Annotated in this window: 65 protein-coding genes and 1 other RNA gene (1 of these 66 only partly in view); 23 read left to right on the forward strand and 43 right to left on the reverse strand. The window is 35.8% G+C overall.

Translation table 11 applies throughout. The features are described from left to right. The 5 genes in view from CQA38_RS02475 to CQA38_RS02495 are tightly spaced (at most 3 nt apart) and all read left to right on the forward strand, a layout consistent with a single transcriptional unit that may run on beyond the window. Nucleotides 1-41, forward strand: partial view of a DUF4198 domain-containing protein gene (locus tag CQA38_RS02475; RefSeq protein WP_137632415.1) — the end only. The gene continues 706 nt to the left of window position 1, outside the view; 41 of the gene's 747 nt are visible here — the last part of the coding sequence; the start codon falls outside the window, past its left edge; it ends in the stop codon at nt 39-41. A 3-nt stretch (nt 42-44) separates the two neighbouring features. Continuing rightward, complete coding sequence (cbiM, locus tag CQA38_RS02480) at nt 45-629, forward strand: cobalt transporter CbiM (RefSeq protein WP_137632416.1); 585 nt, start codon at nt 45-47, stop codon at nt 627-629. Beyond that, a complete protein-coding gene (locus CQA38_RS02485) occupies nt 626-1,048 on the forward strand; it encodes a hypothetical protein (protein ID WP_137632417.1) in 423 nt (140 codons plus the stop codon). The genes cbiM and CQA38_RS02485 overlap by 4 nt, the downstream gene beginning before the upstream one ends. Further along, on the forward strand, nt 1,045-1,695 hold the full coding sequence (locus tag CQA38_RS02490; protein WP_170999461.1) for a CbiQ family ECF transporter T component: 651 nt from the start codon (nt 1,045-1,047) through the stop codon (nt 1,693-1,695). The genes CQA38_RS02485 and CQA38_RS02490 overlap by 4 nt, the downstream gene beginning before the upstream one ends. After that, nucleotides 1,688-2,341, forward strand: a complete 654-nt coding sequence (locus CQA38_RS02495; RefSeq protein ID WP_137632419.1) for an ABC transporter ATP-binding protein — start codon at nt 1,688-1,690, stop codon at nt 2,339-2,341. Before CQA38_RS02490 ends, CQA38_RS02495 begins: the two co-directional genes overlap by 8 nt. A 2-nt stretch (nt 2,342-2,343) precedes the next feature. On the opposite strand, the gene CQA38_RS02500 is transcribed toward CQA38_RS02495, so the two are convergent. The 9 genes from CQA38_RS02500 to CQA38_RS02540 form a co-directional block, all read right to left on the reverse strand. Next, on the reverse strand, nt 2,344-2,913 hold the full coding sequence (locus tag CQA38_RS02500; protein WP_137632420.1) for an NAD(P)H-dependent oxidoreductase: 570 nt from the start codon (nt 2,911-2,913) through the stop codon (nt 2,344-2,346). Nucleotides 2,914-2,925: 12 nt separating this feature from the next. Continuing rightward, on the reverse strand, nt 2,926-3,885 hold the full coding sequence (locus tag CQA38_RS02505; protein ID WP_137632421.1) for a DUF6282 family protein: 960 nt from the start codon (nt 3,883-3,885) through the stop codon (nt 2,926-2,928). A 152-nt stretch (nt 3,886-4,037) separates the two neighbouring features. Further along, nucleotides 4,038-4,541: an NAD(P)H-dependent oxidoreductase gene (locus CQA38_RS02510; protein WP_170999462.1), complete on the reverse strand. Its 504-nt coding sequence runs from the start codon at nt 4,539-4,541 to the stop codon at nt 4,038-4,040. Nucleotides 4,542-4,613: 72 nt separating this feature from the next. After that, on the reverse strand, nt 4,614-5,771 hold the full coding sequence (locus tag CQA38_RS02515; protein ID WP_137632423.1) for an MFS transporter: 1,158 nt from the start codon (nt 5,769-5,771) through the stop codon (nt 4,614-4,616). Nucleotides 5,772-5,794: 23 nt separating this feature from the next. Continuing rightward, nucleotides 5,795-6,214 carry a cyclophilin-like fold protein gene (locus tag CQA38_RS02520; protein ID WP_137632424.1) on the reverse strand — a complete coding sequence of 140 codons (420 nt, stop codon included), beginning with the start codon at nt 6,212-6,214 and terminating at the stop codon, nt 5,795-5,797. Nucleotides 6,215-6,280: 66 nt separating this feature from the next. Continuing rightward, nucleotides 6,281-7,321, reverse strand: a complete 1,041-nt coding sequence (locus CQA38_RS02525; RefSeq protein ID WP_137632425.1) for an alpha/beta hydrolase — start codon at nt 7,319-7,321, stop codon at nt 6,281-6,283. A 176-nt stretch (nt 7,322-7,497) separates the two neighbouring features. Continuing rightward, complete coding sequence (locus tag CQA38_RS02530) at nt 7,498-9,321, reverse strand: TonB-dependent receptor (protein ID WP_137632426.1); 1,824 nt, start codon at nt 9,319-9,321, stop codon at nt 7,498-7,500. Continuing rightward, the gene (locus CQA38_RS02535; RefSeq protein WP_137632427.1) at nt 9,275-9,754 is read right to left on the reverse strand and encodes a Plug domain-containing protein; all 480 of its coding nucleotides are present in this window, start codon (nt 9,752-9,754) and stop codon (nt 9,275-9,277) included. Before CQA38_RS02535 ends, CQA38_RS02530 begins: the two co-directional genes overlap by 47 nt. 231 nt (nt 9,755-9,985) lie before the next feature. Then, entirely contained in the window at nt 9,986-10,567 is a 582-nt protein-coding gene (locus CQA38_RS02540; RefSeq protein WP_137632428.1) for an NAD(P)H-dependent oxidoreductase, read from the reverse strand. A 188-nt stretch (nt 10,568-10,755) separates the two neighbouring features. Here CQA38_RS02540 and CQA38_RS02545 point away from each other — a divergent pair, with 188 nt between their 5' ends. The 7 genes from CQA38_RS02545 to CQA38_RS02575 all read left to right on the forward strand — a co-directional run bounded on the left by CQA38_RS02545 (nt 10,756) and on the right by CQA38_RS02575 (nt 19,955). Further along, a complete protein-coding gene (locus CQA38_RS02545; RefSeq protein ID WP_137632429.1) occupies nt 10,756-11,931 on the forward strand; it encodes an MFS transporter in 1,176 nt (391 codons plus the stop codon). A gap of 120 nt (nt 11,932-12,051) precedes the next feature. Continuing rightward, complete coding sequence (locus tag CQA38_RS02550; protein WP_137632430.1) at nt 12,052-13,143, forward strand: NAD(P)-dependent alcohol dehydrogenase; 1,092 nt, start codon at nt 12,052-12,054, stop codon at nt 13,141-13,143. Between the two features lie 261 nt (nt 13,144-13,404). Further along, complete coding sequence (nifJ, locus tag CQA38_RS02555; RefSeq protein WP_137632431.1) at nt 13,405-16,980, forward strand: pyruvate:ferredoxin (flavodoxin) oxidoreductase; 3,576 nt, start codon at nt 13,405-13,407, stop codon at nt 16,978-16,980. A gap of 2 nt (nt 16,981-16,982) precedes the next feature. Continuing rightward, entirely contained in the window at nt 16,983-17,297 is a 315-nt protein-coding gene (locus CQA38_RS02560; RefSeq protein WP_137632432.1) for a hypothetical protein, read from the forward strand. 19 nt (nt 17,298-17,316) lie between these two features. Continuing rightward, on the forward strand, nt 17,317-18,690 hold the full coding sequence (gene mshL, locus CQA38_RS02565; protein WP_249355155.1) for a pilus (MSHA type) biogenesis protein MshL: 1,374 nt from the start codon (nt 17,317-17,319) through the stop codon (nt 18,688-18,690). Further along, nucleotides 18,687-19,358 carry an ATP-binding protein gene (locus tag CQA38_RS02570; protein ID WP_137632434.1) on the forward strand — a complete coding sequence of 224 codons (672 nt, stop codon included), beginning with the start codon at nt 18,687-18,689 and terminating at the stop codon, nt 19,356-19,358. The genes mshL and CQA38_RS02570 overlap by 4 nt, the downstream gene beginning before the upstream one ends. A gap of 3 nt (nt 19,359-19,361) precedes the next feature. Then, complete coding sequence (locus CQA38_RS02575) at nt 19,362-19,955, forward strand: CDC27 family protein (RefSeq protein WP_137632435.1); 594 nt, start codon at nt 19,362-19,364, stop codon at nt 19,953-19,955. On the opposite strand, the gene CQA38_RS02580 is transcribed toward CQA38_RS02575, so the two are convergent. After that, the gene (locus tag CQA38_RS02580) at nt 19,947-21,017 is read right to left on the reverse strand and encodes an AI-2E family transporter (protein ID WP_249355157.1); all 1,071 of its coding nucleotides are present in this window, start codon (nt 21,015-21,017) and stop codon (nt 19,947-19,949) included. The two genes, CQA38_RS02575 and CQA38_RS02580, sit on opposite strands and share 9 nt — an antisense overlap. Before the next feature lie 296 nt (nt 21,018-21,313). Between CQA38_RS02580 and CQA38_RS02585 the strand changes: the two genes are divergently transcribed. After that, a complete protein-coding gene (locus CQA38_RS02585; RefSeq protein WP_137632437.1) occupies nt 21,314-22,048 on the forward strand; it encodes a hypothetical protein in 735 nt (244 codons plus the stop codon). Between the two features lie 122 nt (nt 22,049-22,170). Here the strand turns inward: CQA38_RS02585 and ruvB are convergent, their stop codons facing one another. Further along, entirely contained in the window at nt 22,171-23,175 is a 1,005-nt protein-coding gene (ruvB, locus tag CQA38_RS02590; RefSeq protein WP_137632438.1) for a Holliday junction branch migration DNA helicase RuvB, read from the reverse strand. Between the two features lie 85 nt (nt 23,176-23,260). Here ruvB and CQA38_RS02595 point away from each other — a divergent pair, with 85 nt between their 5' ends. Continuing rightward, nucleotides 23,261-23,671, forward strand: a complete 411-nt coding sequence (locus CQA38_RS02595; protein WP_137632439.1) for a histidine phosphotransferase — start codon at nt 23,261-23,263, stop codon at nt 23,669-23,671. Then, nucleotides 23,672-24,031, forward strand: a transfer-messenger RNA (tmRNA) gene (gene ssrA / locus CQA38_RS02600). Nucleotides 24,032-24,039: 8 nt separating this feature from the next. On the opposite strand, the gene CQA38_RS02605 is transcribed toward ssrA, so the two are convergent. Then, nucleotides 24,040-24,660: an outer membrane beta-barrel protein gene (locus CQA38_RS02605; protein WP_137632440.1), complete on the reverse strand. Its 621-nt coding sequence runs from the start codon at nt 24,658-24,660 to the stop codon at nt 24,040-24,042. Between the two features lie 196 nt (nt 24,661-24,856). On the opposite strand from CQA38_RS02605, the gene zupT reads away from it, so the two are divergent. Then, nucleotides 24,857-25,717 carry a zinc transporter ZupT gene (gene zupT, locus CQA38_RS02610; protein WP_137632441.1) on the forward strand — a complete coding sequence of 287 codons (861 nt, stop codon included), beginning with the start codon at nt 24,857-24,859 and terminating at the stop codon, nt 25,715-25,717. Between the two features lie 277 nt (nt 25,718-25,994). Here the strand turns inward: zupT and CQA38_RS02615 are convergent, their stop codons facing one another. The 3 genes from CQA38_RS02615 to CQA38_RS02625 all read right to left on the reverse strand — a co-directional run bounded on the left by CQA38_RS02615 (nt 25,995) and on the right by CQA38_RS02625 (nt 29,988). After that, on the reverse strand, nt 25,995-26,567 hold the full coding sequence (locus CQA38_RS02615; RefSeq protein ID WP_137632442.1) for an outer membrane beta-barrel protein: 573 nt from the start codon (nt 26,565-26,567) through the stop codon (nt 25,995-25,997). A 219-nt stretch (nt 26,568-26,786) separates the two neighbouring features. Further along, complete coding sequence (gene recJ, locus CQA38_RS02620; RefSeq protein ID WP_137632443.1) at nt 26,787-28,364, reverse strand: single-stranded-DNA-specific exonuclease RecJ; 1,578 nt, start codon at nt 28,362-28,364, stop codon at nt 26,787-26,789. Further along, nucleotides 28,351-29,988, reverse strand: a complete 1,638-nt coding sequence (locus CQA38_RS02625; RefSeq protein ID WP_137632444.1) for a CTP synthase — start codon at nt 29,986-29,988, stop codon at nt 28,351-28,353. The genes recJ and CQA38_RS02625 overlap by 14 nt, the downstream gene beginning before the upstream one ends. A gap of 150 nt (nt 29,989-30,138) precedes the next feature. Here CQA38_RS02625 and nikA point away from each other — a divergent pair, with 150 nt between their 5' ends. Genes nikA through CQA38_RS02645 form a run of 4 tightly spaced genes read left to right on the forward strand, consistent with a single transcriptional unit; the run spans nt 30,139 to nt 34,837 of the window. Further along, complete coding sequence (nikA, locus tag CQA38_RS02630; RefSeq protein ID WP_137632445.1) at nt 30,139-31,635, forward strand: nickel ABC transporter substrate-binding protein; 1,497 nt, start codon at nt 30,139-30,141, stop codon at nt 31,633-31,635. Between the two features lie 48 nt (nt 31,636-31,683). Further along, on the forward strand, nt 31,684-32,616 hold the full coding sequence (locus tag CQA38_RS02635; RefSeq protein WP_137632446.1) for an ABC transporter permease subunit: 933 nt from the start codon (nt 31,684-31,686) through the stop codon (nt 32,614-32,616). Nucleotides 32,617-32,618: 2 nt separating this feature from the next. After that, nucleotides 32,619-33,416 carry a nickel ABC transporter permease subunit NikC gene (gene nikC / locus CQA38_RS02640; RefSeq protein WP_137632447.1) on the forward strand — a complete coding sequence of 266 codons (798 nt, stop codon included), beginning with the start codon at nt 32,619-32,621 and terminating at the stop codon, nt 33,414-33,416. Next, nucleotides 33,413-34,837: an ATP-binding cassette domain-containing protein gene (locus CQA38_RS02645; protein WP_137632448.1), complete on the forward strand. Its 1,425-nt coding sequence runs from the start codon at nt 33,413-33,415 to the stop codon at nt 34,835-34,837. The genes nikC and CQA38_RS02645 overlap by 4 nt, the downstream gene beginning before the upstream one ends. A gap of 40 nt (nt 34,838-34,877) precedes the next feature. On the opposite strand, the gene CQA38_RS02650 is transcribed toward CQA38_RS02645, so the two are convergent. Then, the gene (locus tag CQA38_RS02650) at nt 34,878-35,861 is read right to left on the reverse strand and encodes an MnmA/TRMU family protein (protein ID WP_137632449.1); all 984 of its coding nucleotides are present in this window, start codon (nt 35,859-35,861) and stop codon (nt 34,878-34,880) included. A 101-nt stretch (nt 35,862-35,962) separates the two neighbouring features. Here CQA38_RS02650 and CQA38_RS02655 point away from each other — a divergent pair, with 101 nt between their 5' ends. Continuing rightward, entirely contained in the window at nt 35,963-36,790 is an 828-nt protein-coding gene (locus CQA38_RS02655) for a hypothetical protein (protein ID WP_137632450.1), read from the forward strand. Here the strand turns inward: CQA38_RS02655 and dnaG are convergent. From dnaG to CQA38_RS02675, 4 genes are read right to left on the reverse strand one after another with little or no spacing between them, the layout of a single operon-like run. Then, nucleotides 36,765-38,591, reverse strand: coding sequence for a DNA primase (dnaG, locus tag CQA38_RS02660; RefSeq protein WP_137632451.1), 1,827 nt, complete (start codon nt 38,589-38,591; stop codon nt 36,765-36,767). The two genes, CQA38_RS02655 and dnaG, sit on opposite strands and share 26 nt — an antisense overlap. 5 nt (nt 38,592-38,596) lie before the next feature. Further along, nucleotides 38,597-39,787: a molybdopterin molybdotransferase MoeA gene (locus CQA38_RS02665; protein ID WP_137632452.1), complete on the reverse strand. Its 1,191-nt coding sequence runs from the start codon at nt 39,785-39,787 to the stop codon at nt 38,597-38,599. Then, nucleotides 39,787-40,233, reverse strand: a complete 447-nt coding sequence (locus tag CQA38_RS02670) for a molybdenum cofactor biosynthesis protein MoaE (RefSeq protein WP_137632453.1) — start codon at nt 40,231-40,233, stop codon at nt 39,787-39,789. The genes CQA38_RS02665 and CQA38_RS02670 overlap by 1 nt, the downstream gene beginning before the upstream one ends. Nucleotides 40,234-40,235: 2 nt before the next feature. Beyond that, nucleotides 40,236-40,457 (reverse strand): MoaD/ThiS family protein, encoded by a 222-nt coding sequence (locus tag CQA38_RS02675; RefSeq protein WP_137632454.1) that lies wholly within the window; start codon nt 40,455-40,457, stop codon nt 40,236-40,238. A gap of 62 nt (nt 40,458-40,519) precedes the next feature. Here CQA38_RS02675 and nspC point away from each other — a divergent pair, with 62 nt between their 5' ends. Then, nucleotides 40,520-41,689 carry a carboxynorspermidine decarboxylase gene (gene nspC / locus CQA38_RS02680; protein WP_137632455.1) on the forward strand — a complete coding sequence of 390 codons (1,170 nt, stop codon included), beginning with the start codon at nt 40,520-40,522 and terminating at the stop codon, nt 41,687-41,689. Between the two features lie 152 nt (nt 41,690-41,841). Continuing rightward, nucleotides 41,842-43,842: a methyl-accepting chemotaxis protein gene (locus tag CQA38_RS02685; RefSeq protein WP_137632456.1), complete on the forward strand. Its 2,001-nt coding sequence runs from the start codon at nt 41,842-41,844 to the stop codon at nt 43,840-43,842. Between the two features lie 278 nt (nt 43,843-44,120). On the opposite strand, the gene secY is transcribed toward CQA38_RS02685, so the two are convergent. The 23 genes from secY to CQA38_RS02800 form a co-directional block, all read right to left on the reverse strand. Further along, on the reverse strand, nt 44,121-45,386 hold the full coding sequence (secY, locus tag CQA38_RS02690) for a preprotein translocase subunit SecY (protein WP_137632457.1): 1,266 nt from the start codon (nt 45,384-45,386) through the stop codon (nt 44,121-44,123). After that, nucleotides 45,383-45,778, reverse strand: a complete 396-nt coding sequence (gene rplO, locus CQA38_RS02695) for a 50S ribosomal protein L15 (protein WP_137632458.1) — start codon at nt 45,776-45,778, stop codon at nt 45,383-45,385. The genes secY and rplO overlap by 4 nt, the downstream gene beginning before the upstream one ends. Before the next feature lie 3 nt (nt 45,779-45,781). Then, a complete protein-coding gene (gene rpsE, locus CQA38_RS02700; RefSeq protein ID WP_034905528.1) occupies nt 45,782-46,225 on the reverse strand; it encodes a 30S ribosomal protein S5 in 444 nt (147 codons plus the stop codon). Nucleotides 46,226-46,235: 10 nt separating this feature from the next. Continuing rightward, entirely contained in the window at nt 46,236-46,592 is a 357-nt protein-coding gene (rplR, locus tag CQA38_RS02705) for a 50S ribosomal protein L18 (protein ID WP_034905526.1), read from the reverse strand. 9 nt (nt 46,593-46,601) lie between these two features. Further along, nucleotides 46,602-47,138 (reverse strand): 50S ribosomal protein L6, encoded by a 537-nt coding sequence (gene rplF / locus CQA38_RS02710; RefSeq protein WP_137632459.1) that lies wholly within the window; start codon nt 47,136-47,138, stop codon nt 46,602-46,604. A 66-nt stretch (nt 47,139-47,204) separates the two neighbouring features. After that, nucleotides 47,205-47,600 carry a 30S ribosomal protein S8 gene (gene rpsH, locus CQA38_RS02715; RefSeq protein ID WP_137632460.1) on the reverse strand — a complete coding sequence of 132 codons (396 nt, stop codon included), beginning with the start codon at nt 47,598-47,600 and terminating at the stop codon, nt 47,205-47,207. Nucleotides 47,601-47,609: 9 nt separating this feature from the next. Next, the gene (locus CQA38_RS02720) at nt 47,610-47,795 is read right to left on the reverse strand and encodes a type Z 30S ribosomal protein S14 (protein WP_034905521.1); all 186 of its coding nucleotides are present in this window, start codon (nt 47,793-47,795) and stop codon (nt 47,610-47,612) included. Further along, a complete protein-coding gene (gene rplE, locus CQA38_RS02725) occupies nt 47,788-48,339 on the reverse strand; it encodes a 50S ribosomal protein L5 (RefSeq protein ID WP_137632461.1) in 552 nt (183 codons plus the stop codon). Before rplE ends, CQA38_RS02720 begins: the two co-directional genes overlap by 8 nt. Nucleotide 48,340: 1 nt before the next feature. Continuing rightward, entirely contained in the window at nt 48,341-48,562 is a 222-nt protein-coding gene (gene rplX / locus CQA38_RS02730; protein WP_034905518.1) for a 50S ribosomal protein L24, read from the reverse strand. After that, entirely contained in the window at nt 48,562-48,930 is a 369-nt protein-coding gene (gene rplN, locus CQA38_RS02735; RefSeq protein WP_137632462.1) for a 50S ribosomal protein L14, read from the reverse strand. Before rplN ends, rplX begins: the two co-directional genes overlap by 1 nt. Beyond that, nucleotides 48,930-49,181: a 30S ribosomal protein S17 gene (gene rpsQ, locus CQA38_RS02740; protein WP_137632463.1), complete on the reverse strand. Its 252-nt coding sequence runs from the start codon at nt 49,179-49,181 to the stop codon at nt 48,930-48,932. The genes rplN and rpsQ overlap by 1 nt, the downstream gene beginning before the upstream one ends. Before the next feature lie 4 nt (nt 49,182-49,185). Further along, the gene (rpmC, locus tag CQA38_RS02745) at nt 49,186-49,374 is read right to left on the reverse strand and encodes a 50S ribosomal protein L29 (protein ID WP_137632464.1); all 189 of its coding nucleotides are present in this window, start codon (nt 49,372-49,374) and stop codon (nt 49,186-49,188) included. Beyond that, nucleotides 49,361-49,786, reverse strand: coding sequence for a 50S ribosomal protein L16 (gene rplP / locus CQA38_RS02750; RefSeq protein ID WP_137632465.1), 426 nt, complete (start codon nt 49,784-49,786; stop codon nt 49,361-49,363). Before rplP ends, rpmC begins: the two co-directional genes overlap by 14 nt. Next, on the reverse strand, nt 49,786-50,490 hold the full coding sequence (gene rpsC, locus CQA38_RS02755; RefSeq protein WP_034905509.1) for a 30S ribosomal protein S3: 705 nt from the start codon (nt 50,488-50,490) through the stop codon (nt 49,786-49,788). Before rpsC ends, rplP begins: the two co-directional genes overlap by 1 nt. Continuing rightward, the gene (rplV, locus tag CQA38_RS02760) at nt 50,491-50,931 is read right to left on the reverse strand and encodes a 50S ribosomal protein L22 (protein WP_137632466.1); all 441 of its coding nucleotides are present in this window, start codon (nt 50,929-50,931) and stop codon (nt 50,491-50,493) included. Nucleotides 50,932-50,939: 8 nt separating this feature from the next. Next, nucleotides 50,940-51,221 carry a 30S ribosomal protein S19 gene (gene rpsS, locus CQA38_RS02765; RefSeq protein ID WP_137632467.1) on the reverse strand — a complete coding sequence of 94 codons (282 nt, stop codon included), beginning with the start codon at nt 51,219-51,221 and terminating at the stop codon, nt 50,940-50,942. Nucleotide 51,222: 1 nt separating this feature from the next. After that, complete coding sequence (rplB, locus tag CQA38_RS02770) at nt 51,223-52,053, reverse strand: 50S ribosomal protein L2 (protein ID WP_137632468.1); 831 nt, start codon at nt 52,051-52,053, stop codon at nt 51,223-51,225. Nucleotide 52,054: 1 nt separating this feature from the next. Then, nucleotides 52,055-52,336, reverse strand: a complete 282-nt coding sequence (locus CQA38_RS02775) for a 50S ribosomal protein L23 (protein WP_137632469.1) — start codon at nt 52,334-52,336, stop codon at nt 52,055-52,057. A 1-nt stretch (nt 52,337) separates the two neighbouring features. Next, on the reverse strand, nt 52,338-52,952 hold the full coding sequence (gene rplD / locus CQA38_RS02780; protein WP_137632470.1) for a 50S ribosomal protein L4: 615 nt from the start codon (nt 52,950-52,952) through the stop codon (nt 52,338-52,340). Further along, nucleotides 52,949-53,524, reverse strand: a complete 576-nt coding sequence (gene rplC, locus CQA38_RS02785) for a 50S ribosomal protein L3 (protein ID WP_137632471.1) — start codon at nt 53,522-53,524, stop codon at nt 52,949-52,951. Before rplC ends, rplD begins: the two co-directional genes overlap by 4 nt. A gap of 11 nt (nt 53,525-53,535) precedes the next feature. After that, the gene (gene rpsJ, locus CQA38_RS02790; protein ID WP_137632472.1) at nt 53,536-53,847 is read right to left on the reverse strand and encodes a 30S ribosomal protein S10; all 312 of its coding nucleotides are present in this window, start codon (nt 53,845-53,847) and stop codon (nt 53,536-53,538) included. A gap of 296 nt (nt 53,848-54,143) precedes the next feature. After that, the gene (locus CQA38_RS02795) at nt 54,144-54,461 is read right to left on the reverse strand and encodes a TfoX/Sxy family protein (RefSeq protein ID WP_137632473.1); all 318 of its coding nucleotides are present in this window, start codon (nt 54,459-54,461) and stop codon (nt 54,144-54,146) included. Nucleotides 54,462-54,538: 77 nt separating this feature from the next. Further along, complete coding sequence (locus CQA38_RS02800; RefSeq protein WP_249355159.1) at nt 54,539-55,174, reverse strand: alpha/beta hydrolase; 636 nt, start codon at nt 55,172-55,174, stop codon at nt 54,539-54,541. Nucleotides 55,175-55,225 lie beyond the last annotated feature (51 nt).

Genomic DNA, 55,225 nt, shown 5'->3' on the forward strand with positions numbered 1-55,225 from the left:
TAGAATTAGGAGCTGTGCTTTGGGTAGAAACAAAGGAATGATTTATGCATATTAGTGAAGGGGTTTTAAAGCCTGAAATTCTTATTTCAGCAGGGTGCGTGAGTGCTGCTTTGCTTACTTATACACTCTATAAACTCAAACAAGAGCAAATTCCTAAAATAGCTTGTATGAGTGCTTTATTTTTCATAGGATCATTTATCCATATCCCTATAGGTCCTACTTCAATTCATCTTATTTTAAGCGGCTTTATAGGGGCATTTTTAGGCTTTAATGCGTTTTTGGCTATCTTTGTAGCTTTGTTATTGCAAGCTTTGTTTTTTGGTTTTGGCGGCTTGAGTGTTTTGGGCGTTAATGTATTGATGATGGCGCTTCCTGCTTTGATCGCAAGAGTATTTTTAGCTTCTTCTTTTAAACAGCTTCGTTTAATGTATTATTTTTTAATCGGCTTTATGCCAATTTTCATTTCAAGCTTGCTTTTAAGTCTTGTTTTGATACTCAATGGAAATGAATTTATGCACATTAGCATAGCTGTGTTTTTAGCTAATATTCCTTTGATGGTTGTTGAGGGGCTTATTGCTTTATTTGCCTTTAGTTTTATATATAAAACAAATAAGGAGCTTTTAAGATGAGATATATAATATTGATAAGTTTGATTTGCCTTACGCTTCAAGCACATGCGCTTAAAATTTTTGTCAAAGAAGAAGCAAATGAACTTTTTATAAAAAGTTATTTTTATGGCAATACAGCTTGCAAAGAATGTGAAGTGAGCTTATTTGAAGATGAAAAAGTGTTTCAAAGCTTTAAACTTGATGAATTAGGACAAGCAAGGATTACACTTACTAAGCCAAACTTTACTATAGTTGTTGATGGAGGTTTAGGACATAGACAAAGTCTTGAGTTTAAGGCTGAAAATTTTACGCCAACTCAGCAAAGCTTAGGAGAAGAACAAAATACTTTTTTCAGTGATTTGCCAAAATTTATACTTTCTTTTGCGCTTCTTGCTCTTTTCTTTGCTGGAATATATTTTTTAAAGGCGAGAAAGACTTGAATTTAAGCTTATCTTTACTTGGGGCTTTTATTTTTAGCATAAAAATCGCACTTAGCACAAGGCTTGATTATATCTTTTTGCTGCCTTTAATCTTTGTTCTTTTACTTAAAAGAGCAAGCATTTTAAAAGCTTTAAAAGCTTTGGTTGTTTTAAATATCTTTATCCTTTTTTTAGCTTTGAGTGCGTTTATCAATGAAAATTATCATCTTGCCTTGCTCATCATCATAAGAGCCAATCTTATCCTTTTTTTCACACTTTTGCTTTTTTGCAAAGAAAACTTATATAAGATAGCTCAAGCCTTTTATGATTTGAGGTTAAGTTCAAAACTAAGTTTTATTTTTTATTTTAGTGCTAAATTTATTCAGGATTTATGTCTTGAGTTTATGCGTCTTAAAAAAACGCTTAAAACAAGAGCTTTTAGGCACAAAAGTTCGCTTTTTGCTTATAAAATTTATGCAAACTGCGTAGCTATGCTTTTTATCAGTGCAATATATAAAAGTCAAAAATTAGAATATGCTTTAATTTGTAGGAATTTTAAACTCAAACTTTACAGGTTTGAAAAATTTTCTTTTTCTTTGTTAGATTGTGTATTTTTAGGCTTGATATTAGCTATGTTTTGTTTTTCTTTGGGAGTATTTTATGAATGAAATTGTAAATTTAAGCTTGATAAGTATGAAAATTTATGATCGTTTATTATTTGAAAATATAAATTTAAGTCTAAAAGAAGGCGAAAGCATAAGTATTTTTGGAGAAAATGGCATAGGAAAAAGCACCTTGCTCGAGCTTATAGCTGGACTTAAAAGGCAAGAAAAAGGTGTTCTTAGGCTTTTTGATGAAGAAATGAAGACTTTAAAAGACTTTGAAAAGCAACGTTTAAAAATAGCTTATCTGTTTCAAAATCCAAGAGATCAATTCATCTGTCCTATAGTGCTTGAAGATGTGATTTTCAGTCTTTTAAATGCAAATTTAAGTAAAGATGAAGCGATTTTTAAGGGTGAGGCTATGCTTAAAAAGCTTGATATTTTTCACCTTAAAGATAAGATAGTGTTTGAGCTTTCTGGTGGGGAACAAAAACTTGTTGCACTTGCTGGCATACTCATTTGTAAGCCAAAACTCTTGCTTCTTGATGAGCCAAATTCTAATCTTGATACAAAAAATGAAGAAAAACTCATACATATCTTAAAAGAGTGTAAAGCAAGCAAAATCATCATTTCTCATGATAAAAATTTCAGTCTTAAACTCAGCGACAAGCTCTACACTCTTACAAAAAATGCTTTGCTTTCATATTATTAAATTTATCTTTGTGTCAAACGCTGGATAAAAGCTTTTTTATAATTTTCTAACTCAGCCCTATTTACACCTTGAAACACAAGTGGAGGCAGATACTCCATACCACAATGCAAAGCGCTTGCTTTCATAGGCATAAAGACATCAGCAAGCTGGGCGCCTATCCTGCCATTTTTGCCATAAGTTGAAGCTCCTCCTGCTGCAGTTGAAACAACAAGCATTTGCTTACCCTGCCACAGCCCGGGTCCCACGCTTCCCCAAGTTTCATTAAGATAAGCCTTCATCATAGGCGTGATATTAAACCAATGCGTAGGGAACAAAAACACTATCCTATCATACTCACGCGTGATTTCACGCTCTTTTGCTCCATCAATGGCGCGCGTATCATAGCCATAAATGCTTTCTAAATTTCTTACCTCAACGCCTTTTACACTTCTTGCAGCTTGTTCTAAGCCCTTGATAAAAGTTGAGCGTTCAGGGTAAGGATGTGAAGCGATGACTAGAGTTTTAACTTTTGCTTCATTTGCAAAGACATTTACACTAAGCACAAAGGCTAGCAAGATAAGTAATTTTTTCATTTTTTCTCCTTTTTAAATTTGCACTAAATGATAAGGATTAATCCTTACTAAAGTATCGATATCTTTTTGAGCGATTTCATTTTTTATAAGCAAACTTATACACCGCCTCATACCATCAAGTGGATTTGGCATACCAGCTTGTCCTAAGTCTGTGCTGATAAAGCTTCGCTGGGGCATTATCTTTACAAAGTCTATAAATTCTTGCTCGCTTGCCCTTTCAAAATGACTTAAAGGCGTGCCTTTACCCCAAAGATTTGGCAAGAAGCAGTATTCTATGAAAGCGCCTAAGTCTATGGCTTTTTTGATCTGATCTGTGCTAAGCTTCCAATCTCTTGAGTTTGCGTGCGTAATGACAAATTTTTGCACCCCAACTTCTTTTGCTTTTTGAGCTAAGATAAGACTTTCTTCAGGGGAACAATGTCCGCTTGCAAAGATGATATTTGCATCACGGCAAATCTCCATAACCTGCACCACTTCAGGCAAAACCCTGCCTCGCTCATCAAGCACAGCTATAGGTGTGATATTTTGTTTGTAAAGCTTTACTGCATAACGTGCATTTTGCGTTGGCATATAAATGCAACGACACAGCTTCCCAGTCGTTTCAGTAGCTTTTTTAGCCGCTATAACATTAACCTTATCGCCCACAACATCATTCATACAAAGGCTTCCATATACTTCAAAATCCCCAAGAGCTTGTTGTATAAGATAAGCTCTATCATGGCAAGAAAAGTCATTTGACTTATACATGATGGCTTTATAACCAGCCTTTTGAGCCTGCCTAGCAAAAGCAAGCTCATCAGTAAGCCTAGCTCTGATATCTGGAGCTGCGTGTATATGTATATCACTTACTCCACGCAAAAGCTCATCAGTTTCACTTAGGCTTTCAGCGCTTTTTTTAGCTTCAAGCGAAGAGCCAACCACAACTGCACCAAAGGCTGTAGCCAGCTTTAAAAAATCCCTACGATTTTTCATTTTGCTCCTTTTGATAAATTGGTATTAATATTATAAAAGATGAGAGCAGCTATCAGTCAAGAGTAAATTTAAAGAATTTGCAAATTTTTTGTGATTTAAAAGATAAAAAGGCTAAATCAAATTGCAAATTTGATTTAGCAGAAGTTTAAAGTTTAAAAATTTTTTGCGTAGTCAAGATAAGCTTCAAGTGGCAAATTATTTGCATTTGCGCTAAAGATAACAAAAGGTTTTGTTATCTTTGCATCTACGCCCTCAAAGCTGGTATTTAGCGCAAACATTGTGCGTTCTATCCCGCTTTCGCAGGCATTATCAAGTTCTTTAAAATCACTCACCGAGCCACCAGCTGTAACGACAAAGCCTACTTTTTTATCCTTTAAAAAATCAAGTTTTTGCTCGTAAATTGGCGTTAAAACCTCATCTTGCCATTCTTTAAAAATGCTTGGCGTGCTATACCAAAAAAGCGGGAATTGCACCAAAATGCGACTAGCGTTTTGAAGCTTTTCAAATTCAGCTTTTATATTAATCTTGCCATTTGGATATACAAGGTTAAGGTTGTGAATTTCAAAGCCTTGTTCCTTGCTTAAAGCCTCTAAAAGTGTTTTATTGACGCTTGATTTGTCATAATAACTATGTGAAAATAGCACCAAAGTTTTCATTTGTTCTCCTTTTTTGTTTTTTGTCATTATACAGCTTGACACTTGGTGTTTGTCAAGAGTAAAAAGTAAAATTTAAATTTTTTCTTTTAAAAGCCTCGCTCTTAGGGCAAAGATGATCAAACTTAGCACCACCAAAGCTACGCTTGCTAAAACCGCAAAGCCTGAGCCTTCAAGCGAGATAAACAGCCCGCAAAGTGCTGTGCCAAGCGTGGTTCCTATATTTGCTGTGGAGATAAAAAGTCCATTTGCAAATTCTTTAGCCTGTGGTATGGGCTGAGTGAGCATAAAATGATCCCCACTATTGACTATACCTGCAAATACACCTAAGATGACTAAGATCAAGCTTGTTAAAAGCACATTTGTCCCAAAAACAAAAAGTAAGATATATAAAACAAGCATGATAAAAAGACTAATCCAAAGTGTAAGATTGGCTGATCTTACAAAGGCTTTTCCAGCGATGAAATTGCCTACAACATTACTGAGTCCATACGCAAGCAAAAGCAAGCTAATAAGAGTAAAGTCAATATGTGTAAAGTTTAGCAAAAACTCGCTCATATAACTATAAAAACCAAACATAGCTCCAGTTGCCACAACAACTAAGGCTATAGACGCCCAAACTACAGGCATTGCAAGCACTTTAAACTGCTCTTTTTGAGATTTTGTTTTCTCGCCTTTTAGACTTGGCACGAAAAAGATAGTCGCCACAAAAGCAAGGGCATTTAAAATCGCAAAAAAGGCAAAAGAAAATTCTAAATTAATCTTGCTTGCTAGATAACTTGCCAGCGGAATTCCAAGCGTCATACCAGCAGAAACTGCTGCAAAAATTTTACTTGTGCCTTTGATCTCCTGCCCTTTTGGCATAGCATTTGCTGCGACGCTAAAGGCTAAAGCGCAGTAGATTGGGTGAAAAAAGGCAGGAATTGCTCTAAGCACTAAAAGCAAAATGAAATTCGTGCAAAAAGCTGCAAAAAGTGAAGTGATGGCAAATATGCTAAGACAGACAAGCATTACTTTTTTGGTATCATACTTAGCCACTAAAAGTGGTAAAATAGGAGCTGAAAAAGCCACTATCAAAGCAAATATACTCACCACCCAGCCCGCATCGCTGACACTTACTTGATAAAAATCAGCGATAAGCGGTAAAAGTCCCATAGCCCCAAGCTCCATACTTAAAAGCGCAAAGACTCCAAGCATAAGCGTTGGGATAAGAAAGGTGTTATTTTTTATCATTTTTTTTCCTTTAAATTTCGTTTTCATTCATTTATAAGTCTAGCTTTTAAGATAAAATCTTCTTTTTGCTCTTTTAAAAGCTTGATTTTATCTTTTTCTATGATTTGTCCCATTTTAAAAAGTCCCTCAAATGCACCTTGTTTTTCATAATAAAAGCCTATATTTTGTAAAGGTGCATAATAGAAAAAATCCCCAATTTCTGGCTCGTAAGCCTTAAATTCCGCTGTTTTTAAAGCTTTTTCTAGGTGAGTAACCTTTTCTGTACGCCCGTGATCATTAAGCTTAAAGCTCATCGGCAAAAGGGCTATAAAATCCTTGCTGGCTTCATTTTCTTGCATTTTTACCCTAAAACTTTGCCCATTTTCAAAGCTAAACTCCACTATAAAATCCTCGCCCCTTAAGCTTAAAAAAGCAAATAATATAAGTGTTATTATCTTTTTCATCATTTAACCTTTGATTTTAAATTTAAAGCAAAAGCAAGGCTTTACTTAGCCCTGCTTGTTTGAAGTTTATTTTAAGTTTTTATTAAAAAACTCAGTAATTTTTGCAAAAGGGATTTTATTTATATCATGGTATAAATCCACATGATTTGCTCCTTTTATATACATAAGCTCTTTTGGCTGGCTTGCTCTTTTATAGGCTTCTTCGCTAAATTCTTTTGAATGTGCCTTATCTCCAGTGATGAAAAGCAAAGGACGCGGCGATATAAGCTCAAGATCATTAAATGGATAGAAATTCATAAATTTCACATTTGAAGTTAAGCTTGGCTTGGTGGTTGTCTCTTTAGTTGCACCTTTTGGGGTAAATTCGCCAGTTGGCGTGCGATAATAGCTGTAAAACTCCCTTTGTATAGGATCAGTATCAGCGTTTAGTTCTAAAGTTGTGCCACCGATTAAAGTTCTTTTTCCACCCTTAAACTCGTCCCATCTTGCATTTGCAGCTTCAGCGATGATAGCTTTTCTTGCTTCTAGGCTTACTGATTTGTTAAGCCCGTCCCTATTTGCTGCGCCCATATCATACATACTTGCTGTAACTATGGCTTTGATACGAGGATCGATTTTTGCGGCTGAAAGCACAAAGCTTCCACTTCCACAAATGCCTATAGCACCGATTTTTTCACGATCTACATAGCTTAAAGAGCCTAAGTAATCAACTGCTGCACTAAAATCCTCCGCATACACATCAGGCAAAACGCTATTTCTTGGCTCGCCTTCGCTTGCTCCCCAAAAGCTTATATCAATAGCCAAAGCCACATAACCCATTTCAGCCATTTTAAAAGCGTAAAGGCTTGCAGCTTGTTCTTTTACCGCTCCCATTGGGTGTCCTACGACTATGGCTGGGTAGCTTTTGCCTTTGGCTAAATTTTTTGGCACAAAAAGATTGCCCGCAACTTTCATATTGTATTGGTTTTTAAAGCTTACTTTTTTAAGCTCTATATTAGGGCTTTTTGGAAAAAGTCTGCCCTCGCCCGTATCAGCTGCATGAGCTGCAGCACCTAAAAGTAAAATTCCTAAAAAACAAGCTTTAAGCTTTGTGATTTTACTTAACATTGTTATTCTCCTTTTTTAAATTTTTGGCGTTTTTGTTTCGCTTTTGAAATTATAAAAGCAGATACTTAGTATCTGTCAAGAGCAAATTTAAAAAATTTGTAATTTTTTTACCCAATGAGCGAAGATAAGCAAAAACTAGCATATTTTGCGCTAGTTTTTGTCAAATTGAAAGATTTTTATTTTGGCTTAGAAAAATCATAACGCAAATTAAGATAGTAACTGCGTCCATCGCCTAATATATAATACCTAAAGCTAGATCGGTTTGGGTCAGTTATTTGTGGTCCTTGAAAGACTGTGTATTGTTTATCAAAGATATTTTTCACTCCTAAAACTATTTTAAGTCCTTGAATTTGATAGCTCATACCTACATCAGTAAGTGAATAGCTTGGCATGTATTCTTGATCTTGAAAGCTTAAAATTTCACCTGCTGATCTAACCGTCGTTCCGCCATCAAGCGCTTTAGATATATAAGTATAATCAGTAAAAAAAGTCAAATTTTTAAACAAATCATATTCTACACCAAGGCTGACTTTGTTTTTTGGGATATAAGGCATGTGAATATTATCATATATGCCTTTAGAGATTTTTGCGCTTACATGAGAAAAGCTTTGTCTTAAACGCAAATAACCAAAATCTTGGCGCAATGAAAGCTCAGCTCCTAGTCTTTTTGTTTCATCTAAATTTCTATAAAACCACTCAACCGATTGCGTAGAGGCATTGTCTGAGGCGAAGTGTGGATTGCCAGAATTATAAATTTCGCCCTTTGTAATGGTATAAAATCCAGTCGCTTGCACGGATAAAAAGTTAAAAAAATCCTCGCTAAATCCAAGCTCATAGGTATCATAATGCTCTGAGCTAACATTTGAAGGTGAGTAAGGATTTTCTTGTGTATAAGGAGCTCCTGTGCTCCAATCTATAGTTGAGTAAGTATCGCGTCTATCAAAAAGCTGAGTTGGTAAAGGCGTGATGTAGCCTCGTTCAAATTTAACATAAATTTTACCTGTATCTGAGAATTTAAAAGTAGGTGTAAGCTCATAGGCTAAATTTTCTTCTTTGGTATCAATGGTATATCTTGGTGGAATGACATTGATTTGAAATCTAGGGTCTGTAGCTTCATCAAAAGTATATCTTTGCCCTGAATACAAAGCCACAGCATAACGCAAGCCATAATTTAAAATAAAATTCTCATTAAAATAATGCGAATTAAAAGCGTAAAATGAATGGCTATTTCTGGTTATATCAAGCATAGTATGAGTAAAACTATCAGCAAATATAGGTCTTTCATAGGTGTGTATGCCATTTCTTTTTGCTGTATGGTTTTCAAAATCATATCCTAGCATCAAATAAGAACCAAAAGTAGAGTAATAATACCTGCTATCAACTTTACTTCCAAACATTATATCTTTATAATCACCTATAAGTTTTGGCTTTACGCCTGAATAGCCTTGATTTTTTATAAAATGCTGTTTAAGATGATGATAATACACCAAAGCATTCAGCTCAAGATTATCGCCAAAATAATGACTTAACTTCAAATCAAGCTCAGGGCGGTTATATTTTACTATGCGTTCGGTGTCTGAAACTTGAGTGGGATCTTCTTCTATGCGTTGTTTTTGTAGATAACTTGCCTCGCTGTTTAAGGAGCTATACCATTTGTAGCCAAAACTTAGTTTTGTATCCTCGCTTGGCTCATAAAAAATTTTTGATTGGATTTGATAACCTCTTCTATAAATTCCTCTATTATAGCCTCTGATATTGAATTGATTTGCTCCAAAGTTAAAGGCTAGTTTGTCATTAACTCGTTTAGTTATGCTTGTATAAAGCTCACCGCCTTTTTGGATATTGCAACTTACTGGGGCTCTTGGATCGTTTGAGGTATAAGGAGGTATGCTTACGCAGTTTGAGACTTTATCATACATTTGTCCATTTACGCCTATAGTAAAAGCATCTTCACTAGGCGTTTTTGTGATAATATTTAACGCCCCCCCCCCTCGTGCCATCACCATAAAGCACGGCTGAGCCGCCCGGAACGACTTCTATATGATCAACATTTTCAAGCCAAATGGTATCAAAAGGCGTGTTTATGTGTCCTGTATCAAGGGTGTTGATAATCTTACCATCAACCATAACTTTTACTGAATTTCCAGCTTTTTCACCTTGTCCTCTCATATCTATTGACTTACCAGAGCCATAATCCACAAAGCTCACACCCGGAGTGCGTTGCAACACTTCAGTAATGCTATCATCACCTCTATCATGGAGCTGTTCTTGCCCCACCACTTCGACATTACGCACATTTGTATCTGCTTCTATAAAACCTGCTTCAATATGTGTTTTCTCAAGCTCAAAGCTTTCTATACCGCCTATTTCATCAGCTTTTAGGCTTAAAGCCACACAGCAAAGCAAACTTGAAAATACAAAGCGTTTTTTCATTACTTTTCTCCTTGTTTTTTTGTAAAAATAAAAGCGAGATTATATCATAATAATAATAATTTTTAAAATTTAAATTTGATTAAAATGATGATATGTTTTGTCAATATGTGAAAATATATTAGGCTAGGGTATGTAAAAAGATAAATTCAAAAACAAAATTACAAATAAGCTTGTTTATATCACGCTTTGCCTAGATGAGCTTAATCCAGCAAAGCGTAATTAAGATATATTTTAAGCAAAAATTTTCTTTAAATGTGTCTCATAATCGCTGAGGTATTTTTCAACTTGAGGATTTTTCACCACATCAGTGCAGATGAAAGTTGGTAAAGCACTCATAGCACAAAACTCATGAGCCTTATGCAAATGCAAATACACCCCATCAACGCCTACACCACCAAAAAAGCCATCTTTATCTGTAAAGGCTTCAAGTGGAGCATTCCAAGTGAGGCTAAACATGTATTTTTTATCCTTTAAAAGTCCGCCTGTGCCATAGTTTTTGGTAGGATTATCCCTGTGTCTGCCATCACTTGTAAAAAATTTCCCATATCCTGCAAGATAGACTTTGTCGATATACTCCTTAACTATCCAAGGTTCGCCCATCCACCAGCCCGGCATTTGATAGATCAAAGCATCAGCATTGAGAATTTTTTGCACCTCTTCTTCTATATCATAACCTTTATCGATGTGTGTTTGAGTTATGCTTAAGCCAAGCTCACTTAAAGTTTTAGCCGCAAGTTCTTGAAGTGTGGCACTTAACCTTGCTTCTGAGTTACCAAATTTTTTGCTTCCATTGATAAGCAAGACATTTTTCATTTTTTCTCCTTTAAATGTGTGAAATTTTCTAGCGTTTTTGTTTCGCTTTTGAAATTATAAACGCAGATACTTAGTATCTGTCAAGAGTAAAATGAAAAAATTTGCAAATTTTTTAAATCAAGCCTTGACAAACACCAAGTGTAAGGCTTTATAATTCATTTTAAATTTTAAAAAATAAGGAAAAAGATATGCAAACAGCACAGCTAAACACCAAAGACAAGGAAAACAAAATCCTCCTTTTTACGCTTACACTTGGCGTTTTTGCTATCATCAGTTCTTCACTTGGTATTATGGGACTTGTGCCTATTATCGCTTTGAAATTTAGCATTTCAAGCACAAAAGCAGCTCATATAGTAAGTTATTTTGCCTTTATCGTTATGCTTTTTGCCCCACTTACTCCGCTTATTTGTGAAAAGATCAAGCCTAAGCCTTTAATGCTTCTTATCTTAAGCCTTTTTTGTATAAGTGCTTTTGGAAGTATATTTGCAAGTAGTTTTGAAATTTTGCTCTTTTTTCGCCTCTTGCCAGCTTTTTTACACCCTGTATATATAGCCTTAGCCTTGAGCTTAGCCGCTCATAGCTCAAAAGATAAGAAGCAAAGTGCAAGGGCGATTTCTTTTGTATTTATGGGTATGAGTATGGGCATGGTTTTAGGGGTGAGTATAGCGACTTTTTTAGGTTCTCATTTTTCTTTTGAATGGGCTATGGGCTTTTTCTTTGCCTTGAATTTGCTGTGTTTTTGCACGACTTTTTTCTTTGTCAAGCCTTTAAGTTTGGCTCAAAGTTCAAGTTTTAAAGCTCAAAGTTCTATACTTTCAAAGCCTCTTTTGTGGATCAGTGTTTTGGCTGTGTTTGTGTGCGTAGCAGCAATTTATGGCTTTTATAGCTTTTTATCTGATTTTTTGCATAATAGTGCTGGTTTTGATTTTGGCTTTATTAGTCTTGCTCTTTTTGTGTATGGGCTTTTTAGTGTCTTGGGAAATTTCTTAGCAGGCAAGGTTTTAAGTTATGAAAAAATGATTTCATTTGCTCTTGCTTTTTTGATGATAGGGCTTTATTTTTTACTCTTTTTAGGCGAAAAACATAGTGTGTTGATGATTTTTATACTTGCCTTACTTGGCGTTTTATCAGGCATGGCAAACAATCTTACACAATTTCTCATCTCAAGCCCCTTTGAAAAAGCCAAAGAGCTAACAAACGGACTTTTCGTAAGCTTTTCAAATTTAGGTATAAGTTTTGGTGTTTTTGTTTGTGGGCTTTTTATAGAGTATTTTAGCCTTGATTTGCTTGTCTTTGTGCCTGTGATTTTACTTGGCTTTTTTTGTGTGATTTTATTTGTAAGGATATTTATGCAAAAAGTATAAATTTATGGCTATAAAAAAGCTTTTTTGAAAAAAATGAAAAAAAATTGAAATTTGCTCTTGACAGACACTAAGTGTCTGGTTGTATAATTTCATCATCATTACAAATTTAAAGGAGAAAAAATGCAAAATTACATTAGTGAAGCCCTTAGTGGCAAGCGAATTTCAGCAAAAGGTTTTGCTGTGGCTGATAAAAATGCTAAATTTAAGCCTTATGATTTTTCACGTCACGCACTTGGAGAAAAAGATATCTTAATCGAAATCCTTTTTGCAGGCATTTGTCATAGCGATGTGCATAGTGCAAAAAGCGAATGGCATGAGGGAATTTATCCTATGGTGCCAGGACATGAAATCGCTGGTAGAGTGATCGCTGTAGGCTCACAGGTGAGTAAGTTTAAGGTGGGTGATTATGCTGGTGTTGGTTGTATGGTGAATTCTTGCGGGGAATGTGAAGCTTGCAAGAGAAGTCAAGAGCAATTTTGTATGAATGGCAAGGCAACTTTTACTTATGATTGTAAAGATAGCTTTCATAACAATGAGCCAACTTATGGTGGATACAGCAATAACATAGTCGTTCATGAGCATTTTGCAGTATGCGTGCCAAGTGATGCTCCACTTGAAAAAGTTGCACCTTTGCTTTGTGCCGGTATTACGACATATTCACCTTTGAAATTTAGCCAAATTAAAGCTGGTGATAAAGTAGGCGTAGCTGGCTTTGGTGGGCTTGGCTCTATGGCAGTAAAATATGCTGTAAAAATGGGCGCAGAAGTATATGTTTTTGCAAGAAATGATAAGAAAAAAGAAGAAGCTTTAAAAATGGGCGCAAAGGCTCTTTATACCTCAACAAAGCCAAGTGAAGTAAAAGAACGTTTTGATCTTATCATCTCAACTATACCAACAGCTTATAAGGTAAGTGAATATATCGATCTTTTAAAATACGGCGGCGAACTTGCAATAGTAGGCTTACCACCAGCTGAAGTAATGCCACAAATCAGCATAGATACACTTGTGTTTAAGGCTGGTAAAAAAGTGTATGGCTCTTTAATTGGAGGCATGAAAGAAACTCAAGAAATGCTTGATTTTTCTTTGCAGCATAAAATTTATCCAGAAACTGAGATCATCACAGCAGATAAGATAGATGAAGCTTATGACAATCTTACAAGTGGCAAGGCTAAATTCCGCTATGTGATTGATATGAAAAAATCTTTTAGTTAAGATAATTTCATAAAAGTTTTGTTATGAATTTGCAAATACCATTTAATATTTTTAAAATATTTTTTAAATGGTATTTGCTCTTTGATTTGCTTTTAACCGATACAATCCCCTCAAATAGACTTCGCTAAAATGTGTAAATTCCACTCAAAACATTGTCGCAGTCTTGATTATCAAAATGGCTTAATTAACTTTTAAGAAAATAAATAGTATCCTAAACGGCATAACACAAAAACAACCCTACAAAAAAGAAAGGAATTCATTATGGCTAAAAAAATGAAAACTATGGACGGCAACGAAGCAGCCGCGTATGCTTCTTATGCTTTTACTGAAGTTGCCGGGATTTATCCTATCACGCCAAGTTCGCCTATGGCTGATCATGTTGATGCTTGGGCAGCGGCTGGGAAAAAGAATCTTTTTGGAACACCGGTTAAAGTTGTAGAAATGCAAAGTGAAGCAGGAGCTGCTGGAACCGTGCATGGTTCGCTTCAAGCTGGAGCACTAACCACTACTTTTACAGCTTCTCAAGGACTTTTGCTTAAAATTCCAAATATGTATAAAATCGCCGGACAACTCCTCCCCTGTGTAATCCATGTCGCAGCACGATCAATTGCTTCTCAAGCCTTATCTATCTTTGGGGATCATCAAGATGTATATGCAGCTAGACAAACCGGTTTTGCTATGCTTTGCTCGCATTCTGTGCAAGAAACTATGGATTTAGCAGGCTTGGCTCATCTTGCAGCTATCAAAGGTCGTGTGCCATTTATGCACTTTTTTGACGGCTTTAGAACAAGCCATGAAATTCAAAAAATCGAGCTTATGGATTATGCTGATTTTGATCGCTTGCTTGATAAAGACGCGGTGCGTGAGTTTAAAAACTCCTGTCTTACACCTGAAAATCCAAAGACAAGAGGAACAGCACAAAATGATGATATTTACTTTCAAACTAGAGAATTATCAAACCGCTTTTATGATGCCTTGCCTGATGTTGTAAATGAATATATGGTCGAGTTTTCAAAGATTACCGGTAGAGAGTATAAACCTTTTGTGTATTATGGTGCGCCTGATGCTGAAAGGATAGTTATTGCTATGGGTTCTGTGACTCAAACTTTAGAGCAAGTTGTGGATTATCTTAACAAAAAAGGCGAAAAAGTAGGGCTTTTAAAAGTCTATCTTTACCGCCCATTTAGCCTAAAATACTTCTTTAATGTTATGCCAAAATCAGTGAAAAAAATCGCTGTTTTAGATCGCACAAAAGAGCCAGGTTCTCTTGGTGAGCCGCTTTATCTTGATGTGCGTGCAGCTTTTTATGATAAAGAAAACGCTCCTTTAATCGTAGGTGGAAGATATGGACTTAGCTCAAAAGATGTCAATCCTGCTCAAATGTTTGCTGTGTTTGAGAATTTAAACCAAAAAGAGCCAAAAAATAACTTCACTGTTGGTATAGTTGATGATGTAACTCATACTTCACTTGAGGTAAAAGATAATATCTCTTTAAGCAATGACAGCACTACAGAATGTTTGTTTTATGGACTTGGAGCAGACGGCACCGTTGGGGCAAACAAAAACTCCATTAAAATCATCGGTGATAATACAGACTTTTACGCACAAGCGTATTTTGCATACGATAGTAAAAAATCAGGTGGTTATACAAGAAGCCATTTAAGATTTTCTAAAAAACCTATACGTTCAACTTATCTTGTGACAACGCCTCACTTTGTGGCTTGCTCGGTAGCTGCGTATCTTGAGACTTATGAAGTGCTTGAGGGTATTAGAGAAAATGGAACTTTCTTGCTTAACAGCATTTGGAGTGAAAAAGAAACTATAGAGCATATCCCAAACAAAGTTAAGAAAATTCTAGCTGAGAAAAAAATCAACTTTTATATCATCAACGCCACCAAACTTGCACGCGATATAGGCTTAGGTAATCGCACAAATACCATTATGCAATCAGCTTTCTTTAAGCTTACTAATATCATTCCTTTTGAACAAGCTCAAAAATATATGAAAGAGCTTGCTTATAAAACTTATGGTAAAAAAGGTGATGCTATCGTTGAGATGAACTATAAAGCTATTGATGTAGGCGCTGATGGGCTTATAAAAGTAAATGTTGATCCAGCTTGGGCAAATCTTAAAGATGAAGCAAAAGAAGAAGTGCATGCATATAAAGGCACAGAATTTGTTGAAAAAATCGCTCGTCCTATGGAAAGAGCAAGAGGAAATGATCTGCCTGTTTCAGCCTTTTTAGGTTATGAAGACGCACACTTTGAAAGTGGGACAACTGAATTTGAAAAACGTGGCGTAGGTGTTATGGTGCCTCGTTGGATAGAAAAAAACTGCATTCAGTGCAATCAATGTGCTTCAGTTTGTCCTCATGCTGTAATCCGTCCATTTTTGATTAATGATAATGAGCTTTCTTTAGCTCCACAAGGCGTTAAAGATCATCATCTTGAAGCTAAAGGGACAAAGGGCGAGAAATTGCAGTTTAAAATTCAAGTTTCTCCGCTTGACTGCACCGGTTGTGAGCTTTGCGTGCATGAATGCCCTTCTAAAGAAAAGTCTTTGGTTATGGTGCCTTTAGAAGAAGAGATTGACTTTGGCGAGCAAGAAAATGCGGATTATTTATTCAAACAAATCACTTACAAAGATGAAGTTATGGCAAAAGAAAATGTCAAAGGCGCACAATTTTCTCAGCCTTTATTTGAATTCCACGGAGCTTGCCCAGGGTGTGGCGAAACGCCTTATATCACTCTTGTAACAAGGCTTTTTGGCGAGAGAATGATTATTGCCAATGCTACAGGTTGTAGCTCGATTTATGGCGGTTCAGCTCCTTCAACTCCTTATAGAAAAAGTGTAAAAAATGGACATGGACCGGCTTGGGGAAATTCGCTTTTTGAAGATAATGCTGAATTTGGTTTTGGTATGAAAGTGGCTACTGAAGCTGTTCGCCACCGCATAGAAACGATTATGAATGACAATATGTCAAGTGTGCCAAATGCACTTTCAGCTTTATTTAAAGAGTGGATTGCCAACAAAGACAGCAGTGCAAAAACCCTAGAAATTCGCGATAAGCTCGTGCCTATCTTAGAACAAAATAAAGACAACAAAGCTGCTGCTGAAATTTTAGACATTAAACACTTCTTAACCAAAAAATCACACTGGATTTTTGGTGGTGATGGTTGGGCGTATGATATAGGCTATGGTGGGCTTGATCATGTTTTAGCAAGTGGAGAAAATGTCAATGTTTTAGTGCTTGATACTGAAGTGTATTCAAACACAGGCGGACAAAGTTCTAAATCAACGCATACTGGAGCTGTGGCTCAATTTGCTGCTGCTGGAAAACCGGTGCAGAAAAAAGACTTGGGGCAAATTGCTATGACTTATGGTTATATTTTTGTCGCACAAGTTAATTCAAACGCTAATTATAACCACCTCATTAGAGCCTTAATGGCGGCTGAAGCGTATGATGGTCCTTCTTTGGTGATTTGCTATTCACCTTGTATAGCTCATGGTATTAAAGGTGGGCTTGGAAATTCAGGCGATCAAGGCGAACTTGCTACAAAATGTGGATATTGGCCTTTATATACCTTTGATCCTCGCTTGCAAGATGAGGGTAAAAATCCACTTAAGCTTGAGGGCAAGGCTCCGGATTGGGATCTTTATGAAAGCTTCTTGCTTAATGAAGTGCGTTATAACTCGCTTAAAAAGTCAAGTCCAGAGCATGCAGCCGAACTATATGCAAAAAATAAAGCTGATGCGCAAAGAAGATACCGCCAGCTTAAACGTTTTGCAGCGGCTGACTTTAGTGATGAGTTAGGACAAAATCACGGCAAGGATTAGACTTGAAAAAATGGATTTTTTGCTTTGGTATAGCTTTTTTAACTTGTATTCAAGCTATGCCTTTGCAAAAATCCATTGACATCACGCAATTTAAAAATCCTTTTTATGATGAAGATATAAAGATTGATACAAATTTAAAACTTCAAGCAATTTTTAATCAAAAAGCCAAAATAAATGGAATTTGGTATCAAGTAAATGAAGCATTAGATAATGCTCGTTTGCTTGAAATTTCAAATGACTCTGTGCTTTTGCAAAGAGATCAAGAGCTTTTTTATCTTAAGTTAAAAAGGATAAACCATAAAGTTTTTATTGATTAGCTGTTTTTTGCTTGTAGTGTTGCAAAGCCACTTAAATGCGTGCTCTAAACGTCTTTTTGACTTGAGTGTGCTTGAAGAAGTAAGCACTGAAGAAATTTTAGAAGAACTTGCTTTAGAATGCTCTTTTAGCATTATTTTTGCTGATGAAAACGCAAGAGCTAAGATCAATCTTTTGCAAAAAAATATCTATATCAAACAAATGAGTTTAGATGAGATTTTTCATACTCTTATTAAAGAGCAGAATTTGCATTTTGATTTTAATGGCAAAATTCTTAAAATTTCAAGCCTTAAAACCCAAACCTTTAAACTCAGTTATATCACTTCTATCCGTGAGGGACAAAGCGTAACCAAAGCTTCTGTTGATTCGCGTTCAAAGCAAAATGATTTTGGCGGCGTTGAGGCAAATACTGAAGATAATGTTGTAAAAAGCTTAGAACGTTTTGATTTTTGGCAAGATATACAAATGCAGCTTTCAAATTTACTTGAACTTGAAAAAGAAAATAAAGCCATTATCATCAACGCAAACACGGGACTTATAACCATCACAGGCACACCAAGCCAGCTTTTAAGAGCGAAACAATACATCGATACGCTTAGAGCTAGACTTAAAAAACAAGTCATCATTGATGTTTCAATCATCGCAGTAAGCCTGAATGAAACGCATTCAAGTGGGATTAATTGGCAAAACTTCAGCCTTGATTTTAACAGCCAAAACAAAGACGGCACAAACTCAAATTTAAGCTTTCAATCAAACCAAAATGGAAGTTTATTTGTAAGGAATTTAGGCTTAAATGCTAATGTAAATTTAAGCTCAGTGCTTAATTTTCTCTCACAAAATGGACAAACAAAAGTGCTTTCAAATCCAAAGCTTGTCGCCCTAAACAACCAACAAGCCATCATTTCAGTAGGCGATACTATAAATTATCAAGTCAAAGAAAGCTCAAAAAGCACAGAAAGTGGCACAACTGTGAGTGAGGTTTTTAACAATTATTCCATTTTTGTAGGCATACTGCTTAATATACTGCCAGAAATTTCAGATGATAATAAAATCATGCTAAGGATAAATCCTAGTCTAAGCAGTTTTAAATACCCTCAAGATAGCCGCAGACAAGACACGCCACGAAGCATAGCCCCTGATACCATACAAAAAAAGCTCTCCACAGTCGTGCAAATGGATAATAATCAAACCCTTATTTTAGGCGGACTCATCAGCCATGATGAGCTAAGCGATGAAAACTCAGTTAGCTTTTTGTCCTCAATCCCTCTTTTAGGGGCTTTGTTTCGCAGTGAAAATCAAGGCAGACAAACAAGTGAGATCGTTTTTATCATCACACCTCGCATTATTGAAAGCTCAAGCTCGCCAAGCCTTAAGGACTTAGGATATTCGCTATGAGTGAAGTTTTTGTGCCACTTCATTCACAACTTTGCGTTTTAAATGAAATTTTAAACGCCTTGAAACTCAAGCAAAATTTGATCTTGCTTGTGGGAAAAAGTGGGAGTGGAAAAAGCATTTTGCTTCATCAGCTTCAAAAAGAACATAAACTCATACTTTTTAATGAACCTTTTAGTGATGAAAATGCTTTTTTAAAAGCTTTAAGTAGAAGCATTTTTAAACAAGAGTTTGAATTTAAAGAGTTTTGCTTAAGATTAAAAGAGCAAAAGCAGCTCATCATCGCCCTTGATGAGCTTGGAATGTATGAAAAAAAGGTGCTTGAAAGATTGCGAGTGCTTAGCGATATAGGCAATATAAGCTTTATTTTAAGTACGCACAAACTGCTTGATGATTTTCATAAAGAACATTTTAAAAGCCGAATTTCAAGCATTTTTGAGCTTTCAAATTTAAGTTTAACTGAGCTTGAATCTTATCTTGAGCTTAAATTTGAACTTAAGCTTAAAGCCTCAAATGCAAAATGGCTTTTAAAGCTTGTAAAATACAATCTAAGAACCCTTGATAAGCTTATTTTGAGTTTTAAAGACTTGCAAATTCATTATAAAAATAAGCCAAAAAGTGAAAAAACTTTGCTTGAGCTGAGTGCTTTGTATCACAATATTTTAGGATAGCTTATGACTGAATACCAACTTCAAGAACTCGAGCAAAAATACAAAGCTTATAAATTCAAACATTTTGCTTTAAAATTTGCCTATCTTGCTTTATGTGTGGGCTGTTTAGCTGGAGTATTTTTCTTTTTACAAGAACAAAATTTACAAAAAGAGCGGATTAAAATCGCTTTGCATGAGAAAAATAAAATGCTTCAAAGACTAGAGCTTGCTAAGGCTAAACTTGCAAAAGAAGAGCTTTTAGCAAAAATAAATGCAAAAGATCAGGCTTTAAATTTAGCCCCTTTAAGCCCACAAAAGAAAGTCATTCTTAAATCCTACCCCATAAATCCAGCTAAATTAAAAGCTGAGTTTTACGCCAAAGAAAATACGCAAAGTGCTTTAAAGCTTGCTTCTTTTCATCTTGAAAATAAAGACTATGAAAAAGCTATATTTTGGGCTTTAAAGGCGAATTCTTTAGATGCAAAAGAGCCAAATTCATGGCTTATTTTTGCAAGGGCTAAAAATTTGCAAGGTAAAAAAGAAGAGGGCTTAAAAGCCCTTGAAAACTATCTTAGCTTTTATGGAAGTGATGATATGCAAAATTTTATCTTAGACTAGTTTTTTATCCTTTAAAATCACATACATTTTTATCGTCGAGATGAAAAAGGTTAAAATCGCAGGTCCTAGTATAATGCCCCAAAAACCAAAGCTTGAAATTCCAGCAAGCATGGATAAAAAGATGAGAAGCTCATTGATCTGCGTTGGAGTTTTTACAAGCTTTTCATTAATCCACTTGATAATCAAAGGCTTGATGAAAGTATCAGCAATAAGTGAAATGATGATAATAGAAGCTAAAAATATCCAAGCTGCGTTTTGCCAGCCATTTAAAGCAAATTCATATAAGCTTAAAGGCACATATACCAAAGCTCCACCAACTGCTGGTATAAGTGAAGAAAAAGCAAAGATAATGCCAAAAAGCACGCCATCATAACCAAAAAAAGCAATGATAAGGGCAAATAAAATGCCCTCAAGTATAGAAATAACAGCAGTTGAGTAAAACACCACCGCCATGACATTACCTACCTCGCTTAAAATTTCATTTAATTCTTCTTTGCTGATAGGAATGACTGATTTTAAGTAGATGATAAGCTGGGTGCCATAAAGATTAGCAAAGAAGTAAAAAACGATGATTAAAACCATATCAGTAAGAAATTTCGCCCCGATTTTTGTGAAATTTCCAAGCTGAGTAAAAGCATTTTTTGAAAGGCTGTTTAAATCAATACTAGCGATAAATTCCCTTATCTTTGGCTCTAAAAAGGCTAAGGACTCGGGCAAATTAAACTGATAATTTTTAAAATAAAGCAAAGTGGCATTTAAATGACTTATATCAAAATTTTTTAACGCCACGCCCATTTTTGTAATGGCATAAAAAAATGGCACAAAAAAAAGCAGGAGCATAAGCGTAGTCGTAGAACTTGCCGCAAGCACTTTTTTACCATGAAAAAGGCTTAAAAATTTAGCATTGATATTTGAGGTAGCAACTGCCATCAAAGAAGCGATAGCTATAACCATCAAAAAGCTTTTAAACAAATACAAAAGCAAGCACAGCACCACTAAAATCAAGCCTATGAAAAAAAACTTACCATTCATGAGTTTTGTCCTTAAATTTAAAAAAGGCATTATAACACAAATGCGTTGAAAGAGAAAGAATTACTTAGGAGTGAAAGGAAAATGAGTATACGCAGTATTAAATTACATAAAAAATCATTACAGGTTTTTTTGTATAAGTTTGCACTTATATATTTTTACTTGTGAAGTTTTGCTTTTTAAACTTAATAAATTTGTTTTTATTTATAAATTTTTGATTATTAATGCTAAAATAGTTATTTAATGAAATTTAAAAAATATATTTTTGAATAAAACAAAAACTAAAATTTAAGTTTTAGATATAGAAAATTGATATTTAAGGAGTTTTTATGGGAGTTAGTATCAAATATGCTGAATTTTTTTGTCAGGCAAAGTCCCGGTGTATCTCTATAGAAGTTCTGAATAATAATTTAAATGAATATTATAACGATATGTTTTGTCCTTATTGTTATAAAGCTAAATTGTATTTTGTTAAAGTAGCAAAAACACCTCATTTAAGGACAAAGCCAAGTAGCCAACACAGCAAAGATTGTATTCGTTACTATGAGCCTGTTTTAAGTAGAAATATAAAAAAGATTAGTAAAATTTTAACAAAAAAGCAAATAAACAATGAGCTTCATTCAACAATGAATCATTTATTAAAATTAGGACATAATAAAAATAAAGATTCAACGACTCTTGCTGAAAAAACTTTTTTAAGCACTAAATCAAAGAGTGTAAATTCAAAAAAACAAACCAGAAAAGTTTTAAAAACAAAAAGCTTAAACAGAAAATTTACCCAATTGCATGATGGTAAAATATATAAGTTTTATGGTAAGGTAAAATTATCAGTTTATGAAAATATAAAAAGAGAAGAAGATAAATATTATTATTTGAATATTCTCACAAAACAAGGGCAAATTTTTGGTATACGCCGCAATAAAAAAGACATGCTCGATGAAAATGGCAAATACAATCTTGTATTTATAGGATGGGCTTATGCAAGAGAAAATAGTTCAAGCATAAAGGTTCGTTTGTTAGGGGAAATGGCTATTTTATATATAAAAATGAATGGTGAGGCTTAAAGCAAATTTTTCGTTTATTTTTGTTCGTCTTGCTTTGCTTGTTTTCTTATAGCTTGTTTAGCATTTAACTTCTTGTTCTTTGCCAATGCTAAGGAAAAATTTGTTTTGTTGAAAAAATCCAGCTAATCAAACAAGCCCTTCTCATACCCAAGCTTTAAAATTTCATAACTTTTTAGGCTAGCAACTCGCCCTTTTGCGGTGCGTTCTATGTAGCCATTGGCGAGCAAATAAGGCTCTATCACATCTTCTATAGTATTTTCATCTTCACTTAGTGCTGCTGCTATGCTAGCAAGCCCTATAGGACGGCGTTTGGCTGCTGTTAAAAGTTCTAAATACCGCAAATCCATAGTATCAAAGCCAAGTTCATTTACCCCAAGTGAGTTTAAAGCCTGCACGGCTCTTGCTTCACTTATGTTTAGTTCATCATTTACCTCAGCAAAGTCCCTTACTCTTTTAAGCAAACGCAAGGCTATTCTAGGCGTTGAGCGGCTGCGTTTTGCTATCTCTAAAGAAGCGGCTTTTTCACACTCTTTATCAAGCTTCAAGCTTGCTTTTTGTATGATTAAGGCTAGTTCTTCATCGCTGTAAAACTCAAGGCGAAACTGCATACCAAAGCGATCTCGTAAAGGATTACTAAGCATTCCAGCCCTTGTTGTAGCCCCAATGAGCGTAAATTTAGGCAGATCTATCTTGATAGTTTGAGCCGCAGGTCCGCTTCCTATGATAATATCAAGCCTAAAATCCTCCATAGCAGAGTATAAAACCTCTTCAATAGCCGGACTTAAGCGATGAATTTCATCGATAAAAAGCACATCACCCTCACTTAAATTTGTCAAAATCGCTGCTAAATCCCCGCTTTTTTCTATCATGGGTGCAGCTGTGGTTTTAATGCTTGCCCCCATTTCACTAGCGATGATATTTGCAAGCGTAGTTTTTCCAAGCCCAGCAGGTCCGCTAAAAAGGCTGTGATCAAGGCATTCACCCCTTTTTTTAGCTGCTTGTATAAAAACACTTAAGTTTTTTTTAATCGCTTCTTGTCCTATGTAGCCTTCAAAATTTGAAGGACGCAAAGAGCTTTCATAAGCTTCATCTGGGGAAAATTTTTCTATTTCTACTATTCGATCCATTTTTGCACTTGTGATAAAATTATTACGAGATTTTAGCTAAAATTTGCTAGAATTAGGTTAAAAATAAAAAGACTTAGCGGAAATTATGGGGATATTACAAAATTTAGAGCAAGATTTTGAGCATGATGATATAGAAAAATTTTTGCAATTTTTTCGCACTATGTGTGATCGGTTTGAACCTCTTATCATCAAGCTTGCAAGCGATACAGACAAATACAAGCAGGCTATTGATGAGCTTGAAACCCTCGCACACAATACAGCTTGGGCTTCAAGAAGGCTTGAGCTTGTTGAGGTTACTGATCTGTGTGTGTTTTGCGAGGAGCTTATGAGTCAAGCAAAACGTTTTACTGGTCCAGCAAGTGATGAATTTACGGATTGGCTTTTGCTTTTAAGCGATCAATTTGAGAAGTATTGCAGGAGCTATGAAAACGATGATGCGGTTTTAGCTGTTTTTAATCCAAGTTTAGTTAAAATGCCAAATTCCATATCCAAGTAAGGGGGCGACTTGGCTTCGACAGGAGCAGGGTGGCTTAGGTGGCATACCGCTTTGGACAAAGCGTTAAAAGTCCGACTAAATTTAAACGCAAACAACGTTAAATTCGCTCCTGCTTACGCTAAAGCTGCGTGAGTTCAGTTGAGCCTTGCTTTTTGATGATACTATCTAGTTAAAACAGCGAGTAATCCTTTGATAGCGTAGTTTCAAGTTTGACGATCTTGAGATGAAGTTTAGTCTTAGCTGTGCTTAAAAGTTTTGGAAGATGAGCTTGGTGCAGTGAAGTTTTCATCTTTACTAAGTATGTAGAGGCTTAAGTTGTTTTGTTTTTGGACAGGGGTTCGATCCCCCTCGCCTCCACCATTTTGAGTTTAAAAATTATACTGATATCCTATCCCAACAAATCCACCATCGTTTTTATAGTGCAAAGATGGGCTTTCGTATTCTTTAAATGGCAAAGATTTATAATATACTTCGATTTTGTGCCTGCTTGCAAAGCTTAAAGCTACACCAGCATTAAACCCAATGCCTTTTTGTTTGAATTCAAACTCATCATTAAGATTCCACCACAAAAATGGCACAAGCACTTTTTGCTTATAATTAAACCAAGTGTAATGAATTCCAGCAAAAACACCGATGAAAGAGCGAGTTTCTGGGATATTATAATCAAGCAAAAGATCTAAATTTACGCTTGTTAGGCTTTGTTTTAGCTCAAGACTTTTATCCTCACTATCGCTACTTGAGTAATGATAATCCACATAAAGCCTTGATCCAAACACGCCCTTTTCATCAAATTTTTGATACCCAAGCCTTGCCCCAAAAGGCACTAAATCAGCTTTTGTCCATGAAAGTTGAGTTTGGGTTTGACTTTGCATATTTAAAACTGAAACTCCAAGCAAAACACCTGTTTTTTCTTCGCCCAAATTTTGAGCATTTAAAGCTGAAAAGCCAAACACAGCCACGCTTAAAGCAAGTTTTGAAATGGTTTTCATTTATTTTTCCTTTGTTGTGAAGTTGAAAGTAAAGTTAAAAATTCGATAATATTCTACCCCCCCCCCCCCCTGAAAAAATGCTTAAATTTAAGGATATTTTTATAAAATTTTTGTGTTTTGTTTATCATTTTTCAAAATTAATATGATACAATTCTTATTAAAAGAGAATTTTTATTATCTAAGGTTTTTTTTATTTATGGATATAAGTTCAAGTCAAGTTTTATTTGCATTTTTGCTTGCCGCTTTGGCTGGTTTTTCAACGGCTATTGGTGCGATTATCGCCTTTTTTTCAAGACAAGATAATCTAAAAGTCCTTTCTATAGGGCTTGGGTTTTCAGCTGGAGTGATGATTTATATCTCTTTTATGGAGATTTTGCCTCAAGCTTTTAAGGATTTTTCTCGCGTATATGAGGGGTTTTGGGGCGAGTTTATCGCTATAGTGTGCTTTTTTCTTGGCATTGTGTTATCAGCTTTTGTAGATAAACTTATCCCTGAAAATTTACACCTTGATGAAAAAGGGCAGTATGATGAGCTTAAGATTTGCCCTCTTGTTGAACGCAAAACAAATGCGAGGGCTGAATTTAACAACTCAAAGCAAAAAGCACTTAAACGCACTGGAGTTTTAACCGCCATAGCCATAGCCATACATAATTTTCCAGAAGGTTTTGCGACTTTTGTTTCCTCGCTTGATAATCTTTCTTTTGGCATAGCCATAGCTATAGCTGTTGCTATTCACAATATCCCTGAAGGTATGGCAGTTTCCTTGCCGATTTATCACGCTACTGGAGATAAGAAAAAAGCCTTTATCTACTCGGCACTTTCAGGGCTTACTGAGCCAATCGGTGCTTTGGTGGGTGTGTTTTTACTGCTACCTTTTGTGGGGGATTTGACTTTGGCTTTTACCTTTGCGATTATTGCTGGGATTATGGTGTATATCTCTTTTGATGAGCTTTTACCAGCAGCTAGGGTGTATGGGGAGGCTCATCACTGCTTGTATGGCTTGCTTGCGGGTATGGGTGTAATGGCTTTAAGTCTTGCTTTGCTGAATAATGCTTGAAATTTATTTTGAAAGCAAAAGATAAAGACAATATGCTTTTATAAGCTTTGCTTTTTGTTTGAAATTTATCTTTTAAGTTGAGCCGATCTTTTAAACGCTATCACTAGTATAAACTACCCCAGAATAATTAAACTAGGGTAGTTTAAGGATTTAGAAAGTTAAGTTTTGTATCACACTTTGAAAGTTTTCAAATAAGTCTATAAAAAGACTTATTTGAGTAAATTCCAGCTTTTTAAGCAAGGCTTTTCTAGCTAGAATTCAATGAATTTCTATAAAATTAGAAATTGAAAGTATAGCGAAGTCCTACAGCATAAGGTTGTTTAACTTTTTCATCGCCATCATCAAATTTAGGACCAACTAAACCAAATCTGCTCCAAAGTTCAAAGCCATGAGTTTGAGTGTAGTTCATTCTTAAACCAAGATTGATACCAAGATCAAAGCCATTTGCTTTTTCATCACCATAATTTTTGATTTTGAATTTATTGTTTGCATAATCAAGGCTTAAACCACCAAAAGCACCATACTCAAGATCGCCACTTTGTAAGAAGTTATAAAGCACATCAGCATTTACGCCTATGTCAAATCTATCAAGTTGAGGATTGTTGCTACCTTTAGTTGCTTTAGTTCCGAAAGTAAGATTTGCATAACCTCTAAAACCTAAATTGTCATCAAGGAAGTATTTATAACCACCAACTAAACCATAACGAAAGCCATTGTACCCACTTTCACTACCTGCTTTGTGTGAAGCATAGCCTCCGTCAATACCGACAAAAGCACCTGATTGTTCTGCTAAAGCTGCTGAAGAAGCTAGAGCTGAAACGAGAGCAAAGCTTGTTAAAACTTTTTTCATGTTAAACCTTTCATAAAAAGTAAAATGAAAAAAAATTGTATCCCCCCCCCCCTTAATATAAACTTAAATAGCTCTAAAAATTACAAAAAAATGGGAATTTTTTAAAAAAAGATTAAGTTTTTTGAAAAAAATGAGTAAAATTTTAAGAAATTTGCAAATTTTTTAAATATTTTTATTTTTTGGCTTATCAAAATTTAATTTTTAGCTTTTTATTGCAAATTATTTAATGAAAAGTTCTTGAATGATGAGCTGTGGTGTTAAAAGTCCTCTGAAAGTGTTTTTAGAAATGCTTGCTATGCAAGTGATCTTTTCGCCTATCATCGGTTCTTTATCAAAGTTAAAAAATAAGGCTTCAATGTTGGTATTATCTTTGCAAAGTATGAGTTTTAGGTGTTTTTCATCTTTGCCAAGTCTTTTTTTGTTTTTAACAACAAGTTCCTTAAATTCAAACAAAGGACGAGGGTTTTTGTGCCCGAAAGGCTCAAAATGTTCTAAAATTTCAAGCATTTCAAAATCCACTTCATTAATGTCTAAACTTCCTAAAAGCTCTTCTGAATTTACAAAATCTTCGCTTGGAAGTTCTTGACAAAGCTTTTCGAGATTGTTTTTAAAAAGTTCGAGATTTTTACATTCTAGCAACGCTCCAGCCGCACCTTTGTGCCCTCCATACGCTAAAAGTAGATTTCTTTGACTTTCAATGAGTTTTAAAATATTTATTTTACCGACACTTCTAGCACTTCCTTTTGCCTTGTTTTCAAATTCACAAAACACAAAGGCTGGCTTGTTAAAATGTCTTGCTAAGCGACTTGCAACTATGCCTAAAACCCCTTCATGCCAATCTTTACCACTGACTAAGATAAAAGGTTTGCTTTCATCAACTTGTTTAAGACTCTCTTCAAAAAGCTGTCTTTCTTCTTCTTTTCTGGTATTGTTGCATTCTACGATCTGTTTTAAAAGCTCTAAAGCCTTATCATAGTCTTTGGTGTGTAAAAACTCATAACTAAGCATCGCATCGTCCATTCTACCAGCTGAGTTAATCAAAGGAGCGATTAAAAAGCCTATGTGATCAAGTTCAAATTTATCCTTTTGACAGCAATGCTTGATCGCTTTAAAAGCAGGGCGTTTGGACGCATTTATCTTTTCTATGCCTTTTTTTACTAAAGCCCTGTTTAAGTCTCTAAGCTCCATCATATCGCCCATTATGGCTATGGCTAAAAGTTCGATAAATTTACACATATCGTATTTGAGTTTGCATACTTCTTTTAAAGCCGCGATTAAATACCAAGCCACTTGAGCCCCGCAAATTTCAATATCTGGAAAATCACAACCTTTTTGCTTAGGATTAATGATAGCATAAGCTTTTGGTAGCATAGCTGGGGGCATATGATGATCAGTGATGATAAGATCAATGCCTTTTTGCTCGCACAATCTTGCAGCTTCAGTTGCAGCTATGCCATTATCAACCGTGATGATAAGATCAACATTAAGCTCCTTAACGATGTCTTCATTTAAGCCGTATCCGTCCTTAAAGCGGTTTGGGATTTTTACCACATAATCAAAGCCTATATCATCAAAAAACTCAGCCATAATCACGCAACTTATCACCCCATCAACATCATAATCACCCACAATAGCTACTTTTTCATTTTTTTCTATAGCTTCTTTGATACGCCCAGCGCCTTTATAGATGTCTTTTAAGCGACTTGGCAAAGGTAAATCGCATAGATTTTTATGCAAGTCTTTTTCAAAACGAAGGGCTAAAATGCGTTTGATTTCTTCTTTATTAAGCGTGTTCATGGTTTAATGCTGCTTTGATAAAGGCTAAGATGACGGGATTTACATTTACAAGCCTTGAGGTAAATTCAGGGTGAAATTGCACGCCGATGAAAAAAGGATGAGCTTTTAGCTCGACAGCTTCGATTAAGCCTTCACTTTCTCCGCTGATGATAAGTCCTTTTTCTTCAAAATCTTTTCTATATTTAGGATTAGCTTCATAGCGGTGGCGGTGTCGTTCTTTGATGCTTTTTTTGCCTGCATAAATTTGACTTAAAAGGCTATTTTCTTTGATCTTGCATTCATATTCGCCAAGTCTCATTGTGCCACCAAGTGGGCTTTGGTGGGTGCGGATTTGTTTTTTGCCATTTTTATCTATAAATTCATCGATTAAGAAAATCACAGGATTTTTACACTTGCTTTCAAATTCGCTAGAATTAGCATCTTTTAAGCCTAAAATATGCCTTGCAAACTCGATTAAGGCAAGTTGCATACCAAGACAAATGCCTAAAAATGGGATTTTATGCACTCTTGCAAACTCAATGGCTTTAATTTTACCTTCAACACCTCTATTTCCAAAGCCTCCAGCTACTAAAATCCCACTTACTCCCTTAAGCTGCTCGTTGATGTCTTGACTCTCAAGTTTTTCACTATCAATCCACTTGATATTTACCCTTGTATCAAGTGCGGCTCCAGCGTGGATTAAGGCTTCAGTAAGGCTTTTATAACTTTCTTTTAAGTCTATGTATTTGCCTACAAAAGCAATTTGCACCTCATCACTTGGAGCGATTACTCTTTTAACAAGGCTGTCGTATTCTTTCATATCAGGCTTAAGATTTTTAAGCTCTAAAAGTGAGGCTATAGCGTTTAAAATGTCTTGTTTTAAGAAATTTAAAGGGATTTGATAAATACTTGGAGCATCTATGCTTTCTATGACGCAGTTTTTAGCTACCCCACAAGCTATGGCTATCTTTTCTTTAAGTTCGCTTTCAAGGCTAAACTCGCTTCTACAGATAATCATATCAGGGCTTATGCCTATACGGCGAAGTTCATTGACGCTGTGTTGGGTTGGCTTGGTTTTAAGCTCGCCTGCTGCTTTGATGAAAGGCACTAGGGTAAGGTGGATATTCATCGCGTTATTTTTACCTACTTCAAGCTTTAAAGCGCGTATGGCTTCTAAAAAAGGTAAGCCTTCTATGTCCCCAACTGTTCCACCAATCTCAACTATGAGTATATCTTTGCCAAATGCAGCTTGTTTGATACGTTCTTTAATCTCGCCTACTATATGAGGGATAACTTGTATGGTTTTGCCAAGATATTCACCCCTTCTTTCTTTTTCAATCACGCTTTGATAGACGCGTCCTGTGGTGAAGTTATTAAGCTGGCTTAAATTTTCATCTAAAAAACGTTCATAATGCCCCAAATCAAGATCAGTTTCAGCCCCATCAGCTGTTACAAACACTTCTCCATGTTCAAAAGGACTCATAGTGCCTGGATCAACATTGATATAAGGGTCAGCCTTTAAAATACTTACTTTTAAACCGCAGTTTTTAAGTATGGTAGCAATTGAAGCTGCGGCTATACCCTTGCCAAGCGAGCTTAGCACCCCTCCTGTTACGAAAATATATTTGGTTTGCTTTTCTTTCATTTGCTTGCTCTTTTTTTAAATTTGGCTAATTATAGCACAAGGAAGTTTTTATATTTCTAAAACTTTTTAAAAATATATCCCCCCTAGGGGCTTACGAAAAATTTTTTTTTAAGCTACAATGGGCTTTATTAATTCACTTGAGGATAAAAGATGAAATTTTTTATAAGCTTGTTTTTGCTGAGTTTTAGTCTTGTTTTTGCAAAAGATTTAACTATTGCCTATCCAGTAAATGTTGGGGCTTTAAATCCGCATTTGTATTCACCAAATCAAATGTTTGCTCAAGTTTTAGCCTATGAAAGTTTGGTAAGATACAATGAAAATGGCAAGATAGAACCTTTAATCGCAAGTTCTTGGGAAGTAAGCAAGGACGGAAAAACCTATACTTTTTTTATCCCAAAGGGACAAAAATTCGCAGATGGTTCAAGCCTTGATGCTTATGCTGTAGAAAAAAATTTCAAAGCCATAATGCTAAACAAAGAAAGGCATTCTTGGCTAGGACTTACTCAAAAAATTCGTGCTTTTAAAGCCCTTGATGAGACGCATTTTGAGTTAAAGCTTGATAGTGCGTATTCAGCAACCTTAGCAGAATTAAGCCTGCCTCGTCCTTACCGCATACTTGCTCCTTCAGCCTTTCAAAGCGAGGATACTTCAAAGGGCATTAAAAAAGCCATTGGTTCTGGAGCCTTTGTTCTTAAACAAACTCGTTTGGGCGAATATGATATTTTTGAGCTTAATCCTTATTATAGAGGCAAAAAGCCAAATTTTGACCGCCTTATCATCAAGGTTTTACCTGATCCAAACTCACGCGTTTTAGCACTTCAAAGCAAGGGCATTGATCTTTTGGTGGGCGAGGATATTATTAGTTATGAAAATTTTAAACGTTTAAGCACAGATAAAAATTTTGTGACTAAACAATCAGGCGTTCAAGGCACAACTATGCTGACTATAAATGCTTCAAAAGATCATGCCACAAATGATATGAAGCTTAGAAAAACTATCATTCAAGCCTTTTGCAAGGATGTTGTGATGAATGGGATTTTGCTCAATTTAAATCAAAAGGCAAATCAGCTTTTCCACCCAAGCCTGCCTTATGCTGATCATGTAAGGCTTGAAAAAGAAGTGGATTGTAAAAGTGTAAAAGCTTATGATAAAAAAGTAAATTTAGATCTTGTTTATATAGGCACAAATCCTATACAAAAGGCTATTGCTGAGGCTTTACAAGGGGACTTAGCAAGGGTAAATATACATTTGAATTTGCTTGCAAGTGAAGAAGTGAGTTTTTATCAAAGGCAAAGGAGTGGGGATTTTGACTTGATTTTTAATTCAACTTGGGGCAATCCTTTTGATCCTCACTCTTTCTTAGGTTCTATGCTTGAGCCTTCTCATGCAGATTTTATGGCTCAAAAGGATTTAGCCAATAAAGCAGAGATTGATAAAAGCATAAGAGCTATTTTAAACACTGCTGATGAGCAAATTTTAAGAAAGAATTATGATTTTGTCCTAAACGCCTTGCAAGAAAGCTATATATATTTACCTATAAATTATGAAAGCATTTTTGCAGTCTATGATAAAGCTAAGATCAAGCATTTTGAGTTTGGAGCTATGGCAACTGAGTTTATGCTCCATAAAATAGAGCTTCAAGAATAAATATGAACTTAAAAATATATCAAGTTAAAAACTTTGCAAGGCTAGCGTATGCTTAAATTTATACTCAAACGTCTTTTATATGTGCCTTTGATTTTACTTTTGGTTTCTTTTGTGGTATTTGCCTTGCTTCGTTTAAGTCCGGTTGACCCTGCTTTTTCATATCTGGTGCAATCTCAAATTCCACCCACTGATGAAGCCTTAAATACTGCTCGCATAGAGCTTGGCTTAAACAAACCCTTTTTAGAACAATACTTCCTTTGGCTTAAAAATGCCCTAAGCCTTGATTTTGGCATTTCTTATGTAACTAAACGCGAGGTTTTGGGGGATTTGCTGTATTATTTGCCAACGACTTTGTGTTTAACCTTGCTTTCTATGCTTTTTTTGATCTGCGTAAGCATTCCTTTAGGTATAATTGCAGCTTTGAAGAAAAATTCTTTGTTTGATAAGTGTATCTTGCTTTTTTCTTTTGCTGGGGTTTCAATCCCTAGTTTTTGGTTTGGTTTTTTACTCATTCTTGTTTTTACACTTGGTTTTGGTGTGCTTTCTCCTTTTAGTGAGCTTGGTTTTACTCGTTATATACTGCCTGTTTTGACCTTGTCTTTAATGTCTTTGTGTATAAATGTGCGTTTAATGAGAGCAAGTTTTTTAGCGCGTTTAAAAGCTCCTTTTTTGCTTTATGCAAGGGCAAGAGCTTTAAGTGAGGCTAAAATTGCACGTACGCACTTGCTTAAAAACTCACTTGTTCCTGTTAGCACCTCACTTGGTATGCACTTTGGTGAGCTTTTAGGTGGGGCTGTGGTGGTTGAGATACTTTTTGCTCTGCCTGGACTTGGAAGGTATGCTGTGGGAGCTATTTATAGTCATGATTATCCTGTGGTGCAGTGTTTTGTCCTACTTGTAACTTTGGTTTTTATCGTGATGAATTTATTTATTGATATACTCTATGTGTATTTAAATCCAAAAATAGCTTATGAGGATTAGCGATGAAAAAGAGGAATTTTAAGCTTTATTGTTCTTTAGCACTTATTGTTTTAATCGTGCTTTTGGCTTTATTTGCTCCGCTTTTACCCTATGATCCAAATGCTATAGATATAAGCAATAAATTTGCTCCTTCATCTTTAACTCATCTACTTGGCACAGATCATTTAGGAAGAGATGTTTTTACAAGGCTTATTTATGGAGCTAGACTTTCTTTGTTTGCTGTTGTTTTAATCTTTGCTTGTATTTTAAGCTTTTCTTTTGTGGTGGGCTTTGTAGCTGGCTATAAAGGTGGGTTTTGGGATAAGATTTTAATGCGAGTGTGTGATGTGTTTTTTGCCTTTCCTACTTTTATCTTGGCTTTATTTTTCATCGCCATTTTTGGCATAGGGCTTGTTAATGTTATCTTAGCCATAGCCTTAACACATTGGGCTTGGTATGCAAGAATGATACGATCTTTAGTTTTAGAACAAAAAAATCAAGGCTTTGTTTTAGCCAGCAAGGCTTTAGGCACAAGTGATATAAAAGTGATTTGTAGGCATATACTGCCCTTTGTCTTAAGTCAAATTTCAGTTTTAATCACCCTTGATATAGGACATATGCTTTTACACATCGCTGGACTTTCATTTTTAGGGCTTGGCGTGCAAGCTCCAAATGCTGAATGGGGCGTGATGATCAGCGATGCAGCCCCTTTTGTGATGAGTGAGCCTCAACTCATGCTTTATGCTGGACTTGCCATTTTTATCAGCGTAGCCGCCTTTAATTTGCTTGGTGAAGCCTTGCAAGAAAGAGGACAAAGATGAATTTGCTAGAATGTAAAAGCTTAAGCGTATGTGATGAAAAGCAAAATTATCTCTTAAAAAATATCAATTTTAAGCTTAAAAAAGATGAATACCTTGCTATCATTGGTTCAAGTGGGGCTGGAAAAAGCACGCTTATAAAGGCTTTAATGAACTTAAATAGTTCAAATTTAACAAGCAAAGGCGAGCTTTTTTGGCATGAAAAAGCAAACTTTGGCGTGATCTTGCAAAATCCTGCTTCTTGTTTTGATCATGTTTTTAGCATAAAATTTCATTTTAAAGAAACTTTTTTGGCTAAAAATTTAAAACCAGATGAACAAGAATACAAAAGACTTTTAGCTGAGGTTGGGCTTGATGAAAAGGTGTTAAATGCTTATCCTTTCGAGCTTAGCGGAGGTATGCTTCAAAGAGTGATGATCGCTCTTGCGTTGTGTGCGCCTTTAAATTTGCTTATTGCTGATGAGGCAAGTAGTGATTTGGATTCAAGTGGAGAAAAAGAACTTTTTGAGCTTATCTTTAGACTAAAAGCTAAATTTCATTTTGCTTTTTTGCTTGTTACGCACAGCCTAAAGCTTACTCAAAATGCTGATACAATCATCATCTTAGATCAAGGACAAATCATAGATCAAGGAAATGCCAAGTACATCTTTACCCAAAGTGAATGCAAAAAAACCAAAGCTTTTTTAGAAGCCTTTCATCTTTTAGAGCAAAATAGTTTTAAACCAAAACTAAAGCCAAAAACCAAAGCCTTACTTCTTGCAAAAAATATCAATCTTTCTTATAAACAAGGTGGCTTTTTTTCAAGGCAAAAGCCTAAAATCGTGCTTAACAAGCTTGATTTAAAACTTTATGAGGGCGTAAATTTAGCTATAGTAGGTAAAAATGGAAGCGGAAAAAGCTCACTTGTGCGTGTTTTGCTTGGACTTGAAAAGGCTAAAAATGCAAGTTTAAATTTAAATGGCTTTGATTTTTGCACTCAAAAATTAGAATACAAAAAAAGTTTAGGCATAATCTTTCAAAACCCACCAGCCACGCTTAATCCAAATTTTAGCGCAAAAGAGGCTATACTTGAGCCTTTGTGGAATTTAAACATTGATAAACAAAGCCAAGAACAAGAGCTAAAAAAGCTAGCAAAAGCTTTAAATTTAAGCGAGCTTGATAAAAAAGTGCCTTATTTTAGCGGAGGAGAGCTTCAAAGAATAGCCCTAGCTAGAGCTTTAATCACAAAACCAAGTCTTTTAATCCTTGATGAAGCCCTAAGCAATCTTGATGTACTCTTACAAGTACAAATCATCAAACTCCTAAAAGCCTTGCAAGCTGAGTTTAAGCTCACACTTTTATGTATAAGTCACGATCAAAACATACTCAATGCTCTATGTGACGAGCTTTTAGAGCTTAAAGATGGAGTGCTTAATGAGCTTTGAAATTTAAAAATATCACTAAACAGGATTAAAAAGCTTTTTTCTAGCTTATAAAAAATTCGCTTAAATGCTCTTTGTTTTCAAAAGGACTTTGAGTAAAAAGTTCATCTTTAAAGCTTAATTCATAGCTTTTATTTGGATCTGCTTTAGTATAAGTTAAAGCTATTTTTAAGGCTAAATTTAAATCTTCTTTGCTGATATTTTGATCCACTAAAGAATACGCCCCAATAAGCTCGCCAAGCTTTATTTCTTCGTATTTATCTGTTTTTAGTCCCCTTAAAAGCTGATTTTCTAGCTCATTTCGCCCCACTATCATCTTGGCTCCATTTGGTAAACGCAAATGCCTGCCGTATTTTAAAAGTTGAGCGTCATTAACTTGCATATTTTGATCAAATTCTTTAAAGTCTTTAATCTTTTTTGCAAAGCTATCAAGTGTAAGCAAACAGCCTCCACCTGGACTTTCAAAGTCTTCTAAGCCAAATTGAGCAGCAAGTTCAAGCTGTCTTTTCCTACTTCTGCCACTTATGCCCTCAAGCTTGTTTCTATCCACCCAGCCAAGTCGTTCTGGCTTTGTTTCAGGCAAGTTTTTTGCACACATAGGACGCAAGATCAAGTCTTCCTCATCATCTGCAAGACGTTTAACCTTAGCCATAGCGTCACTTCTTTGACTCATAGGACGTTGTCCTAATACCTCTCCAGTGATGATAAAATCAGCCTTTTCAGCCTCTAACATAGAAAGAGCGGTTTTAAACATAAAAGCATGACAATCAATACAGGGATTAAAATGCTTGCCATAGCCATATTGTGGGTTAAAAAGCACCTTTTGAAGATAAGCATTTCTTACATCAATCATCTCAAAATCAGCCCCAACCAAAGCTGCACGTCTTTTCATATCCTCGCTTTTATCAGACCTTGAGCCAAAGCCTATATTGATATTTAAAGCTTTTACTTCTATGCCTTGACTTGTGATAAGCTTCATCGCTAGCATAGAATCAAGCCCACCGCTAAAAAGTGCTAATGCTTTCATAATTGTATCCCTTTTTATCTTTAGTATTTACTTTTTTAAACGATATAGAATGTATAAAATCCTAATTATAGCAAAAAAATTATATTTTCTAAGGATAAAAAGTGCAAATAACTCATTCTACACAAACTCCGCTTAAAGATAAGGGTTTAGGCGATTTGATTAAAGAAAAAATCGATGAAAAAAAGCTTGTAAAGCTTGATAAAGAGCAAAACTCTGGAGTGCGTGTCATCTTTGAAGATGCTAAAAGTGGTAAGCTTGTTTCAACAAGTTTAAGTGATGAAAATTTTGCTCGCTTGCGTGAAAATATCAATGATTATGCAAATTTTTATACTAGAGATGATGGCTCTGTAAGGCTAAATGGCAGGGCTGAACGTTTTGTATCTTCTTGGTATGAAAAAGTAAGCTCTGGGCAGTCTTTACAAGCAAGCTCTTTAAGCAGCACTGTGAGCTTTTCAAACTCAAATGCAAATGCTCTTGAAAAACTTGCCTCACTTCGATCCTATGAAAGTACCATAAGTGCTGATGCCAATGAAAATGAAAAGCTTAATTACGCACTTTCAAAGGATAAAAACCTTGATGGCGAGATTAAACAAGGTGAAAAAGATGCTAAAGAGCAAAGAATTTCTTTTATCAAAGAGCTTAAAGAAGCTGGGGAGAATTTCTTTAAAAAACTTGTTGGAGCAACTGAGATTGCAAGCTCAAAGTCAAAAAACTCAAAAGATAAAGACGAGGAAGAAAATCTCAAACAAAAAGCTTTAGAAGAGGGTTTGAGCTCTTTAAGCACTCTTGAACAAACGCGTTTAAAGCAAGAATACCCAAGCGAGTATAAAGAACTTGAGAATTTAAGTAAGCTTGAAGAAAATTTAAGCAAAGACTTTTATCAAAGACTTGAAAATGATGAGCTTAAAATACTTGAACTTCGTGCTTAGAGATTTTTGCTTCAATGACTTTGAGTAAATTTTCATCTTTACTAAACTTAGAAAAGTGTTGTAAATTTTTGAGTATAAAAATAAGCTCGTTTTCATCTTGTTCTTGATTTAAAAAACGCAGTAAATCTTCTAAAAAAAGATCAAAGCTTGTTTCTAATCGCTTTTTGATTTTAAGTAAATCCCTATCAAGAAAGGCTAAAATTTGTTTGATAAAAGCGGCTTTTTGGCTTAGTGTTTTGCTTGAGTTTAGCACGCTAAAATGCAGTTTATATATGCTACATAAAAACTCAGTTTTATCATTTAAGCCTTTTAAATTTAGCTCTAAAAGCTCTCTAATGCTTGCTTCTTCTATGCCTTTTTGAGCCAAAATAGCTTTTAAAATAACTTGGTGTTTAAAATACCTTTCATCGCTGATCTCATAAAAAAGGCTGTGAAACTGGGGGTTTTCAAACAAAAATTTGCATATTTCAAGCTCGGCGATATTGATTTGTAAGCCAGCATTACTTGCTTTTGCAAAACTTACTTCATTTTGAAGTTTGGGTGGCTTTCTTGTTTTGCTGAGTTTAATAAATTCTTCTTTTACACCAAGAAGCCGTGCGACTAAGGGTTCATAACTTTGAGCGACTAAGGGTTCAAGCTCAAAGCAGTATTTTTGCACTGCTTCTAAGGCAAGTTGTTTATCAAGGGCTGAGCTTAGGCTATGTGCGTTAATCAGCTCTTTGATATAAAACTCGCCAAGCTCAACCCCAGCCTCAAGAAGTTCTATAAGTTTAGCCTTGTCCCCATTTGCGACTAAGTCCGCTGGGTCTTTTCCGCCCTCAAGTATGATGACTTTGCCATCTATTTTGTGTGTGCTTAAAAGCAAGGCTGAGCGAATGGCAGCTTTTAGCCCAGCCTCATCGCTATCAAAGCACAATATAACCTTAGCTTCAAAACGTTTGATTAAGGGCAAGTGATTTTCGCTTAAGGCTGTGCCAAGCACGGCTACAGCGTTTTTAACTCCAGCTTTATGAAAGGCAATGGCGTCCATATAGCCCTCACAAATAATCATTTCTTTGCTTTTAGCAATGGCATCTTTAGCTAAATTTAAAGCATAAAATACACGCGATTTATCAAAAAGCTTGCTTTGGGGTGAATTGACATATTTGGCTGGATTTTTTGCATCAAGGCTTCTTCCTCCAAAGCCTATAAGCAAGCCCTTGTGATCATAGATTGGAAAAGTGATCCTTTGAATAAAGCTTGCATAATAGCTTTTTTGCTCTGGATGAAATTTGATCGCTCCAGCCTCTAAAGCATCTTGCAAGTCTATATTTTCATTTTGCAAGAGTCTTAAACTTTCATTTGAATTTGGAGCAAATCCAAGCTCAAATTCGCGTATATCCTCATCACTTAGCTTTCTTTCATAAAGATAATGTAAAGCCACTTTTTCTTTGCTTAAATTTTGTTTGTAAAAGGCGTTTAAAGTAGGCAGTATATGCATTAAGCTTTTGGTATTTTCTTGTTTTTCATGGGTGTAACTTAGGGCAAAATTACTCCAAGAAGCTACTTTTTCAACCGCTGCTTGAAAATCTATGTGCTCAAAATCTTGCACAAATTTAAACACATCTCCACCAGCCTTACACGCAAAGCAGTGATAAAAGCCTTTAAGTGAGTTTATATGCATGCTTGGACTTTTATCATCATGAAAAGGACATACGCACACAAAGCTTGCGCCTTGTTTTTTTACCTCAACATAATGAGCGATAATATCAACTATATCAGCCCTTGCTTTGAGTTGCTCTAAACTTTGTTTTTCTATCATAAAGCCTAACCTAAAAGAAGCACTTTAACCAAATCCCCTTTTTTAAGCTCCTTTGCTTCTAAGGGTGCGATGAGTAAGGCTGCGTTGTGATTAAGATTAGCTAAAATCGCACTTGAGCCAGATTTTTTGCCCTCTAAATCCACATAAACCTTACCTTCTTCAAAGCTAAGATTGCACGCTACGCATTCTAAAAGATCAGATTTTTTTACATAATCTTGCTTTAAAAAGGCTTTGATAGTCTTTAGCTCGCCTTGTAAAAGCCAATGATTTAAAATCACTCTTGCAAAAAGATGAAAAGTTACCATAGCTGAATACGCAAAGCCGGGTAAAGCAAGGATAAACTTATCCTCAAAAACAGCGATTTTAATGTGCCTTCCAGGTTTAATGCTAACTTTATCAACAAGAAGTTCATAGTTTAAAAGCTCTTGTTTTAAAAAGTCAAAATCCCCCATTGAAACCCCACCTGTAGTGATTAAAAGATCACAGCTTTTAAGGGCGTTTTTAAGCCTCAAGCTTACTTCTTTTGCCTCATCTTTTAAAAGAGGAAAGATAAGAGGCTCACCGCCAAATTTTTTAACCAAGCTTGCAAGGGCAAGGTGATTGCTTGAATAAATTTGAGCTGGATTTTCTAAGCTTTCGCCTAAGTCCTTAAGCTCATCGCCACTACTTAAAATGCCGATTTTAGGCTTGATAAAAACGCTGATATGAAAAAAACCAAGCTCAGCTAAAAGGGCTAATTCACTATAATCAAGCCTTGTGCCTTTGCTCAGTAAAAGTTCATCTTTGTGATAGCTTTCACCAACTTGTCTTACTGCAAAGCCTTTTGCAACTTGTTTTTCAACAAAGAGTAAATCCCCCTCAACGCGGACATTTTCAACCGGCACAAGCGTATCAGCTCCTTCACAAAGCAAAGAGCCAGTAAAGGTTTTTACGCATTCTTCGTTTTTAAGTTTAAAGCTAGGCATTTGTCCGGCTGCGGTTTTGCCAAGTATTTTTAAGGGCTTATCTTGTTCGCTAAATTTAACCCCGTAGCCGTCCATACTCGCTGTTTTAAAGGCTGGAAAATCAGCCCTTGCTCGTATATCCTCGGCTAAAATGCGTCCTAGACATTCAGTTATCGCCACTTTTTCTATGCGTTCATAAGGTAAAATTCGTTTTTTAAGCACTTCTAAGGCTTTAAGATATTCTAGCATTATTATCCTTTATCGCTTAAAAGCCCAGCGCCTAAAAGCTTGATTGAGCGATCTTTAGCATAAATTCTTTGTCCTTTTAAAAGATCATATTTCCAAATAGGCGCATTTGCTTTAAAATCCTCTACAAAGTCATTGATAAGTGCTAAGCCAAGCTTTCTTTGCTTGCTAAATACTCCAGCCAAATAAGAACTTTCATGCACCCCTACATCGCCTATAGAATGAGCAAAACACAGCTTCACGCCTTCTTCTTCTACCCTTTCTTGCCAAGTGCTAAACCAAGAGCGAAGCAAGTTTTCATAAATATCAAAGCTTAAGCCCTCAAGCATATCTTCAGCACGAACTATACCACAAAAACTTACAAAAGCTCCTAAATTTGCACCCTTATAAGCTTCATACCATTTTGCATATAAAAGCGGCACATTTAAACTCCCCTTATAAAGCTCAAACACACTTAGCCTCCACTTACTGGGGGTAAAAGAGCGATTTTGTCGCCGTGTTTTAGGGGTGTGTTAATATCGGTGATGATTTTTTCATTGATGCTAATAGCACAAAGTTCAAGCCAATCTTTAAGCTCTTCATCTTTTTGCAAAAATTCTTTAAGTTCTTTTAAAGTGCTGATTTCAAGCTTTAATTTTGGCTTTTGAATGGGTCCTAAAAACTCAAGTTCTATCATTTTTATCCTTCATATAAGCAATACATTATATAATAACACAAATAAAATTAAAAAGGCTTGATATGCAAATTTTAGATCATCTTGATAAACTAGAGTTTAGCCCTGCTTATGTGATAGAAGAAGGCACATTGCGTAAAAACTGCGAACTTTTAGCAAATATTAGCGAGCAAAGTGGGGCAAAGATTTTGCTTGCTTTAAAGGGCTATGCTGTTTCAAGTACGCTTAAGATAGTTGGCGAATATCTCAGCGGAGCTACTTGTAGTGGGCTTTTTGAAGCTAAGTTTGCAAAAGAGTATATGGATAAAGAAATTCACACTTATAGCCCAGCTTTTAAAGATGATGAGATAGATGAGATCATCGCTCTTTCAGGGCATATAGTGTTTAATTCACTTTTTCAGTTTGAGCGTTATAAACACAAAGCCTTAGAGGCAAAAAAAGAACTTGGTTTGCGTTGTAATCTTGAGTTTAGCCTTGCTCCAAAAGAGCTTTACAATCCTTGCGGGCGTTTTTCAAGGCTTGGTATAAGAGCAAAAGATTTAGAAAATGCAGATTTAAGCGCAGTAAATGGGCTTCATTTTCATGCTTTATGTGAGGAAAGTGCTGCAAGCTTAGAGCTTGTTTTAAAGGAGTTTGAGGCTAAATTTAAGCCCTTTATTGCAAAGATGAAATGGGTGAATTTTGGAGGCGGTCATCATATCACAAAAAAGGGTTATGATACGCAAAAGCTAATTAATCTGTGTAAAAAATTTAGCGATACTTATGGGGTGCAAGTGTATTTAGAGCCGGGCGAAGCGGTGGGCTGGGAAGTAGGCACCTTAGTAGCAAGCGTGATTGATATCATTAAAAATGAAAAAAACATAGCCATTTTAGATACCTCAAGTGAAGCACATATGCCTGATACCATTATCATGCCTTATACAAGTGAGGTGGCAAATGCAAGAGTGCTTGCTACAAGAGAGGGCGAGCAAGTAAGCGAGCTTAATAATGATGAATTTGCCTATCTTTTAGCTGGAAATACTTGCTTAGCTGGCGATGTGATGGGCGAATACGCCTTTAAACAGCCCTTAAACAGAGGCGATAAGGTGGTTTTTTTAGATCAGGCTCATTATAGCATAGTCAAAAACACGACTTTTAACGGCGTAAAGCTGCCAAATTTGATCTTTTTAAATGCTAAGGGTAAATTAGAGCTTATAAGAAAATTCGAGTATGAGGAGTATAAAAGGCGAAATTAATAAAAATAAAGTAATTTTTGATAAAAAAAGTTACATTTTGTTACACTCTATCTGTTTTTTTTTTTTTTTGAAAATTCAAGGCGCGTTTAAGAAAAGTTAATATAGGATTAACGAAACATTCTTAAAGAGCAAATTCAAAAAAAGGAAAACTAATGTCGTTAAAAAACATCAAAATCAACATAAAAATGTTTTTGATTGTGCTTATCCCAGTATCAGCGCTGATTGCTATTTCTCTTTTTGTTATCAGCGAACGTTATGATGAATTTGAGCAAGCCAAGTTTTTAAAAGCCAAAATCATAGCTTCTGATAAACTCACTGATTTGATACACGAGCTACAAAAAGAAAGAGGTTTGACTTCTGGTTTTATAGGTTCAAATGCAGATGAGAGTTTTAAAGCAAATTTACAAAAACAAAGAATTACGAGCGATGAGAGCGCAAAACAGCTTACTGAGGTTTTAAATTCTGTAGATAAGAGTAAATTTTCTGTGCTTATGCAAGATGATTTTAATGCAATTTCAAATTTTCTTTACGAGCTTCCAACGATGAGAGCAAAGATTGATAAGCTTGATATCAAAGCAAATGAAGCGATAAACTTTTACACACAAAGCATTCAAAGAGCTATTCAAATCATCACTGAAGTATCAAATTCAAGCGCAGATAACAAGCTTACAAAATCCTTAATCGCTTATGTAAATTTTGTTAGCCTAAAAGAGCTTGCCGGACAAGAAAGAGCAGCACTTTCAAACGCTTTTGGTGCTAATAAATTTAATGATGGAGTATATAGCAGATTTTTATCTTTGGTTGCAACTCAAGATGTGTATTTAGGTCTTTTTAAACGTTATGCTGATGGTAAATTTATCGTTAAATATCAAGATTTTACTCAAGATAAAAGCTTTATTGAGGTAGAAAAAATAAGAAAAATCGCTAATGAACATTTTATAGATGGAAATTTTGGCGTAGATGCAATGTATTGGTTTGGTGTCATAACTGATAAGATTAGCTTGTTAAAAGTCCTTGAAGATGAGCTTTCTTCGGATTTGATTACTAAAATCGAGCAGATTGAAAATTCGCATTTTTTTAGTTTTGTTTTTGTGCTTGCTAGCCTTGTTGTTGTGATTTTGCTGACTTTATGTATAGGGCATTTTTTCATTCATGATATCACGCATAGGATTAAGGCTTTAAGGGATTATTTTATCCGTCTTAAAGATACTAAAAACCTCAGCGAGACAAATATTTTAAATAAGTATGGCAATGATGAACTTGGCGTTACTTCCAGAGCTATGGCTGAGTTTTTGGGTGTATTAAAAGAGCTTTTCATCGATCTGAATAAACAAAGCAAATTCAACCTTGACACTTCTAAAAATCTTTTGCTTAACGCTAGTAAGGCTTTAGAAAGCACTAAAGAAGGTTTTAAGCTTTCTAATTTTTCTGAAAATATAAGCAAAGATGTGGAAAAGGCTCTTGAAGACAATACCTTAAAAACAAATGCAACGCTTGAAGATATGCTTAGCGCCCAAAGTGATTTGGAGCAAAGTGTTGTAAGAATTGCTGAATTTACAGGTAGCGTGCAAGAAAATGCAAAGGCTCAAGAAGAGCTTGCTAATAATGTGTATTTGCTTAATGATGAAGCTCAAAATATCAAAAGCATACTCACAACCATAGCTGTAATCGCCGAGCAAACCAATCTTTTAGCTTTAAATGCTGCTATAGAAGCAGCTAGAGCCGGTGAATATGGACGAGGCTTTGCTGTGGTAGCTGATGAGGTAAGAAAATTAGCTGAAAGGACGCAAAGCTCGCTTGCGCAGATTAATGTTACGATCAATACTATCATTCAATCCATCGATCAAGTCAGCTCACAAATCACAAATAATGCCAAAAAATTCTTTAGCATCGCTGATCGTTCCCAAGAAATCGAGAGTTTCATAGAAGAAAGTAGCAACAAAATCAAAGCTGTAAGTTCAATCGCAGAGGAAAGCTTAAGCAGTGCTAAAAAACTCAGTCTTGATACGCAAGCCTTGCTTGAAAACAACAAAACCCTTAATCATAACTTGCAAATCATCGATGAAGAGATGAATACCATATCTTCAAGCTCAAAAGACCTTGATCAAAAAGCCCTTGAAATAGAAAACAAAATCCACGAATTCAAGCTTTAAACACAAAAAGCTTGAAAATAGGCTTTTTAAAAAAGTCAAAATGCTTTATAAAGCTGTGTTTAGTAAGATAAAATCCAAAAACACAGCTTCTTATCGTCTCAAGAAAAAAATCGCTAAAAAAGTAATTTGTTTTTACATCAGTTTTAAAATTTTCATTCTTGTTTGTGTTTGTTATCTTACTTATAATGAAAGTATAAAAATTGATATATCTTGATAAAAGAACTTGATAAAAAACTATACAAAAAAGTAAGGCTTTAATTTAGCCTTACTTTGAGTTTTTAAAGATTTACAGCACTAAGAGTTTGGTATTTGTTCATATAAATTTGAGCTTCTATTTTTCTCATCGTATCAAGAGCAACTTGAACAACGATAAGCACAGAAGTGCCACCAAAATAAAATGGCACGCCCAAAAATTTCACCAAAAGCCAAGGTAAGGTTGTAATCAAGCCAAGATAAATTGAGCCTGAAAGCGTAAGCCTTGAAGCAACTTCATTTAAGTAGTTTGAAGTGCCCTCACCCGGTCTAATCCCCGGTATAAAGCCACCTTGTTTTTTGAGATTTTCCGCTATATCCTTAGCATTAAAAACTATGCTTGCATAAAAATACGCAAAGAAAATCACAAACAAGAAAGTAAGCAGATGAAACAAATAACCTTGAGGATTAAGATAATCATTAAGTATTCTTATGTATTCATTTGTGCTAGCTTGCAAAATAGTTGCTGGAAAAGTCAAAATCGCCCCAGCAAAAATAGGCGGTATAACCCCACTTAAATTCACTTTAATAGGGATATAATTCATAATGCGTTTGTTTTGATTTTGCATAACTACTTTTCTTGAGTAAGAAATAGGTATGCGTCTTTCTCCAAGTTCAACATAAATAATCGCCCAAATGGTGAGTAAAATGATAGCAAGTATAGCCACTGCCACAAGTATATTCATCTCGCCTGTATTGATTAATCCTACTGAACTGCTAATAGCTGAAGGTATGCTTGAAACTATACCAGCAAAGATGATGAGTGAAATTCCATTTCCCACGCCTCTTTGAGTGATTTGCTCGCCAAGCCACATTAAAAGCATAGTTCCAGCTAGCATAGAAACAGCTGAAAGTGCGATGAAGGTATTTAAATCCTCGATCATAATCGCGCTTTTACCACCTGTGCCACTTAGGCTTTGAAGCCCTATACTTACGCCTATACTCTGCACTAAGGTTATAGCTATGGTTGCGTAGCGTATGATTTGCATGTATTTTTGCATACCATCGCGTTCTTTTTTCATCTTGCCTATATTAGGAAAAGTAGCTGCTAAAAGCTCCATGATAATAGAAGCTGTAATGTAAGGCATAATGCCAAGCGAGATGATAGAAAATCGTTCAGCTGCCCCACCGCTAAACATATTAAAAAGCCCAAGTGCATTTTGGCTGTTTTGGTTAAAAAACTCAGCAATCACTTCTGCATTTACCCCCGGAACTGGCACAAAGGCTAGAACGCGGTAGGCAAATAAAAAAGCAAGTGTGATGAGAATTTTATTGATTAAACTTTTACTCATTCTTTGCTTCCGCTTACGCTGATTTTTTCATCTTTGATTTTGCTTGCAAGAGCCTTAGCTGATTTACCGATGAGTTTGATCTTTTCAACTGACTTTGCAAATTTATGCACGCTTTTAATGCTCTCAAAGCTGATTTCACTAAGTTCTGCAACAGCTTTTACCTTTTCAACATTAATCACATAAGGTTTTTGTATCTTTGAAGTAAAACCTACCTTTGGCAAACGTCTTTGTAAAGGTTGTTGTCCGCCTTCAAAGCCTCTTTTTTCATTATAACCTTTTCTTGCAGTTTGTCCTTTACCACCTTTGGTTGCTGTTTTTCCGTGTCCGCTACCTTGTCCGCGTCCTATTCTTTTGATCTTTCGTGTCGATCCGTCTGCTTTTGTTAAATTCATCTCTTATCCTTTAAGCATAGTAAGTGCTTTAATCGTTGCACGAACGACATTGGCTGAATTGTTTGATCCTAAGGACTTAGTTAAGATGTCCTTAATGCCTGCTAGTTCAACTATAGGACGCGTTGAGCCACCTGCGATAACGCCTGTTCCTTCACTGGCTGGCTTGAGTAAAATTCTACTTGAATTGTATTTTACTTCCACATCATGAGCTATAGTTGAACCTTTGGTTTTGACTTCAACTATATTTTTAAACGCATCATCAACCCCTTTGCGAATCGCATCTGGAACTTCTTTTGCCTTACCATAACCAACGCCTACAAGTCCTTTTTTATTGCCAACAACTACAAGAGCAGTAAAGCGGAAGCGGCGTCCGCCTTTAACGACTTTGGTTACTCTGCCTATATCAACGATGATTTCTTCGAATTCTTCTTTATTATACTTTTGCATTTACTCTCCCTTATAGCTTTATGCCATTTTCTCTTAAGGCATTTGCTAGTTCAGCGATAACGCCGTGATACACAAAGCCATTTCTATCAAATACACCATTTTCAAGCTTTTTAGCCTTTAAAGCCTTTGCAAATTCAGCCCCTACTTTTTTAGCGCCTTCTTTGTTAGCTTTTACCCCAAGCTTGCGTCCATCAACAGCAGCTAGAGTTACAGCCTTAACATCATCAATAGCTTGCACATATAAGGTGCGATTTGATTTAAATACTGAAATTCTAGGCAAAGTCTGTGTGCCTGAAATTTTAGCTCTAATGCGTTTTTTTCTTTTGATTCTAAGACTTAATTTTCTTTTTAATACATTTGCTCTCATCTTAGTCCCTTATTTCTTAGAAGTTTTTCCGGCTTTGCGGATTATGCGTTCATCAGCATATTTTACACCCTTACCTTTGTAAGGCTCTGGCGGTCTAAACTCACGAATTTGAGCAGCAACTTGTCCTACGACTTGTTTGTCGCTTCCTTTGATGATGATATTATTTTTATCAACAGTGATTTCAATACCTTCTGGTATAGCATAGTTGATAGGGTGAGAAAAACCAAGTGCGAGTTCAAGCACCTTGCCTTTTAAGGCTGCTTTATAACCAACGCCGTTGATTTCTAGGGTTTTGCTAAAGCCCTCATTTAAGCCTATAACGACATTATTTGCTAAGGCTCTATAAGTTCCCCAATACGCCCTACTTTGTCTATCTTCGCCCTTAGGAGCAAAAACTATGGTATTATCTTTAAGCTCGACAAGCACATTTGCTTTTGTATCAAGCTCTTTACTTAAATTTCCTTTTTTAAACTTGAGTATATTTCCCTCAAGTTTTACTTCCACTCCGTTTGGAATGGTGATTGGTTGTTTGCCTATACGAGACATCTTTTTTTCCTTTTATTTGTCTAAGGTAAGAAACTTACCAAATGCCATAAAAGCTAAGCGAGTTTTTCACCAAATGGTGCATAAAACCTCGCCACCTACGCCGATTTTATAAGCTTCATCATTAGCCAAAACGCCTTTGCTTGTGCTTACAACTATGGTTCCATATCCATTTTTAAAACGTTTGATCTCATCTTTGCCTTTATATACACGACGACCAGGCTTTGAAACCCTTTTGATCTCATTAATCACGCTTGAGCCTCTTTCATCGTATTTAAGCACAACTGAGATGAATTTTTTCTTATCTTCTTCAATAACGCTAAAACTTTCTATATAACCCTTTGCTTGAAAAATTCCCACCAAGGCTTCAATCACCTTTGAGTGAAGCAATTTAGTGCTTTCAAGCTTTCTCATGCCTGCATTTCTGATACGAGTGAGTGAATCTGAAATTATATCATTGATCATTATTTGTCCTTACCAACTTGATTTTTTAAGTCCGGGAATCAAACCTTCATTTGCCATTTTTCTAAGGCAAACTCTACAAATTCCAAAGTCTCTATATACTGAATGCGGACGCCCACAAATTTGACATCTTGTATAAGCTCTTACGCTAAATTTTGCTTTTCTAGCCGCTTTTGCTATCATTGATTTTTTAGCCATTTACTCTCCCTTTTGCGAAAGGCACACCAAACAATTCTAAAAGCTTTTGCGCCTCAATATCTTTTTGTGCTGTTGTAACTATGCTAATATTCATGCCGTGTGTGCGTAGGATTTTATCATACTCTACTTCTGGGAACATAAGCTGTTCATCAAGCCCAAAATTATAATTTCCCCTTCCATCAAAGCCATCTCTGCTTAAGCCTCTAAAGTCTTTTACTCTAGGTAAGGCTATAGAGATGAGTTTGTCTAAAAAGGCAAACATATTGTCTTTTCTTAAAGTTACCATAACGCCTACTGGGAAGCCTTCACGCACCTTAAAACCAGCCACTGATTTTCTTGCTTTAGTAATCAAAGCTTTTTGTCCAGCGATCAAAGAGATGGTATCAGCGATATTTTGCAAAACCTTTTGATCCTTTGCTAGCTCGCCAGCGCCTACGCTAATAACGATTTTTTCAAGGGCTGGGATAAGCATAGGGTTTTTAATGTCAAATTCTTTTACTAAGGCTGGCTTAATTTGTTCTTTATATCTATCTTTAAGTCTCATTTTAAACCTTTGCTACATTAGAAATATGTATTGGCATTTCTTTGTTGATAAAGCCACCATTTGGGATTTTATCACTTGGTTTTACAGCTTTTTTAGCAAGCTTACAACCCTCAACCAAAACTTGATTTTTCTTAGGATATACAGCTAAAACTTTGCCTGTTTTACCCTTATCATCACCAGCAATGATCTTAACTTCATCGTTTTTCTTAATCTTAAGCTTCATTATAAAACCTCCGGTGCTAAAGAAACGATTTTCATGAAATTTGCATATCTTACTTCTCTACCAACTGGTCCAAAGATACGCGTTCCTATCGGTTCTCTTTTATTGTCTAAAATCACCGCAGCATTTTCATCAAAGCGGATAAGTGAGCCATTGTCTCTATGAATTTCTTTTTTGGTGCGAACAATAACTGCTTTTACCACTTGTCCTTTTTTTACCTTACCATTTGGTAAAGCCTTTTTTACTGATGCAACGATAACATCACCTATGGTAGCATAGCGTCTTTTACTACCGCCTAAAACCTTTATACACATTAGCTCTTTTGCGCCGCTGTTATCAGCAACAGCTAGCCTTGTAAAACTTTGTATCATTACTCAACTCCTGTTGCCAATACAGATTTTAAACGAAAAGCCTTTCTTTTTGAAAGTGGGCGGCATTCTACAGCAACTATAGTATCGCCTACCTTAGCCTCGTTTTTCTCATCGTGTATGAGGTATTTTTTAAAGCGTTTAACGATTTTTCTATATCTTGGATGAACCACTTTTCTTTCAACCAAGACACTTGCGGTTTTATCACCACTGATTTGGACAATAACGCCTTGAATTTCTCTTTTAAATGCCATAATCTTATCCTTTTAAAGCGTTGATTGCAGTGCTTATTCTAGCAATGTCTTTTCTGATCTGTCCTACGAGCTTAGGATTAGTAAGCTGCATAGTTCTAAGCCTTTGTTTTTCAGTAAACAAAAGCAACTTTTGCTCTTTAAGCATGGTGTTTAGTTCTTCTTTAGTTTTATCTTTAAGCTCAATATATTTCATTTTGGCTCTCTCTTGTAACAAATTTAGTTTTAAAAGGAAGTTTATGCATAGCAAGAGTTAAAGCTTGTCTTGCCATAGCCTCATCAACTCCAGCCATTTCATATATGATTCTACCCGGTTTGATATTCATTACCCATTCTTCAACCCCAGCTTTACCTTTACCCATACGAGTTTGTAAAGGTTTTTTGGTAAGTGGTTTGTCTGGAAAAACGCGTATCCAAGTTTTGCCTTGTCTTTTCACAAAACGAGTAAGAGCGATACGAGCTGCTTCTATTTGACGTGAATTAATGCGTCCAGCCTCAACAGCCTTTAAAGCAAAATCCCCAAAAGTAAGCTCAGTGCCACGACTAGCATAGCCGCGGTTTCTACCCTTCATTTGCTTTTTGTATTTTGTTCTTTTTGGTAGTAACATTATTTACTCCTTCTTGTGCGTCTTGGCTTTTTAGTTTCAGCTGTTGCTTCCTCACTTTTATCAGCTTGAACGCCTTTTTGTAAAATTTCACCTTTAAATATCCATACCTTAACGCCTATATTTCCATAAGTCGTTCTTGCTTCAGCAAAACCATAATCAATCTTTGCTCTTAAGGTATGAAGTGGCACACGTCCTTCAAGATACCATTCAGTTCTTGCCATTTCAGCTCCACCTAAACGACCTGAAACGCTGACTTTTATACCTTTAGCACCTGCTTTTTGAGCTCCTTGAATAACTTTTTTCATCGCTCTTCTAAAGGCTATTCTTTTTTCAAGCTGAGTAGCTACGCTTTCAGCAGCAAGTTGAGCTGAAGCACCTGCTTTTCTTTCTTCTTTGATGTTGATATTTACATCTTTGTGGATTAAATCTTGAAGTTCTTTACGAAGATTATCAACATCGCTTCCTTTTTTACCAATAATTATGCCCGGTCTTGCTGCCACAACAGTTACACGAAGCTTTTTAGCTGTTCTTTCAACAAGAATTTGAGAAATTCCAGCATAATAAAGCTTTCTTTTCAAAAAGGCTCTTATCTTGTAATCCTCGCCTATATTTTCGACAAAGTTTGCTTTGGTTGGAAACCATCTTGACTCCCAATTTCTGTTAATACCTAGTCTTAAACCAATCGGATTTACTTTTTGTCCCATTTAATCTTCCTTCTTTGCTGTGGCTTTTTTCGCTGGTGCTTTGCTTGCTTTTGGCTTAGCTGTGGCTGAAGTTTTAGCCTTTGGTGCTGTTTTTTTAGCCTCTACTTTTTGAACTTCTTTTTCAGCCTGCTTAGCAACCTCTACTAAGATATGAGAAGTAGGCTTTCTAATGCGACTTGCACTCCCTCTTGCTCTTGGTCTAAATCTTTTTAGCACAGAGCCAGCATCTACTCTACAAGAGCTTACTATGACTTCATTAGCTTCAAAATTTCCATTTGCAACTGCTGTTTTAATCGCATTTGCTATGTATCTTGCACCCTTATTTGGAGTAAATTGTAGGCTTGCTAATGCAAGTTCAGCATTCATACCTTGCACTTCTTTAGCGATAAGTCTTGCCTTAGTAGGCGATAATCTGATATATTTAATCAATGCTTTACTCATCATCAACCTCACTTACCGATTTTCTTTTGCACAGAGCCTTTATGCCCTCTAAATGTGCGTGTTGGTGCAAACTCACCAAGCTTATAGCCTATGTGATTTTCAGTGATATACACTGGAATGAAGCTTTTGCCGTTATGAACATTAAAGGTTAATCCTATCATATCTGGGATTATAGTCGAGCGACGACTCCAAGTTTTTATAGGCTTATTATCATTTGCCTTTTTTGCTGCGATGACTTTTTTCATTACATGATCATCGACAAAAGGACCTTTTTTCAGTGATCTAGCCATCTTATTTTCCTTTTCTTCTTGAGATTATAAGCTTATCGCTTGCTTTTTTACGACGCGTTTTTGCACCCTTAGTTGGTTTGCCCCAAGGTGTAACTGGGTGACGACCTGAATTTTTCTTGCCTTCACCACCACCATGTGGGTGATCAACTGGGTTCATTGCCGAACCTCTTGTTTGAGGGCGAATTCCTCTGTGGCGATTGCGTCCTGCTTTACCTATAGTGATATTTGCCCAGTCTTCATTGCCAACTTCGCCAATGCTAGCCATACATTCAGCTAAAACTTGACGCATTTCGCCACTTGCTAAACGCAAGATAACATATTTTTCTTCCTTACCCATGAGCTGAGCATAAGCTCCAGCACTGCGTATCATTTGTCCGCCTTTGCCCGGTTTAAGCTCTACATTATGCACTATGGTTCCAACTGGGATATTCTTAAGCTTCATAGCATTGCCTGGCTTTATATCAAGTCCGCTTTCAGCTGCTGCTATAATATCGCCTACCTTTAAGCCTCTTGGTTGAAGTATATAACGTTTATCACCATCTTTATAAGCAATAAGTGCTATACGGCAAGTTCTGTATGGATCGTATTCTATAGCTTCTACCTTGCCTTCAACGCCAAATTTACGACGCTTAAAGTCGATGATTCTATAAAGCTTTTTCGCTCCTGCTTCTTTGTGGCGACTTGTAATGCGTCCGTAGCTGTTGCGTCCAGCATGAGTAGAAAGCTTTACAAGTAAAGACCTTACACTTGGCTTTGCTGTGATGTCTTCAGAGCTTAAGCCAGTGATATAACGCCTACTTGGAGTATATGGTTTATAAGTTTTAATCGCCATCTTAAGCCTCCTTACTTTCTAAGCTTACCCCTTCAGGAAGCTTTACATAAAATTTCTTATAATCATTTCTTTGTCCTATACGTCCTCTAAAACGTTTGACTTTGCCATCCATTCTTAAAGAATTGATCTTTTCAGCACTCACGCCAAAATACTCTTTAAGCACTGCTTTAAGGCTATTTTTTGTCATCTTAGGACTTGTTTGGATCACCACCACACCTCGTTCTTGTAAATTCAAGCTTTTTTCAGTGTAGAGTATGCTTTTTATATCTGTAATATCTGCCATTTTACGCCTCTTTCGTGAGTGTTTTTAAAGCTTGCTCTTCTATGATCACTGCTTTAAATACAGCGATTAAATAAGCATTGACTTCGCTAAGATCAACCACATAACAATGTGCTAAATTTCTAAACGCTAAAAAAGTCTTTTCATCAACGAAATCTTTAACTATAAGCACATCTTTAAGATTAAGCTTTTTAATGATAGCTTGAGCGTCTTTACTCTTGCCGCTTTCTACAATCAAACTTGGCACGGCAAATAAAGCACCTTTTTCAGCCTTTTCAGCCAAAGCTCTTTCTAGGGCTAATCTTTTTTGCTTTTTATTCACTTTTTGGAAGTAATTTTTGTTATTTGTAGGACCAAAGGCTACACCACCGCCTACCCAAACATTTGTTCGTGTTGAACCAGCTCTAGCTCCGCCTCTTCCTTTTTGTCTCCAAGGCTTTTTGCCCCCACCACTTACTTCACTTCTATTTTTAGTGTGAGCGTTGTTTGCTCTTAAGCTTGCAAGATATGATTTTACATACAAATAAAGATTATGCGGATTGATTTGTGCATAGCTTTGTGGTAAATCAAGCTCACTTGTTTTTTCAAATTTATCATTTAAAACTACTACTTTACTCATTTGGCTATCCTTATTCTACCCATTGCACCATTATATCCTGGAACTGCTCCTTTAAGCACAAGGATTTTATTCTCAGCATCATATGAAATGAGTTCATTTTTAACAGTGATCTTTTCATTGCCATAATGTCCAGCCATTTTCATACCCGGTTGCACGCGACCTGGCCACTCTCTATTACCAATAGAGCCGTGTCTTCTGTGAAATCTTGAACCGTGACTTGCCGGACCACCTGAAAAGCCGTGTCTTTTAATCACGCCGCTATAGCCTCTACCCTTTGAGTTAAAACTTACTTTTAAAATTTTAGCTTCTTTTAATGGGCTTTCATCGATGTCGCCAGCTTCGGTATTGGCTACTTCTAGGCTTGCAAAGCGGTTAAATTCAGCTGAAAGATTGTATTTTTTTTGTTGTCCAGCTATGCTTTTGTTTTTTGCTTTACCTTTTACAAAAGCGACTAAGGCTTTGCCATTTTCTACCTCACATACTTTAGTATTGACTAGTTTAAGTAAGGTTACAGCTATACTTGGATTAGAAATGGTTCTACTCATACCTATTTTTTCTACGATATATTCCATCTTTTATCCTTTTACTTACCCATAGCCCTAACTTCGACATTTACCTCTGGGGCCAAGTCAAGTTTGGTTAAAGAATCCACTGTATCAGGTGTAGCTGCTACTATATCAAGCATTCTTGCGTGAATTCTAAGCTCGAATTGTTCTCTTGAATCTTTATTGATATGTGGAGATTTCAAAACGGTGTAACGTTTGATTTTTGTTGGCATTGGCACAGGACCACGAATGTCCGCACCAGTCCTTTTAACAGCCTCAACTATGGCTGCAACTGTTCTATCAAGAACCCGGTGATCATAAGCTTTAAGCTTAAGCCTAATCCTTTCCATAATTTTCCTTTACAAAGAACTTGTTAGCACAAAGCTAACGAAAATAAAAAGGTGATTGTATAAAAACTTCATTCTTTTGTCAAGCTTTTAGCCTTAAATTTTAAAGTTTTTTTCCTTTTAAAAAGGATAAAAATGCAAATTTGCAAAAAGTAATTTAAGAATTTAAAAGTCTTATTTGGTGGAATTTTTAAAGCAAAGTTATAGATAAAAATAATAAAATTTTTTAATATAGCTTATTGTTTTTTTAATGTTTAGCTTTATAATATTAAAAATTAAATACTCAATTTTTCACTTTTTCAAGCCTTAATTAAAGCCAAAGTTTGCACGACTTGCTTTAAAAGCTCTAAATTTTCAGGATCAAGCACATACCAAAGCTTTGCTTTTTCAAAGGGTTTGGCTTTTTCATTTTCACAAAGTAAGCTTTCAAACTCTTTGTGCGCTTTGACAAAAAGCGTATCATCGCACAGCAAAAAGCAAGGCTTAGCTTCATAGCTTTTATCAAGCATATAAAAACAATACTCGCCAAACATTTTTCTTGTTTTAAAATCAAATCCACTTTCGCAGTTTTGCAAGCATTCTAAAACAAAGTCTTTAAATTCCACGCTACTTGCCATCTAATTTTTCCCTTTTTCAAGACTTTTATACTTTAAATTCAAAGAAAGTTTTTAAGTCCTTGCGTAGCTTAAATTTATTATTGAAGCTCTTCTTCGATAAGCTGTAAAGCCATAGGCAATTCTTTAAAGCCGTCTTCTTCCATGAAATGATTGCCTTTTGGCATTTGCACGAATTTAGCATTTATAGCTTTGGCGAGATTTTCACTTAAATTTGTTGGCACGATCACATCATCTTTTGCTGAAAGCACGATGCGTTTGTTGATCATCTTGATTAGTTTTTTGCTTTGCAAAGGTTCCTTGACAAAAGGATCAAGCACAGGTAAAATGCTTAAAGGCTCATAAAATCCACTCACCAAAAGCACACCACCAAGCCTTTTGTCCTCATCTAAACTCTCGATAAAGCGAAGTGTGGTGATACAACCTAAGCTATGTCCAATGATAAAGGTGTTTTCATCGACATTTTTTATCGAGTTTTGCAAAGTAGCAAGCCATTTATCAAGCTTTGGATCAAGGCTATCTGGCATATCAAGCACCTCAACACTTACGCCTTTAGCCTCAAGCTTATTTTTAAGCCAAGAAAACCAGTGAGCGTTTTTGTTTGCTGCGTAACCATGCACTATATAGACTTTCTTTTGGCTTAGCGTTGCATCATTTGCAAATGTAATGCCAAAACAAGAGCACACCACCATAAAAATAGATAAAATCTTTTTCATCATTACTCCTTGTCATTTGAAAAAAAGCCATTTTAGCATAATTTTAAAAAA

It is taken from the genome of Campylobacter sp. MIT 12-5580 (genome assembly GCF_005406235.1).
Lineage (GTDB): Bacteria > Campylobacterota > Campylobacteria > Campylobacterales > Campylobacteraceae > Campylobacter_D.

Excerpts from the sequence above, each read along its gene's own strand:
- cbiM (WP_137632416.1), top strand. The coding sequence starts at position 45 with ATGCATATTAGTGAAGGGGTTTTAAAGCCTGAAATTCTTATTTCAGCA.
- CQA38_RS02485 (WP_137632417.1), top strand. The coding sequence starts at position 626 with ATGAGATATATAATATTGATAAGTTTGATTTGCCTTACGCTTCAAGCA.
- CQA38_RS02495 (WP_137632419.1), top strand. The coding sequence starts at position 1,688 with ATGAATGAAATTGTAAATTTAAGCTTGATAAGTATGAAAATTTATGAT.
- CQA38_RS02500 (WP_137632420.1), bottom strand. The coding sequence starts at position 2,913 with ATGAAAAAATTACTTATCTTGCTAGCCTTTGTGCTTAGTGTAAATGTC.
- CQA38_RS02505 (WP_137632421.1), bottom strand. The coding sequence starts at position 3,885 with ATGAAAAATCGTAGGGATTTTTTAAAGCTGGCTACAGCCTTTGGTGCA.
- CQA38_RS02510 (WP_170999462.1), bottom strand. The coding sequence starts at position 4,541 with ATGAAAACTTTGGTGCTATTTTCACATAGTTATTATGACAAATCAAGC.
- CQA38_RS02515 (WP_137632423.1), bottom strand. The coding sequence starts at position 5,771 with ATGATAAAAAATAACACCTTTCTTATCCCAACGCTTATGCTTGGAGTC.
- CQA38_RS02520 (WP_137632424.1), bottom strand. The coding sequence starts at position 6,214 with ATGAAAAAGATAATAACACTTATATTATTTGCTTTTTTAAGCTTAAGG.
- CQA38_RS02525 (WP_137632425.1), bottom strand. The coding sequence starts at position 7,321 with ATGTTAAGTAAAATCACAAAGCTTAAAGCTTGTTTTTTAGGAATTTTA.
- CQA38_RS02530 (WP_137632426.1), bottom strand. The coding sequence starts at position 9,321 with ATGGCACGAGGGGGGGGGGCGTTAAATATTATCACAAAAACGCCTAGT.
- CQA38_RS02535 (WP_137632427.1), bottom strand. The coding sequence starts at position 9,754 with ATGAAAAAACGCTTTGTATTTTCAAGTTTGCTTTGCTGTGTGGCTTTA.
- CQA38_RS02540 (WP_137632428.1), bottom strand. The coding sequence starts at position 10,567 with ATGAAAAATGTCTTGCTTATCAATGGAAGCAAAAAATTTGGTAACTCA.
- CQA38_RS02545 (WP_137632429.1), top strand. The coding sequence starts at position 10,756 with ATGCAAACAGCACAGCTAAACACCAAAGACAAGGAAAACAAAATCCTC.
- CQA38_RS02550 (WP_137632430.1), top strand. The coding sequence starts at position 12,052 with ATGCAAAATTACATTAGTGAAGCCCTTAGTGGCAAGCGAATTTCAGCA.
- nifJ (WP_137632431.1), top strand. The coding sequence starts at position 13,405 with ATGGCTAAAAAAATGAAAACTATGGACGGCAACGAAGCAGCCGCGTAT.
- CQA38_RS02570 (WP_137632434.1), top strand. The coding sequence starts at position 18,687 with ATGAGTGAAGTTTTTGTGCCACTTCATTCACAACTTTGCGTTTTAAAT.
- CQA38_RS02575 (WP_137632435.1), top strand. The coding sequence starts at position 19,362 with ATGACTGAATACCAACTTCAAGAACTCGAGCAAAAATACAAAGCTTAT.
- CQA38_RS02580 (WP_249355157.1), bottom strand. The coding sequence starts at position 21,017 with ATGCCTTTTTTAAATTTAAGGACAAAACTCATGAATGGTAAGTTTTTT.
- CQA38_RS02585 (WP_137632437.1), top strand. The coding sequence starts at position 21,314 with ATGGGAGTTAGTATCAAATATGCTGAATTTTTTTGTCAGGCAAAGTCC.
- ruvB (WP_137632438.1), bottom strand. The coding sequence starts at position 23,175 with ATGGATCGAATAGTAGAAATAGAAAAATTTTCCCCAGATGAAGCTTAT.
- CQA38_RS02595 (WP_137632439.1), top strand. The coding sequence starts at position 23,261 with ATGGGGATATTACAAAATTTAGAGCAAGATTTTGAGCATGATGATATA.
- CQA38_RS02605 (WP_137632440.1), bottom strand. The coding sequence starts at position 24,660 with ATGAAAACCATTTCAAAACTTGCTTTAAGCGTGGCTGTGTTTGGCTTT.
- zupT (WP_137632441.1), top strand. The coding sequence starts at position 24,857 with ATGGATATAAGTTCAAGTCAAGTTTTATTTGCATTTTTGCTTGCCGCT.
- CQA38_RS02615 (WP_137632442.1), bottom strand. The coding sequence starts at position 26,567 with ATGAAAAAAGTTTTAACAAGCTTTGCTCTCGTTTCAGCTCTAGCTTCT.
- recJ (WP_137632443.1), bottom strand. The coding sequence starts at position 28,364 with ATGAACACGCTTAATAAAGAAGAAATCAAACGCATTTTAGCCCTTCGT.
- CQA38_RS02625 (WP_137632444.1), bottom strand. The coding sequence starts at position 29,988 with ATGAAAGAAAAGCAAACCAAATATATTTTCGTAACAGGAGGGGTGCTA.
- nikA (WP_137632445.1), top strand. The coding sequence starts at position 30,139 with ATGAAATTTTTTATAAGCTTGTTTTTGCTGAGTTTTAGTCTTGTTTTT.
- CQA38_RS02635 (WP_137632446.1), top strand. The coding sequence starts at position 31,684 with ATGCTTAAATTTATACTCAAACGTCTTTTATATGTGCCTTTGATTTTA.
- nikC (WP_137632447.1), top strand. The coding sequence starts at position 32,619 with ATGAAAAAGAGGAATTTTAAGCTTTATTGTTCTTTAGCACTTATTGTT.
- CQA38_RS02645 (WP_137632448.1), top strand. The coding sequence starts at position 33,413 with ATGAATTTGCTAGAATGTAAAAGCTTAAGCGTATGTGATGAAAAGCAA.
- CQA38_RS02650 (WP_137632449.1), bottom strand. The coding sequence starts at position 35,861 with ATGAAAGCATTAGCACTTTTTAGCGGTGGGCTTGATTCTATGCTAGCG.
- dnaG (WP_137632451.1), bottom strand. The coding sequence starts at position 38,591 with ATGATAGAAAAACAAAGTTTAGAGCAACTCAAAGCAAGGGCTGATATA.
- CQA38_RS02675 (WP_137632454.1), bottom strand. The coding sequence starts at position 40,457 with ATGATAGAACTTGAGTTTTTAGGACCCATTCAAAAGCCAAAATTAAAG.
- nspC (WP_137632455.1), top strand. The coding sequence starts at position 40,520 with ATGCAAATTTTAGATCATCTTGATAAACTAGAGTTTAGCCCTGCTTAT.
- CQA38_RS02685 (WP_137632456.1), top strand. The coding sequence starts at position 41,842 with ATGTCGTTAAAAAACATCAAAATCAACATAAAAATGTTTTTGATTGTG.
- secY (WP_137632457.1), bottom strand. The coding sequence starts at position 45,386 with ATGAGTAAAAGTTTAATCAATAAAATTCTCATCACACTTGCTTTTTTA.
- rplO (WP_137632458.1), bottom strand. The coding sequence starts at position 45,778 with ATGAATTTAACAAAAGCAGACGGATCGACACGAAAGATCAAAAGAATA.
- rpsE (WP_034905528.1), bottom strand. The coding sequence starts at position 46,225 with ATGCAAAAGTATAATAAAGAAGAATTCGAAGAAATCATCGTTGATATA.
- rplR (WP_034905526.1), bottom strand. The coding sequence starts at position 46,592 with ATGAGAGCAAATGTATTAAAAAGAAAATTAAGTCTTAGAATCAAAAGA.
- rplF (WP_137632459.1), bottom strand. The coding sequence starts at position 47,138 with ATGTCTCGTATAGGCAAACAACCAATCACCATTCCAAACGGAGTGGAA.
- rpsH (WP_137632460.1), bottom strand. The coding sequence starts at position 47,600 with ATGATCAATGATATAATTTCAGATTCACTCACTCGTATCAGAAATGCA.
- CQA38_RS02720 (WP_034905521.1), bottom strand. The coding sequence starts at position 47,795 with ATGGCTAAAAAATCAATGATAGCAAAAGCGGCTAGAAAAGCAAAATTT.
- rplE (WP_137632461.1), bottom strand. The coding sequence starts at position 48,339 with ATGAGACTTAAAGATAGATATAAAGAACAAATTAAGCCAGCCTTAGTA.
- rplX (WP_034905518.1), bottom strand. The coding sequence starts at position 48,562 with ATGAAGCTTAAGATTAAGAAAAACGATGAAGTTAAGATCATTGCTGGT.
- rplN (WP_137632462.1), bottom strand. The coding sequence starts at position 48,930 with ATGATACAAAGTTTTACAAGGCTAGCTGTTGCTGATAACAGCGGCGCA.
- rpsQ (WP_137632463.1), bottom strand. The coding sequence starts at position 49,181 with ATGGCATTTAAAAGAGAAATTCAAGGCGTTATTGTCCAAATCAGTGGT.
- rpmC (WP_137632464.1), bottom strand. The coding sequence starts at position 49,374 with ATGAAATATATTGAGCTTAAAGATAAAACTAAAGAAGAACTAAACACC.
- rplP (WP_137632465.1), bottom strand. The coding sequence starts at position 49,786 with ATGTTACTACCAAAAAGAACAAAATACAAAAAGCAAATGAAGGGTAGA.
- rpsC (WP_034905509.1), bottom strand. The coding sequence starts at position 50,490 with ATGGGACAAAAAGTAAATCCGATTGGTTTAAGACTAGGTATTAACAGA.
- rplV (WP_137632466.1), bottom strand. The coding sequence starts at position 50,931 with ATGAGTAAAGCATTGATTAAATATATCAGATTATCGCCTACTAAGGCA.
- rpsS (WP_137632467.1), bottom strand. The coding sequence starts at position 51,221 with ATGGCTAGATCACTGAAAAAAGGTCCTTTTGTCGATGATCATGTAATG.
- rplB (WP_137632468.1), bottom strand. The coding sequence starts at position 52,053 with ATGGCGATTAAAACTTATAAACCATATACTCCAAGTAGGCGTTATATC.
- CQA38_RS02775 (WP_137632469.1), bottom strand. The coding sequence starts at position 52,336 with ATGGCAGATATTACAGATATAAAAAGCATACTCTACACTGAAAAAAGC.
- rplD (WP_137632470.1), bottom strand. The coding sequence starts at position 52,952 with ATGAGTAAAGTAGTAGTTTTAAATGATAAATTTGAAAAAACAAGTGAG.
- rplC (WP_137632471.1), bottom strand. The coding sequence starts at position 53,524 with ATGGAATATATCGTAGAAAAAATAGGTATGAGTAGAACCATTTCTAAT.
- rpsJ (WP_137632472.1), bottom strand. The coding sequence starts at position 53,847 with ATGGAAAGGATTAGGCTTAAGCTTAAAGCTTATGATCACCGGGTTCTT.
- CQA38_RS02795 (WP_137632473.1), bottom strand. The coding sequence starts at position 54,461 with ATGGCAAGTAGCGTGGAATTTAAAGACTTTGTTTTAGAATGCTTGCAA.
- CQA38_RS02800 (WP_249355159.1), bottom strand. The coding sequence starts at position 55,174 with ATGAAAAAGATTTTATCTATTTTTATGGTGGTGTGCTCTTGTTTTGGC.